The organism is Geodermatophilus sp. CPCC 206100, from assembly GCF_048569675.1.
Classification (GTDB): domain Bacteria; phylum Actinomycetota; class Actinomycetes; order Mycobacteriales; family Geodermatophilaceae; genus Geodermatophilus.
The window spans coordinates 1-57315 of the sequence record NZ_JAQISV010000023.1 but is presented as its reverse complement, the minus strand read 5'-3'; the positions used below and the strand labels follow the sequence as shown (position 1 = coordinate 57315).

The window sequence follows — 57315 nt, the reverse complement described above, 5'->3', positions numbered from 1 at the left end:
GACGGGCCGCAGGGTCTCGGCGGCGGCGGCCGAGCGGCCCATCGCGGTCAGCCGCTGGGCGCGCAGGAGGGCGACCTCCCCCTGCGGACCGAGGCGCTGCTCGCTCCACTCGAGGACGCTGCGGGCGAGGTCCGGACGACCCGACAGCGCCGCAGTCGGGTACTCCAGCGACGCGAGCAGCGCGCCCGTCGCCGCCATCCCAGGGTGGGCCACCGACTCCGTGCGTGCGTGCCGCAGCGCGTCCAGACCGTCGGCGACGCGCCCGAGGTCCACCAGCGCCGCGCCGCGCAGCGCTCCGGCCGGCGCGGACACCGAGGCCAACGGCTCGTCCTGCGGGCGTTCGCCGAAGGCGAGCGCCGGCGCCAGCAGGTCGAGGCAGGCGGCGGGCTCGGCCCGCAGCAACGCCCCGTACGCGCGGAGGATCGCCGCCATCACCGCCCCGGCGGTGGCCTGCCAGTCGGCACCGGGCGCGATCCGGTCGGCCTGCTCTGCGAGCTCGCCCATCCTCCGGTAGTCCCCGCGGGCGCCCTCGACCGCCGCCAGCACCGTCAGCCCCCGCGCCACGAGGTAGGCCTGGTCCAGCTGACGGGCGCGGGCGATGGCCGTCGCGGCCGCCTGCTGCGCCTCGTCGGTCCGGCCGACGGTCAGCAGGGCGAGCGCCCGGTCCAGGTCGCCCATGACGGCCAGTTCGAGGTGCTCGTCGGGTGCCGCGGCCAGGGCCTCGATGACCTGGACCATCGCGTGCGGGTCGCCGTCCAGGCTGACCCGCCGGGCGCGCACGAGGACGCGGAGCGCCACGAGGTCGGTCCCCGGCTCGGCGGGCCAGGCCTCGTCGGCACGGTCCAGGTGGGCGTCCGCCGCCGCCACCGCCCCGGTCTCGATGTCCACCAGGGCCGCGACCAGGGCGTACCAGGGGTCGTCGGCGACGGATCGGCCGCCCAGCCCGTCCAGGGCCTCCCGCAGGGCCCGGTGCGCCCCGTCGGCGATCAGCCCGACGGTGTTGCGGCGCAGCAGCGCGGCCAGCAGGTCGAGGTCGCCGGACTGGCGGGCGTGCGCGAGCGCCGGGACGGGGTGCCCGCGCGCGGCGTACCAGTCCGCGGCCCGGCGGTGCAGGTCCAGCACCAGGTCCGGCCGCCGACGCCGCAGGTCGGCGAGCAGGTGGGAGCGCAGGAGCGGGTGCACCCGGTACCAGACCCGGCCCTGACCCGAGCTGAGGATGAGCGAGGTGTCCTGCTCCAGGGCGTCGAGGACCTCCCCGGCGTCCGGGCGGTCGGACAACGCCGCGGCCAGCGCCGCCGACAGCGGGTCGCACACGCTCACCGCGCGCAGCAGGTCGAGCACCGGCGCCGGCAGCCGCGCGAGGATCTCGCCCATCAGGTAGTCGGCGACCGCGCGGCTGTTCCCGGCGAAGTCGGCGAGGAACTGGTCGGCGTCGTCGGCCTCCCGCAGGGACAGCGCCGCCAGCCGCAGCCCGGCCGCCCACCCCGCGGTCTGCTCGACCAGCTGGCGCAGCTGGTCCGCGGAGAGCTCGACGTCGGTCGCGGCCAGCAGCGCGTCGGCCTCGGGGACCGAGAAGCGCAGGTCCTCGGCGCGGATCTCGCACACCTGCCCGTCCAGCCGCATCCGCCCGAGCGGCAGCGGTGGATCGCTCCGGCCGCCCAGCACCAGCTGCAGTCCCGGTGGCCGGTCGCGGACCAGCGAGGCCAGGCCGTGCAGCGGAGCGGGCGCGGTCAACTCGTGCACGTCGTCGAGCACGAGGCGGACCGGGCCGGGCACCAGGTCGAGCGCGTCGACCACCGCGGCCAGGAACGTCGGGTCCTGGCTGGGCCGGCCGGGGACGACGAGCCGGTGCACGGGGCTGTCCGGGGGGACGGCCGGGCAGGAGGCGAGGGCGCTCAGGACGGCAGACCAGAAGCGGTGGTCGTCGTTGTCGTCCTCGTCCAGGGACATCCAGCCGGTCAGCTCCGGACGGCGGGAGGCCCACTCGGCCAGCAGCAGCGTCTTGCCGTACCCGGCCGGTGCGCTGACCAGGGTGACCTGCCCGGGGGCCGCGGCCTCCAGCGCGGCGACGAGCCGCGGGCGGTGCACGTGACGCGGGGGCAGCCGCGGCACCGCGGTCTTCACCCGGGGCACGCCCGGGCGCCGCGTGCCCGGAGGTGCGGGTCGCGCTGCTGGACCGGTGACCGCCATGGCGTTCCGCACGCTACGACCACCGGAGCGGTGGGGACAGGGCCCTACGGCGGGTCCGCGCCGCGACACCTCGTCCGGCGCGGAGGCGCCGCTCGGGCCCGGCACCGGGCGACACTGCCCGTCCGCACCGATCGACCGCACAGGGGGGCGACGGATGACCGGGACGGTGCCCGAGCGGCCACGGCGGGGCCGCGACGTCGCCCTCGGGGTCCTGCTCGTGCTCGCCGCGCTGGTCCTGCTCGCCAACGTCGCCGTGGCGACCGCGCTCTCGGTCCGGCTGCTCGGCCGGACGGCGCTGGCCGCCGGCGCGGTGCTCCTCGTGCGCGCGCTCGCGGGCGCCGGCTCGGGCACCACCTGGTCGGCCGCCCTCGGCGGTGTCGTCCTCGCGGTGCTGGGCGGGTTCGTCCTGCGCAACCCCGCCGTCGGCGCGGTGACCCTCACGCTGCTGACCGGGTCGCTGCTGCTGACCACCGGACTGACGCGCCTGTTCTCCGCCCCCGCCCGGTCCGACGCGCGCGCCGTGCACCTGCTCAGCGGCCTGGTCTCGACCGTCCTGGGCGCCGTGGTCCTGCTGGACCTGACCAGCGCCGGCCTCACCCTCCTCGGCGTCCTCGTCGGCGTGCAGCTGCTGCTGGAGGGCGCGACGCTGCTCGCGGCCGGGGGGCTGCGGCCCGCGCGGACGCCGTCCGGTGCGCCCGGGGCCGTCGTTCCGGGACGCGGTCGGCGGCCGGCCTGACGAGGCGGTCGACGACGCGCCACCCGCCGCTCATCCCAGGCGGTGGGCGGCGACGGCCGCGACGGTGCCCAGCGTGTTCGTGGCCAGGTGCAGCAGGGCCGGCGCCAGGAGGCTGCCGCTGCGCAGCCGCAGCCAGCTCAGCAGCGCACCGGCGACCGCGGTGAAGACGCACACGCCGAGCACGGCCAGCGTCCGCGTCCAGGCCGCGTCGACCAGGTCGTTGGCCGCGATCCCGCTGAGGGTGGGCCGGATGTGCCAGATCCCGAAGACCGCCGCCGTCACCCCCACCGCGCGACCCGTCGGCAGCACCCGGAGGAGGGCGGCCAGCAGCACGCCGCGGAAGGCCACCTCCTCCCACAGGACGGTGCCCAGCGGGATGCGCACGAGGACCTCGGCGGCGACGTCCCCCGCCGCCAGGTCGGCGGCCCGGGCATCGGTGAGCAGCGGGCGGAGGAGGGGGACGGCGACGGCGACGGCGAGCGCCAGCGCGACGACGGCGAAGGCGACGCCGCCCCACCCCAGCCCGGCCGCCAGCCGGCGCCGGGACAGCCCGAGGTCCGACCAGGACAGCCCCGTCCAGCGCGCCGCCGCCAGCAGGACGCCGGTGGCCGCGCCGTTGACCAGGACGTAGGACGAGTCGGGCACGCGGGGGACGACGACGTTGTTCCAGAGGACGAGGACCCCGACGAGCGCGGCCGCGAAGGCCCGGTGCCGCCGGCTCGCGGGCGCTCGGCCGGGGGTGGCTCGGGTCATCGGCGCACCGTCACGGCCCGTGCTGACGCCCCGGTCGGCGGCGGTCCGCCTAGGCCTGCAGGAGCCGGTCCTTCTGCGCCGCGAACTCCTCCTCGGTGAGCAGCCCGGCCTGCCGGAGCTCACCGAGCTCGGTCGGCTGGGCGGGCAGCTGGTCGACGTCGGAGGGCGCCGCGCGCTGCGGCGGCACCGGAGCCTGCTGCCGCGCGGACACCCGGCCGGCCACCGAGGACGCCGTGCCGGCGACCACCGCCGTGCGGGCCATGGTGCCGAGCAGCCCCGGCCCGCCGCGGCCGCGCCCCAGCCGACTCCTCATGACCGCACCTCGTCCATCCTCGGCACCTCCGCCGCCGGGGTCCCCCCGGCGGCCAGGGCGCGGTCGACGTTCTCCCGGGGCACCCGGTCGGAGGCGACGACGGTGCCGTGCACCTGCCGGACGGCGTCGCCGAACGCGGCGGCCCAGCGGTTCTCCCAGAGCAGCACCAGCGTGGTGGTGCTCGGCTGCAGGGTGGCCGCGATCTGCAGCAGGTCGTCGTCGCTGAGCAGCTCGAGGACGTCGCCGTCGACCGCGGCGAACGCGGCCCCGTCCTCGTCCTCGAGCTCTGCGCCGGTGACCTGCCCGTCGGCGTCCTCGTGGAGCACGGCGGCGTCGAGCACCCGGACGGTGCCGGAGTCGACCAGCGCGGCGAGCGCCGGGGCGACTGCTGTCACGGGGGGCCTCCTCGGGTCCTGACCTGGCTGGAGACGGCGCCGGTCGCCAGGAGCAGGAACTCCGCTCGGGCCGCGCCGGCGGTCGTGCGTGGCTCGTCCATCGCTGCGCTCACCGCCTCCGGCCGGGCGCGGCAACACCGCACCGTGACCCACGGTCCGCTCCCGGACCTCGTCCGCGGTGGATGAGGCCTGCGGTGGGAACGTCCCGGGCCGCGCCGCGGGGGAACCGCCGGGACCGTGCGCCGTCGGGCCGCTGCGGCGGCCGCACCGCTCCCGGCGGGGCACTCCATCCGGGACGGACGAGGCGGGCCCCGGCGCGACCGGCGAGCCTGGCCGGGATCAGACCGGAGGGGGCCACCGTGCCGACGCACTACGAGTTCCGGGTGGCGGGGCACCTGTCCGACCGGATCCGCGGCGCGTTCCCCGACATGGTCCTGGCCGACGCTCCACCGGAGACGATCATCTTCGGGGAGGTCATCGACGAGGCGCACCTGCACGGGGTCCTGGCGCTGATCCAGGACCTCGGGCTGCACGTCGTGGCCCTGCACGAGGTGCCGCCCTAGCGGCTCCGGCGACCAGCGCCCGCGCGCCGCGGTCGACGCGACGGGTCACGCCTCGGACCGGAGCGGGCGGACCACCGCGACCGGGCACGGCGCGAAGGTGAGGCAGCGCAGGCTGACCGACCCCAGGAGTGTGCTGGACCGGCTGGACCGGCCGCGCGACCCGACCACCAGCAGGTCGGCCGCCTCGGCCACCTCCGCCAGGACGTCCCACTCCGCGCCCTCGATGGTCTGCGCGCGGACCCGGACGGCGGGGGACCGGTCCTGCCAGGCCGCCCGCAGGCTCTCCCGCAGAGTCGTGTCGGCCTGCTCCCGCAGCGTCGTGGCGGGCCGCGCCCAGGGGAGCCCGCCGTAGCCGGACAGGGTGTCGATCCAGGCGTGGACGACGTGCAGCTCCCCGCCGCGCAGGCGTGCCTCGGCTGCGGCGAAGCGCACGGCGAGCACCGAACCAGCCGAGCCGTCGACCCCGACCACCACGCGGCTGGCGGCTCCCTGCCACAGCACGGCGCCGTGCGCGGACTCGTCGTCGCGCACGACGACGACCGGCCCGCGGGCGTGCTGGGCGCACTGCCGGCTGACCGAGCCCAGCAGCGCACCGCTCAGACCCCCGCGCCCCCGGGAGCCGACCACGAGCAGCCCGCCGGGACCGGCGGCGTCCACGAGTTCCCGAGACGGCTCCCCGTACCGCACCTCTGTGCGGACCGGGACGGCGTCGCACCCTGCGACGGCGGCGACGTCGGCGGCCTCGGCGGCCATCCGATCCCGCACGTCCTGCTCTCCGCCGGCGACGTCGGGCCGCCCGACGGCCCCGTCACGGAGACCCAGCGGCTCGTCCACCGGCGAGACGGTGACCATCCGGACCGCGCACTCGCGCAGCGTCGCCTCTCGCAGGGCCCAGTCCAGCGCCGCCCGGGCACCGGCCGAACCGTCCACCCCCACCACGATCTCGTGCACGGACGCTGTCTCGTCCACGGCGCTCCTCCGGAGGCCTCTCCCGCTGCCCTCGTACCCGTGAGCCGTTGGATCTCCTGCTCGGCCGGCGGGTTCCGACCCGGTGATCGGGGACCCGGTGCGGGACGGGCCGGCGGGACGTGGTCACGGGCCACCTCCGTGCTCAGGGGGTCCCGGCCTGGAGGCGAACAGGTCCAGTCCGAGTTCGGCGGACAGCCACCCGGTCGCGAGCTGCCCACGGACGCTGTTGCCGGCCGCGTCCAGCGAGGGTGAGAAGGTCGCCAGCGCGCCCTTGCCCGGCGAGACGGTCACGATGCCGCCGGAGATCCCGCTCTTGCCGGGCATGCCGATCTCGAACAGCCAGTCGCCGCTCCGCTCGTACAGCCCCGTGGAGGCGAGCACCGCGACGGTGTCCCGCGCGATGGCCGGGTCGACGACGCGCTCCCCGGTGACCGGCTGGACGCCCCACCTCGGAGACGACGCCGACGGCCTCGTGACCGAGGGTGAGGTCGGTCCGCGGGCCGATGCCACCCCCGACGGTGTGCGAGTCCGACGTGCAGATCAGGGCCGCGGTCGTCTGCACGATCGCGTCGTTGGGACCGGGAGTCGGCACGGGCTTCTCCATCATCCCGACCGCGCCGATCCCCTTCATCACGAACGCCTTCATCTCGACTCCCCTCCGGGATCTCTGGGTGCTCGTCGGGACCGTCGTGGTCGTGATCCGGACGCCGCCCGCCCACGACGTCCCGGCCGGCACGGGTCAGCGGGTCGCCGCGGCGGCGGGTTCGGTGAACCTGTCCGGTCGGACGTCGGTGTAGGTGTGGATCGGGACCTCGAGGGTCACCGAGCCGGCGTCGCGGAACTCGAAGACGACCGGGACGCTGAACCCGCTCCGGAGCGTCTCCCGCAGCCCGGACAGCTCCAGGTGGAGTCCGGTCACCTCGCGGAGGACCGCCACCCCACCGGACGGCACGTCGACCTCGATCCGCGGAGCCGGCTCGTCGTCGCCGTTCCGCAGGACGACCTCCTCGGCGACACCGGCCGTGACCCCGGTGAGCTCGTCGTCGGCCTCGCCGTCGTTCGCGACCGTCAGGAGGAGTGCGGCGCTGTTCCCGGCGATGTGCAGGCTGCCGCGCGTGCCGGGGGAGGCGATGGCCACGCTGAGCAGCCGCAGCGGACCCACCCGCCCGTCGACGCTGTCGAGCCCGATCCTGGCCCGGTCGAGGTCGGGAGTGCCGACCTGCCCCGTGCCGCAGCCGGCGAGTGCCAGCAGGAGGACCAGGAGCGGCCCGACGAGTCGGGTGCGGTTCATGGCTGACTCCGGGGATGGGGAGCGGGTCCGGGCTGGGGGCTCACGGCGGCGTCAGATGGTGATGAGGCCGGTCCACAGGCCGACCACGCCGGTGACGCCGGCAACCACGATCACGGCGCAGAGCACCATCTCGGTGGGACTGAACACCCGGCGGCTCCGCTCGCTGCGCGCCTTGACGTACAGCACGGTGGCCGGGGCGAGGATCACCGTCGCCAGCAGCAGGAACTCCAGGCCCGCCGCCTCGAAGAGGAACAGCGTGTACGCGGTGGCGACCCCCGCGACGACCGCCTCCTTGCGGCGGGTCCTGGCGTCCACGCCCTCGTAGGCCTCGCCCGTGAGGCCGAGCTTGAGCGCGTACGCGGCGGCGAGGAAGTAGGGGATCAGCGCGAGGCAGGTGGAGAGATCGAGCATGAAGTTCAGCGCGTCGGTGAGGACGAGCGTCGCGGCGAGGAGTCCCTGGACCGCCAGCGAGGTGACGACGAGAGCCGTGATCGGCGTCTGCTTCTCGTTCTCCCTGCCGAGGAAGGCGGGGAAGTCCTCGTTGCGGGCCGGGATGTACATCACCTCGGCGGCCATCAGCGTCCAGGCGAGGTACGCGCCGAGGACGGACACGATGACGGCGATGCTGATGAACCAGCGGCCCCAGTCACCGACGACGGACTCGAACACGCCGATCATCGAGGGCTGGCGGGTCGCGGCGAGCTCCGGCTGGGTCTGCACCGCGTAGCTGGACAGGGTCACCAGGGCGAAGATCGACAGCACGCTCAGGAACCCCAGGACCGTGGCCTTCCCCACGTCCTCGCGCCGCTTGGCGTAGCGGGAGTAGACGCTCGCGCCCTCGATGCCGATGAAGACGAACGTCGTGATGATCATGGTGTTGCGGATCTGCTCGTCGAGCGAGCCGAGGTCGCCGTAGCCGGTGGCGATCCAGTTGTCGGCGAAGACGCCGGCGTCGAACGCGATGAACAGCACGACGATGAAGACGAGGATCGGCAGGATCTTGAAGACCGTCACGATCCGGTTGATCACGGCGGCGTCGCGGACCCCCCGGGCGATCAGGTAGTGGAAGAACCAGACGCCGGCCGTGCCGAGCGCCACCGCGAGGACGGTGTCGCCGTCGCCGAAGCCGGAGAAGAACCCGCCGAGGGTCGCGGTGATGAACACCCAGTAGAAGGCGTTGCCGGAGACCGCGCTCGCCCAGAAGCCGATCGCGGAGTTGAACCCGACGTAGTCACCGAAGCCGGCCTTGGCGTAGATGAAGACCCCGGAGTCCAGCTCCGGCTTGCGGATGGCGAGGTTCTGGAAGACGAAGGCGAGCATCAGCATGCCCGTGCCCGCGATCGCCCAGGCGATCAGCGAGCCGAGGATGCCGGTCGCCACCCCGAAGCGCGCCGGCAGCGAGAACACGCCCGCCCCGACCATGCTGCCGACCACCATCGCGGTCAGGGTGGGCAGGGTCATCTTCCCCGGCGTCGCGACCGGGGTGTCGGCAACCGTCTCGGCGACCCGGGTGGGAGGGATCGTGTCGACCATCGTCAGGTCACTCCTGTCCTGCTGACTGGCCGAGCGCGACCGGCTCGACCTCCTCGATCTTGAAACCGGTGATGCCGTACAACACGCTCAGCGCGGGGCTCACGTAGCAGAAGACGGCCCACGGCAGGTAGAGGAGGGTGGAGACGCCGAGGGTGGCGCCCATGAACGCCCCGCACGAGTTCCAGGGCACCAGCGGGGAGGTGACGGTGCCGCTGTCAGCGGTCAACCGGGACAGGTTGGTCGGCGCCAGGCCGCGGCGCGCGAACTCGAGCCGGAAGATGCGCGCGGGCAGGACCAGGGCGATGTACTGGTCGCCGGCGACGATGTTCAGGCCGAAGGCGCAGGCGAACACGGTGAGGAACAGCCGGCCGGTGCTCTTCGCGGCGGCGATCATCGGGTCGATCAGCCGCGAGATGAGCCCGAACTTCTCGAGCAGCACGCCGAACGTCACCGCTCCGAAGATCAGCCACAGCGTGAACAGCATGCTCGACATGCCGCCGCGGGAGACGAGCCGGTCGACGTCGGCGAGGCCGGTGTCGGCGGAGAACCCGGTCGCCATCGCCTGCCAGGTCGCCTTGATGGACTCGACCACCACGTTGCCCTGCCCGGCGAGGAAGTCGGCGACGACCTGGGACTGGGTGAACGCCGCCAGCACGCCCGCGAACACCGCGGACGCGAGCAGGGCCAGCGACGCGGGCGCCTTGCGCACCGACAGCACGACCAGGAGCGCCAGGGGCAGCAGGTTGACCGGGTTGATCCAGTACAGCTGGTCCAGATCCGCCAGCTCCGTGCTGGTCGGGACCCCGTCCTGCACGTCCGGGCTGCTGACCCAGCCCAGGACCAGGAACACGACCAGTGCGACCGCGAACGCCGGGACGGAGGTCCAGACCTGGCGCTTGATGTGCTCGCGCGGCTCGACCCCCACCATCTGGGCGGTCAGGATGGTGGTCTCCGACAGCGGCGAGGTCTTGTCCCCGAGGTAGGCCCCCGAGATCACCGCGCCCGCCGTGATCGCCACCGAGAGGTCGAGCAGGCTCGCGATGCCGACCAGGCCGACGCCGATCGTCCCGGCGGTGGTCCAGGAGCTGCCGATGCTCAGCGCGACGATCCCGCAGATGATCGCGGCGGCCGCGTAGAACCACGACGGGGCGAGGACCTGGATCCCGTAGTAGACGAGCGTCGGGATGGTGCCGGAGAGGTTCCAGGTGCCGATCAGCGCGCCGACGGACAGCAGGATGAACAGCGCGCTCGTCACCGAGGCGATCGCCTCCTGCTCGGCGTGCCCGATCTGCTCCCAGCTGTGGCCGTTCCCGCGCACGATCAGCGCCGCGATCGCCGCGCAGCCCACCAGGGCCACCTGGATCGGCCCGTCCAACGCGTCGAGACCGAACAGCAGCAGGGAGCCCGCGATCAGGACCGCCAGCACGACCAGCGGCAGGACGGCATCGACCAGCGATGGTCGTCGCACCGTGGGTGCCCCGCGATCTGGCATGGCGTGCCTCTCGCCGATGAGGCCCGGCGCCCGTTCCCGAGATCAGTGACGGGACCTCACGTGTGCGGATCGGCTCAGAAGTCGACCGGGTCCCGGCTGATCGGGCAGGTCATGCAGTGCCCGCCGCCCCGGCCGCGGCCCAGCTCCGCGCCGACGATCGTGATCACCTCCACGCCCGCCCTGCGCAGGACCGTGTTCGTGTGGGTGTTGCGGTCGTAGGCGAAGACGACTCCGGGGGCCACGGCGACGACGTTGTTGCCGCTGTCCCACTGCTGGCGCTCGTTGGCGTAGGCGTCGCCGCCCGTCTCCAGGACCCGCAGCTCGGACAGGCCGAGCGCGTCGGCGACGACCTCGGGGAAGGACCCCTTCTCCTCGGTCACCTCGACCGGCTCCCTGTCGCCGGGCCGCAGGCTGAAGGTGTGGATCGAGTCGACGATGTCGCGGTAGGCCGTCGCGATGTCGCGGTCGGCGAACGTGAACACCGTGTCCAGGTGCATCGCCGCCCGCAGCTTGGGCATGCCGGCGACGATCACGCGGGTGGCGGCGCCGTGCGCGAACAGCGCGGCGGCGAACTGGGTGATGGCCTGCCGGGAGGTGCGCTCGCTCATGCCGACGGCGACCGCGCCGTTGCCGATCGGCATGACGTCACCGCCCTCCATCGTGGCCAGGCCCCACTCCTGCTCCGGATCGCCCCACCACACCGTCGAGCCGACGAAGTCCGGGTGGAACGCGTAGATCGCCTTGTAGAGCAGCGTCTCGTCGTGCCGGGCGGGCCAGTACAGCGGGTTGAGGGTGACCCCGCCGTAGACCCAGCAGGTGGTGTCGCGGGTGTAGAGGGTGTTGGGCAGCGGTGGCATGAGGTACTCCCGCACGCCGGTCGACTCCCGGGCCAGCGCGACGTAGCCCGGCCGGAAGTCCTCGGGCAGGTCCGACGTCGCGAGCCCGCCGATGAGGAACTCGGCCAGTCGCCGGTCGTCCAGCGACTCGAGGAAGGCGCGGGTCGGGTCGACGAGCCCGAGGCCGACCTCGTTGGCGGTGACCTTGCGGTCCAGCAGCCACGCCTTGGCGTCGGGGATGGCCATCGTCTCGGTGAGCAGGTCGTGCAGTTCGAGGACCTCGACCCCGCGGTCGCGCATCTCGTTGACGAAGTCGACGTGGTCGCGGCGGGCGTTGTCCACCCACAGCACGTCGTCGAACAGCAGGTCGTCGCAGTTGCGGGGGGTCAGCCGGGAGTGCGCCAGGCCGGGGGCGCAGACCAGCACCTTGCGCAGCACGCCCACCTCGGAGTGGACGCCGTGGGCCGCGACCGGCGCGCCTGCGCCCGCCCCGGAGATCCTGGTGTCGGTCATCGTCCGCTTCTCCCCGCTCGACAGAGGACCGGTGGGCACCGCACCCAGGCAGCACGCGGCGCCCCGCGGAGGAGCGCTCCTCCGCAGTCGCAGGATGCTGCCGTCCCCGGCCGGCCGGCCTCGTCCGGTGGGGATGAGACGTGCCGGGGAGCTCCGTTCTCGGACACCCCACGCGCCGGCGCGCGGGCCCGGTCCAGGGCGGCCGGGACGGTCGCGCGTGGTCCCGGCCGGTGCGCACCGGCCGGCTCGAGCGACCTCCGGTCGTGACGTCCCCCCTCCTGGGACGGCAGGAGGTCCCTGCCCCGGTCTCCCGGGGCGCACAGCTCCCACCCCGCGCAGGGGAGGCAGCGAGGGCGGGCGGCCCCGAGGATGCCGCGGCAGACGCATCCCAGGACAGGAGCCCCGATGTCCACTCCCAGCGTGTGGCGCTCCGACACACCGGTCGGGCCGACCCCACGGCAGACCGCGCTGCACTGCGCGGACTGCCTCGGGTCGCCGGCATGACCGTCTCGCGCGAGGCCGGGTTGGCCCCGGGACCGCCGGAGGCGCCGCGGCCGAGCACCGCACGCTCCGGGACGACCGGCCGCCCGGCGCGGCGGTGGCCGGCGCTGTCACTGCCGGGCAGCTGGGGTGCGGTGCTGCTGGTGTGCGCGTCGCTCACCCCCTCGCTCCTGCCGCGCAGCGGCGTCGCCCAGGGCGTGGTCAGCGGGATCAGCGCCGCCATGGGCTACGGGCTCGGGGTCCTCGCCGCTGCCGTGTGGCGGGCCCTGGCCGACCGCGGACCCCGCCCGCCGCGGCGCTGGGCCTGGCGGGCGTTCCTGGCCGGCGCGGTGCTCCTGACCGCGGTGGCCTTCCTCCTGGGCCGGCGGTGGCAGGGCGCGCTGCGCGAGCTGATGGGGATGCCGGCCGAGCCGCTGGGACCGGTGCTGGCCGCCCCGGTGGTCGCCGTGCTGGTGTTCGCGGCGATCCTCGCGGTGGCGCGCGCGGCCCGCGCCGCCGGGCGCGGCGTCGCCCGGCTGCTGGGCCGGTGGATCGGCCCGTCCGCCGCCCGCGCCCTCGGTGCGCTGACCGTCGCCGCGCTCGCCGTCCTGGTGGTCAGCGGATGGGCCCTGGACGGCGTGCTCGCCGCCGCGGACCGGACGTTCGCCCTGCAGGACCAGGACACCGCCGAGGGCGTCGAACGGCCGTCGAGCACGCTGCGCTCCGGCGGGCCGGGATCGCTGATCGGCTGGGACACCCTGGGCCGGGAGGGCCGGACGTTCGTGGCCGGCGGCCCGGCAGCCGCCGAGATCGGCGCCTTCAGCGGGACGACGGCCGCCGAGCCGATCCGGATCTACTCCGGGGTGGCGACAGCGGAGGACGTCGAGACCCGCGCGCAGGCCGCGGTCGACGACCTGCAGCGGGCCGGCGGCTTCGACCGCGCCCGGCTGCTGGTCGCCACCACCACCGGCCGCGGCTGGCTGGACGCCGGATCGCTGACCGCGTTCGAGTACCTCGCCGGCGGCGACTCGGCCGTCGTCGCGATGCAGTACTCCTACGTCCCGTCGGGGCTCTCCTACCTCGTCGACCAGTCCCGGGCGCGGGCCGCCGGACGGGAGCTGTTCGACGCGGTCTACGAGCGGTGGACCGTGCTGCCGCCGGACGACCGCCCCGAGCTGTACGTGTTCGGCGAGAGCCTCGGCTCCTTCGGCGCGGAGGCGGCGTTCAGCGGGGAGTACGACCTGCGCAACCGGGTCACCGGGGCGCTGTTCGTCGGCCCGCCGAACTTCAACGCCCTGCACACCGAGTTCCGCGACGGCCGCGACCCCGGCAGCCGGGAGGTGGAGCCGGTGTACCGGGGCGGACGCACGGTGCGGTTCAGCACCGAGGTCAGCGCGGGCGCGCCACCGGCCGACCAGCCGTGGACGGGCAGCCGGGTGCTGATCCTGCAGCACCCGTCCGACCCGGTCACCTGGTGGAGCCCCTCGCTGCTGCTCGAGCGGCCCGACTGGCTGGCCGAGGAGCCCGGGCGCGACGTCCTGCCCGAGATGACGTGGATCCCGCTGGTCACCTTCTGGCAGGTCACTCTCGACATGCCCTTCTCCACCGACGTCCCCGAGGGACACGGGCACCGCTACACCCGTGAGTCGGTGGACGCGTGGGCGCTGCTGCTGCGCCCGCCGGACTGGACCGCCGAGAAGGCCGACCAGCTGCGGGCGCTGCTCCGGCGATGACGTCGGTGACCGCGCCGACCCCCGCGACCGGCGCCGGGTCGGTGGGCGCCCGACGACGGGGCGCTGCTGCGGGCGCACGAGCCGGTGCTGCGCTTCACCGAGGGCGAGCTGTTCCTGCCCACGTCGGTGGAGCGCTACGTCGAGCGCTGCAGCCTCTGGGCCGGCGGGCCGCGGCGCAGCCCCGCCCCGCTGGTCGCCGCGGACCGGCTGACGATCGACCGGCTCGGCGAGCTCGGCGAGCGGTTCCGCGACCGCCCGCTGTACCTGCGGTTCGTCCAGCAGCCGCTGCAGCGGGCCGAGGTGCGGGCGTGGCGGCGGGAGACCCGGCCCCGGCTGAGGGGCACGGCGCGGCTGGCCGCCGTCGGCGTGCTGGCCCGGCTCGTGGACCTGGCGCTGCGGCTGTCCCTGCTGGTCCGCGGTCGGGTGCCGCGGGGGCTGGTGGCCGCCGCCGAGCGGCGGGCGGCCGTGGACGGGTCGCCGGCCGGGTGCCCCTACTACGGGCGGGTCGTCCGGGACGGCGGCTACACCGTCTGCCAGTACTGGTTCTTCTACCCGTTCAACGACTGGCGCTCGACCTTCCACGGGGTCAACGACCACGAGGCCGACTGGGAGCTCGTCGCCGTCTACCTGGCCGGGACCGGCGACTCCCCGTCCCCGGCCTGGGTCGCGGCCTCGTCGCACGACCACGACGGGGCCGTGCTGCGGCGGCGGTGGGACGACCCCGGGCTGCACCGCGAGGGCGACCACCCCGTGGTCTTCCCCGGAGCCGGCTCGCACTCGGGCGCGTTCGTCCCCGGGGACTACGTGGTCTCCGTCGAGGTGCCGGCGCTCCGGCGGGCCGGAGCGGCGCTGCGACGCCGGCGGGCGGGCCGGCCGCCCGGGTTCGCGCTCCCGTTCGTGGACTACGCCCGCGGGGACGGGCCCGCCGTCGGCCCCGGGCAGGCCCGCGCCTGGCGACCGGAGCGCATCGACGACGCCACGCCGTGGGTGGTCGGGTTCCGCGGCCTGTGGGGGCTGGACACCCGCGACGCGTTCGGCGGCGAGCGGGCGCCGGCCGACCCGCGGTACGAGCGCAGCGGTGAGGTCCGCCGCTCCTGGGCCGACCCGCTCGGCTGGGCCGGGCTGGCCACGGTGGCGCCGACGGCGGGGGAGGAGCACGCGGCCCTGCGCGCCCGCCTCGGGGAGCTGACCGATCGCCTCCGGGTGCTCGACGCGGCGACCGCCGATGAGCGGGCGGCGCTGCGGGGCTGCGTGCGCAGGCCCGCTCCCTCGGCACGAGCGCCGACACGCACGGGCTGCAGCAGGAGCGCCTCGCCGAGCTCGGCACCCGGCAGGCCGGGTTGACCGCGATGACCGCCGAGCGGACCCGGCTGCGCGAGGAACGCGCCGTCCACGCGGCGGTGCTGTCCCGCCCGCCGGACCCCGGCCCGCCGGACGCGCACCTGCAGTCGGTCTCCCGCCCCGGCACGGTCGAGCCGCACACCGCCTTCCTGCGGCTGTGGGCAGCGCTCAGCACGCCGGTGCTCGTCCTGGGGATCGGCGTGCTGCTGGCCCGCCCGACCCCGCTCACGCTCTCGGGGTTCGCCACGTTCCTCGCGGTGTTCGCCGGCGTGGAGGCGGTGGCGCGGCGCAGGACGGGGCTGCTGGTCACGGTGCTGGCAGCGGCCGCGGGAGGGGCGGTGGTCGCGGCGAGCCTGGTCCTCGCGCTGCTGCGCAACTGGCAGGTCGCGCTGGCCGGGCTGCTGGCCGTCGCCGGACTCGCGTTGATCGTGCTGAACCTGCACGAGCTGTTCGCCCGCCCGCGGCGAGGACGGCGCGACGGGCCGGAGGCCACCGGGGACCCCGGCCGATGACCGCGGTGCTCGCCGAGGTCACGCCCTACGCCCTGGCGATCGCCCTCTCGCCGTTCGGGGTGATCGTGGCGATCCTCCTGCTGTTCACGCCCCGCCCGCGGGCGACGGCCGGCGCGTTCGCGGCCGGCTGGGCCGCCGGCATCGCCGTCGGGACCGGCGTCTTCGTGGCCCTCACCTCGGTCGTCGAGCTCGCGGACGAGCCCCCGGCCTGGGCCTCGTGGGCCCGGGTCGGGCTCGGCGTGGTCCTGCTGGTCGTCGGGGTGCGGATGTGGCTGCGGCGGGGGCAGGCGCCCGAGCCCGCCTGGCTGCGCTCGCTGGGAGGCATCCCCCGCTCCGCGCGCTGCGGCTGGGCCTGCTGCTGTCGGCGAACCCGAAGACGCTGCTGCTGGCGGTGGCCGGCGAGCTGGCCATCGGCGCGGCCGAACTGTCCCTCGGCGGCAGCGTGGTCGCGGTCGTGGTGTTCACCGCGGTGGCCGTCCTCTCGGTCGTCCTGCCCCTCCTGCTGCACGTGCACCTGGGGGCACGGGTCCTCTCGGCCCTGGGCCGGGCCGAGGACTGGCTGGCCGCGCACTCCGCCGCCGTCGTCGTCGCCGGAGCGCTCGTCGTCATCGGGGCCCTCCTGGCCGGGAAGGGCCTCGCCGGACTGTGACCCCGCGCGGCCGTCAGGGACGCGGGACGTTGCGCAGGTTGGCGCGCGCGAGGTCGACCATCTTCCCGACGCCCCCGCCGAGGACCGTCTTCGACGCCGACAGCGCGAAGCCGCGGATCTGCTCGCCGGTGATCGCCGGGGGGATGGACAGCGCGTTCGGGTCGGTCACGAACTCCATGAGCACGGGCCCGGGGTCGGCCAGCCCCTCCGCCAGCGTGCCGCGGACGTCGCGGGGGTCCTCCACCCGCAGCGCCCGGATGCCCACGCCCCGGGCGATCGCGGCGAAGTCCGTCGGCTCGTGGTCGGTCTCGAAGTCGGGCATCCCGTCGACCAGCATCTCCAGCTTGACCATGCCGAGCGAGGCGTTGTTGAACAGCACGATCTTCACCGGCAACCGGTGCAGCCGGACGGTGATCAGCTCGCCGAGCAGCATCGCCAGCCCGCCGTCGCCGCTCATGCTGACCACCTGCCGGCCGCGGTCGGCGAACTGGGCGCCCACGGCGTGCGGCAGGGCGTTGGCCATCGACCCGTGCCGGAACGACCCGATCACCCGGCGCCGGCCGTTGGGCGTCAGGTAGCGGGCCGCCCACACGTTGCACATCCCGGTGTCGACGGTGAAGACGGCGTCGTCGGCGGCCAGCTCGTCCAGCTGCGCGGCCACGTACTCGGGGTGGATCGGCCGCATCCGCTCCACTCGCGACGCGTAGGCGCCGACCACCTGCTCCAGCGCCTCGGCGTGCTCGTGCAGCATCGAGTCCAGGAACCGCCGGTCGGTCTTCTGGTCGACCAGCGGCAGCAGCGCGCGGATGGTCTCGCCGACGTCCCCGTGGACGGCCACCTCCAGCGGCGTGCGCCGTCCCAGGTGTGCGGCGTCCGCGTCGACCTGCGCCGTCCGCCGCTGGGGGAGGAAGTTCGGGTACGGGAAGTCGGTGCCCAGCAGCACCAGGAGGTCGGCCTCGTGGGTGGCCTTGTGCGCGGCTCCGTAGCCGAGCAGGCCGCTCATCCCGACGTCGAAGGGGTTGTCGTACTGGATGACCTCCTTGCCGCCCAGGGCGTGTCCCACGGGGGCGAGCACCCTCCCGGCCAGCTGCACGACCTCGTCGTGCGCCCCGGCGCACCCGGCTCCGCAGAACAGCGTCACCGTGCGGGCGGCGTTGACCGCGTCGGCGAGCGCCTGCACCTGCCCGGCTCCCGGCCGCACCGGCGAGGGCTCGGACACCATCGCGGTGGGCACCGTCGGCCCGCCGGACTCCTCGGCCGCCAGGTCGCCCGGCAGCACGACCACGGACACGCCCCTGGTGCCGACGGCGGTCTGGATCGCCACCCGCAGGGCGTGCGGCATCTGCTTCGGGGTGACGACCTCGCACCAGGACGAGCAGTCCTGGAACGTGCGCTCGGGGTGGGTCTCCTGGAAGAAGGCCATCCCGATCTCCTGGGACTGGATCTGCGAGGCGATCGCCAGCACCGGCGCCCCGCTGCGGTGGGCGTCGTAGAGCCCCTGGAGGAGGTGGGTGTTGCCCGGGCCGCACGAGCCCGCGCAGACCGCCAGGCGCCCGGTCACCTGCGCCTCCGCGGCGGCGGCGAACGCGCCGCCCTCCTCGTTGCTGACGTGCACCCACTCGATGTCGTCGGTGTGCCGGACGGCGTCGACGACGGGGTTGAGGCTGTCGCCGACGACGCCGTAGATGCGACGGACGCCGGCGTCGCGCAGCATCTGCACCAGCTGGCGGGCGACGGTGGGGTGGGCCATGCGCAGCTCCTCGTCTCCGTCCGGCGGGGGGCCGGCCGCCCGGTCCGCTCTACCCCCGGCCCCGGTCCGGAACCTCCGGGGCTCTCCTGAGACCGACCTGCGACGCGGCGTGCCGACATGCCGGGACGGGCCCTTCGCCCCTGCTGACCCCACCGGCGGCCGGGCCACGGTGGCTCCCGTCCCGGGAGCGCTTTCCGGATCGACGCCGCTGGTGCGGGGGGCGCGCGTCTCGCCTGGTCCGCGGCCCCCCTCGCCCGTCCGGATCCGAGGAGCACAGCAGCGATGACCGTCGTCGCAGAGCGAGCCGGCCGGGCCATCCGGCCCTTCCGCGTGGACGTGCCGGAGGAGGCGCTGACCGAGATGCGCCGGCGCATCCGGGCGACCGTCTGGCCCGAACGGGAGACGGTTCCGGACACGTCGCAGGGCGTTCCGCTCGCGACGATGCAGGAACTGGCCCGCCACTGGGGCACGGACTACGACTGGCGCCGGTGCGAGGCGAGGCTCAACGCCCTCCCGCAGTTCACGACCGAGATCGACGGGCTGGACATCCACTTCCTGCACGTGCGGTCCCCGCACGACGATGCGCTGCCCATCGTCATCAACCACGGGTGGCCGGGGTCGGTCCTCGAGCAACTCAAGGTCATCGATCCCCTGGTGAACCCCACGGCGCACGGCGGGAGCGCGGCCGATGCCTTCCACGTGGTGATCCCGTCGATGCCGGGCTACGGGTTCTCCGGCAAGCCGACGGGAACCGGCTGGGGGCCGGAGCGCATGGGCCGGGCCTGGGCGGAGCTGATGACCGGCCTCGGCTATCCCCGGTACGTCGCCCAGGGCGGGGACTGGGGCGCGTTCGTCGTCGACCAGATGGGGCTGCAGGCGCCTCCGGGCCTGCTCGGCATCCACACGAACATGCCGGCCGTGGTCCCCGCCGAGGTCGACCGGGCCCTGCGGGCCGGCGACCCGCCGCCGTCCGGTCTCTCCGCCGAGGAACGCCGCGCGTGCGAGCAGCTGGTCAGGACCTACGGGCAGGTGCAGTACGCCACGTACATGGCCGCGCGCCCCCAGACCCTGTACGGCATCGCGGACTCGCCCGTCGGGCTGGCCGCCTGGCTCTTGGACCACAACGACGCCGACGGCCAGCCGGCCGCGGCGGTCCTCGCCGCGCTGGACCGGACCACGAGCGACACCGGCGAGCTGACCCGGGACGAGGTCCTCGACAACGCCACGCTGTACTGGCTGACGCGCACCGGGGTCTCCGCGTCCCGCCTGTACTGGGAGTACCGGGGTGGCTTCTTCGACGCCAAGGGCGTCACCATCCCGGTCGCCGTGAGCGTCTTCCCCGGCGAGCAGTACCAGGCTCCGCGCAGCTGGACCGAGCAGGCCTATCCCGGGCTGGTCCACTACAACCAGCTCCCACGCGGCGGGCACTTCGCCGCGTGGGAGGAGCCGCGACTCCTCTCCGACGAGATCCGCGCGGGGTTCGCGTTCCTGCGCACGCCGCCGCTCCCGGCACCGCGTGGCTGACCACACACCAGGAGGCCGAGATGGACGACCTGATGCTCGACGGCAACGCGGTGGCCGGTCTGCTCCAGGACGTCTTCGCGGTCGAGACGACCACCGCGATCGCGACCTGCCGGGGCTGCGGCGCGCCCACGCCGATGGGGGCGACCCACGTGTTCCGGGGTGCCGGGTTCGTCCTCCGCTGCCCGCACTGCGAGGCCGCGCTGGTGACCCTCGTCCAGGGCAACGGGCAGGTGTGGATCGGCTTCCCCGGGATCCGGACGCTCCAGCTGGCGGTGACCGGGCCCTGACCCGCTCGCCGGACCGATCCCCCCGGGGGTCGGGCACGGGCACCGACGATCGAGAGGAGCCGCGATGTCGTCCGACGTCGTGCGCCGCGAGGCCGCCCGCCTCACCGTGGGCGACCTGGTGCGGCCGGCGGTCACGAGCGTCGAACGCGACGCTCACCTGGCGGCGGCCACCTACCTGTTCAAGAAGGCCGGCGACAGCGCGCTGGTGGTGATCGACGACCCCGTCGACCGGGTGCCCCTCACGGTGATCACCGACCGCGAGGTCGCCCAGGCGGTGGCCGACGGCCGGGATCCCAACGAGGTCCGGATCAGCGACCTCGTCCGCCGCGAGCCGGTCACCCTCTCCCCGGAGACCGGGGTGGCGGCGGCGGCCGAGCTGATGCTCGCGTCCGGCGTCATGTACGTGCCGGTCGTCGACGGGCAGCGGCTGCTGGGCATCGTCGACATCGGCGACGTCTGCCGGGGACTGCTCACGACACGAGGCGACCGAGAGGGCTGACCGGCCGCCCAGCACGTATCCTCGGCTCGGGCCGCCGAGTGGGCGGACCGCTCCGCCGCGCCGATGGAGCGGCCGGCGGGCCGGGAATGGTGCACCCGCGCGCGCGTTGACATCAGCGAGGTCGCGACCACGGGACCGGAGCGGGATCGTCCGACGGCGACGCTCCGCGCCACGGTCCCGGCCCACCCACCGGTGGCTCCCCGTCGCCGGCCGGAGCCTGCCGGCGCCGGTCCTCGGCGACCAGCGGGGGAGCCGGGGGTCGGGAGCACTCGGCCGGGACCATCGGCCGCCCGTTCCGCGGGACGGTGGGGATGCTGCTGCGGCACGGTGCCCGGCAGCTCGGAGGAGGAGTCTGTGGCTCGACCAGGCCAGCGCCACACGAGCGCTCGCCGTTCCGCTCCGCGGAGCCAGCGACGCGTGCGCCATCGCGGCGACGTCGTCGCGGTGCTCGCCCGAACCGTCCGCGAGGTCGAGGCGGCCGCCCAGCGCGGCCGCGTGACGCCTGCCGTACGCACCACGTTCCAGGCGGTCGCCCTGCTGCTGCGGGAGGAGCGGGCCCGCATCCGGGCGGCGGCCGGCAGCGACAGCCAGCGCGCCGAGCAGCTCAAGCGCCTGGACGGCGTCGCGACCATCCTCGCGACGACCGCCGTCCGGGACGCCGGGCTGCTGGCGCTGCTCGCCGAGGACGCCGTCGTCTCCGACGCGGCCCGGTCGCTCTCGCGGGAGATCCTCCGGGAGGTCGGCATCGAGCCGGCCGCCGAGGAGGTCCCCGCGGTGGAACCCGTCGCCGCCCCCGCGCCTCCCGAGCGCCGCGTGGTGCCCCAGTCGGTGATCTCCCGGCAGCTGGCCAACCCCTTCCTGGCACCGGACTTCTCGGCCGCTCCGCAGCGCGCCCCGCGTCCGCGCCGCCTGGCCGGCTGGGAGCTGCTGGGCCCGCTGCTCAGCTCCTTCGAGCGCGCCGGGAGCGGCGAACCGGCGTGCATGCCCCTCCCGGCCCCGTCGTCGCGGCTCACGCCGAAGGGCCTGGAGCTCATGCCGCACCAGGCGCAGCTGGTCGCCGCGGCCGCGGAGGGCCACCGGACGTTCCTGCTCGCCGACGAGCCGGGTCTGGGCAAGACGGCGCAGGCGCTGCTCGCCGCGGAGGCGGCGAACGCCTATCCGCTGCTGGTGGTCGTGCCGAACGTGGTCAAGACCAACTGGGCGCGCGAGGCGGGCCTCTGGACGCCGCACCGCGCGGCGACCGTGGTGCAGGGCAACGGGGACACGGTGGACGGCTTCGCCAACATCGTCGTCGTCAACTACGAGGTGCTCGACCGGCACGTGGGCTGGCTCGGGGACTTCGGCTTCCGCGGGATGGTCGTCGACGAGGCGCACTTCATCAAGAACAAGACCTCCCAGCGCTCCCAGCACGTCCTCGAGCTCTCCGACCGCATCCGGTCCCGGCCCGCGCGTCCCCTGCTCATGGCCCTCACCGGCACCCCGCTGATCAACGACATCGAGGACTTCCGCGCCATCTGGCAGTTCCTCGGGTGGATCGACGAGGACAAGCCGCGCACCGAGCTGATGGACGCGCTGGAGGAGGCCGGCCTGACGCCCGCCGACCCCGGCTTCTACGCCGCCGCCCGCCGGTGCGTGATCGACCTCGGCATCGTCCGCCGGCGCAAGGTCGACGTGGCCGCGGACATCCCCGCCCGCCGCATCGCCGACCTGCCCGTCGAGCTGGACGGGGCGGCCGGCCGGTCGATCCGCGCGGCCGAGCAGGACCTCGCCCGCCGGCTGGTGGCCCGCTACGAGTCCGCGCTGGCGGCCCGGGAGTCCGCAACCGTCGTCGAGGGCATCGACGCCGAGCTGGTACGCCGGGTGGCCCGCTGGGAGCTCAAGGACGCGAACGAGGCCAAGTCGGGCGACAACGTCTTCACCATGATGCGGCGCATCGGCCAGGCCAAGGCCGGGCTGGCTGCCGACTACGCGGCGCAGCTCGCCCGGAGCGCCGGCAAGGTCGTCTTCTTCGCCAAGCACGTGGACGTGATGGACGCCGCCGAGCAGACCTTCGCCCGGCAGGGGGTTCGCTTCTCGTCGATCCGCGGCGACCAGACGCCGACGGCGCGGCAGAAGAACATCGACGCCTTCGTCGAGGACCCGGCCGTCGCCGTCGCGGTCTGCTCCCTCACCGCCGCCGGCGTGGGCCTGAACCTGCAGGTCGCCTCCAACATCGTGCTGGCCGAGCTCTCGTGGACCGACGCGGAGCAGACCCAGGCGATCGACCGCAGCCACCGCATCGGCCAGACCGAGCCGGTCACCGCGTGGCGGATCATCGCCGCGCAGACCATCGACGCCCGGATCGCCGACCTGATCGACAGCAAGGCGGGGCTCGCCGCCCGGGCGCTCGACGGGTCGGACGCGGAGGTCTCCTCGTCCGCCGACATGCAGCTCGAGGCGCTCGTCGGGTTGCTCACCGACGCGCTGTCGACGTCCCCCGCACTCGGTGCCGGCTCGTCGGCCGGCCACTGACCGCGCGGGCGGCCGGCCGCCGGGAGGCGCGGCGGTCCCGGGTCAGGCCTCGGGTGCGGCGGTGAGGCGCTCGAACTCCGCCTGGACGATGCCGTAGCAGGGGCAGGCGGTCCGCTGGAGCGCGTCGGCGTCGAGGACGGTGATCTGGCCGCGGGTGTAGCGGATCATGCCCGCCTGCTGGAGCACCCCCGCGGTCAGCGAGACGGTGCCCCGGTGGACGCCGAGCATCTGCGCCAGGAACTCCTGGGTGAGCGGGAACTCGTCGGCGCCCACGCGGTCGCGGGTCTGCAGCAGCCAGCGGGCGCAGCGCTCCTCGGTGGCGTGCAGCCGGTTGCAGGCGACGTTCTGGGCCAGCAGCACCATCGTCGCCTGCGTGTAGCGGTGCAGCACGTGGTGCAAGGCGCCGTCGAGCGCGAGGAAGCGCTGCAGGCCGGCGGCGGACAGCCGCAACGCGCGACCCGGGACCTGGCAGAAGGCGTCGTTGGGGCCCGCGACCGTGCCCAGGAAGACCGGCAGCCCCGACATCCCCTCGTGGCCGATGGTGGCGACCTCGACCATGGACTCGCCCTCGACGGCGGCCATGAGGGACAGGACGCAGTCCAGTGGGAAGTGGAGGTGCTCGATCGGCTTGTCGCGGGTCAGCACCTGGTCGTGGACCTCCAGGTCCACCGGTTCCAGCTCCGGCAACAGGCGCTCGAGTTCGGATTCCGGCAGGCCGCTCAGGAGCAGGTTGCGACGGGCCTCCGGAGTGGAGGGTGGTGGAGGTGGGGACATGGGCACCTGCCTCACGGGTCCTGCCTGCTCGGGATCGGGCGCGCCGTACCCGGGGTCAGCAGCTCATGCGGGGACGCCGCGACCCAGCCGGAGCCGGGCCCACGGCGGCACGGGGACGGTGAGCAGGTTCGCGGCGCCGGGCGCCATCGTGTAGGCCACGAGCGCCGGGGCGATGTGCGACAGGGGCAGGGCGTGCTCCACGCACCCGGTGGCCAGCGCGGCGCTCGGCATGCCGGGTGCCTCCGCCTCGTCCGGGTCCTGGACCAGCACCCGACCGCCGGCGAGCCGCACCGCGCGCACCCCGGCGGCCCCGTCGTCGAGGCGTCCGGTGAGGACGACGCAGAGCACGCGCGGCCCGAAGGCGGCGGCCGCAGAGGTCAGCACGCCGTCGGCGGTGCGGGTGGCCGGTGCGGGCCGGATCGTGATGGTGCCGGTCGAGCCCAGCTGGGCGGACGCTCCCGGGGGGAGCACGGTGACGCCCGGGCGGAGGGGGCCGTCGGTGGCCGGACGCACGGGCAGCGCGGCGCGGGCCCGGAGGATCCCGGTCAGCAGATCGAGGCTGTCCGGCCGCCGGTGCTGCACGACGACGATCGGTGTGGGGAAGGCCGTGGGCAGCGGCGAGATCACCGTCTGCAGGGCCCTGACCCCGCCGGCGGAGGAGGCCAGCACGACGACGTCGAACCCCTCGCGCGGGTCCGGTGCGGGGATCTCCACCCGGCGGAGACTACTCCTGTGTCAGGTACCCGACACAGCAGCGCAGCGGCGTGTGCGGGCATTCGCCGATGTCCCGTGCGGATCGCCGTGCCGGCACAGCACGCCGGTCGGGCGGCGTGTCGGCGGCCGTTCCGTCGGCCTACCCTCGGGGCGTCGCACGGATGGCACGTCCCGTGCGGGACCAGGCTCCGACGCTCACCCGTCGGGAGGACGGAGCAGCGATGGCGCAGGACGCGGACGGGGAGCTGCCCCTCCTCGCCGCCTTCCGCCAGGTCGGGCTGACCGCGCGCCAGGTGTGGCTGAGCTACCTGGCGATCGGCGGCAACGCCGACGAGGTGTCGGTCGACGCGCAGGTCCACGGGCTCCTCGACCTCGCCCCCGGCGAGTACAACGTCCTGGCGCACGCGCTCAACGAGGAGCTGGCCGAGCTCCCCGACGGTGGCCGGGCGGGCAGGGTCGCCCACCGGCAGGTGGCCGCCGGGGACCCCCGCGGGAGCGGGCGGTGACCTGCCGGCCCCGGGGCGGGATCCGACCGGGTCCCGCGAACGCCTGACCGCACCGGGTGGTGGGCGCGGCGCTACCGTTTCTGCACGCCTCGCCGGTGCCCCGGCTGGAGCCGACCCGGGCGGGAGGAGGACCGTGGCCATGACGCGACGAGACCTGGTGGTGGTCGGTGCGTCGGCCGGGGGGGTCGAGGCGCTGCGGCAGATGCTGCGCGGGATCCCGCTGGACTTCCCGGCCGCCGTCCTGGTGGTGCTGCACATGCCGAGCAGCGCCCGCAGCGCGCTCCCGGCGATCCTGGACCGGGTCTGCGACCTCCCGGTGCGCCCCGCGGTCGACGGCGAGCGACTGGAGCCCGGCACGGTGCTGGTGGCGGTGCCCGACCGGCACCTGATCGTCAGCGACGGGCACGTCCTGCTCTCGCGGGGGCCGCGGGAGAACGGCCACCGACCGGCCGTCGACGTCCTCTTCCGCTCGGCGGCCCGTGCGGCCGGCCGGCGGGTGATCGCGGTGGTGCTCTCCGGTGCCCTGGACGACGGGACGGCGGGCATGATCGCCGTGCGGGCGCGCGGCGGTGTCGGCATGGCGCAGGAGACCGACGACGCGCTGTACGACAGCATGCCGCGGCACGCCGTCGAGCTGGGCGGTGCCGAGCACGTCGTCCCCGCGGAGAAGCTGGGGGCTGCGCTCGCCGAACTCCTCGCCGAGGACATCGAGGACGTCGCCGAGCCCGCGCCCAGCGACCTGATGGACACGGAGACGGCGATGGCCAACCTGGACCGTGACGCGATGGACGCCGACGACCGCCCGGGCATGCCGTCGGGCTTCGGCTGCCCCACCTGCCATGGGGCGCTGTTCTCGATCAGCGAGGGCGGGATGGAGCGGTTCCGCTGCCGGGTCGGCCACGCGTGGTCCCCCGAGGCGCTCGCGGCCGAGCAGGCGCAGGCGCTGGAGAGCGCGTTGTGGATGGCGCTGCGCGGCCTGGAGGAGCGGGCCACCCTCAGCCTGCGGATGGGGGAGCGGGCGGAGCAGCGCGGGCACCGCATCAGTGCCAGCGCCTTCCGTCAGCGGCACGACGAGGCGCTGGAGGCGGCCGCGCTGCTGCGCAGACTCCTCCAGCAGGGCGAGCTCAACGGGGAGGGGCTCCCCGACGACACGGTGGGTGCCTGACCAGTGCGCGCGCAGGACGCCGACGCCCCCGAGGACGAGCGGGCCACGCCGGACCGCGAGGAGCCCGGTGCCGTGCTCGCGGACGAGGACGTCCTCGAGGACCCGGCCGGTGCGGACGCCGAGGACCCGGGCGATGCCGACGGCGAGGACCCGGCGGTCGCCGACGGTCCGGACCCGGCCTTCGAGTCCCTCCTGGTGTTCCTCCGGGAGCGACGCGCGTTCGACTTCACCGGGTACAAGCGCCCCAGCGTGATGCGGCGGGTTCGCCGCCGGATGGCGGAGGTGGGGATCGAGTCCACGGCGGAGTACCAGGACTTCCTGGAGGTCCACCCCGAGGAGTTCACCCCGCTGTTCAACACCGTGCTCATCAACGTGACGAGCTTCTTCCGGGACCGGTCGTCGTGGGAGCACCTGCGGGACCGGCGGCTGCCCCAGGTCATCGCCGCGGCCGGGCCGACGATCCGGGTGTGGAGTGCCGGCTCGGCCTCGGGTCAGGAGGCCTACAGCCTGGCCATCCTGCTCGCCGAGGCGCTGGGCGCCGAGCAGTTCCGGCAGCGGGTGAAGATCTACGCCACCGACGTCGACGAGGAGGCGCTCGCCCAGGCCCGCCAGGCGGTGTTCACCGAGCGGGAGATGGCCGGTCTGACCTCGTCGCAGGTCGAGGAGTACTTCCAGCCCGAGGGCTCCCGGTTCGCGTTCCGCAAGGACCTCCGGCGGTCGGTGATCTTCGGCCGCAACGACCTGGTGCAGGACGCCCCGATCTCGCACGTCGACCTGCTGCTGTGCCGCAACACCCTCATGTACTTCAACGCCGAGACCCAGAGCCGGATCCTGGGCCGGCTGCACTTCGCGCTCAACCCCGAGGGGCTGCTGTTCCTGGGCAAGGCGGAGATGCTGCTGTCGCACACGCAGCTGTTCGCCCCGGTGGACCTGAGCCGGCGGTTCTTCCGCAAGCGGGACGGACAGCCGGCCGTCGATCGCCGGCCCGTCGCCGCGGCGGTCCGCGAGGGCCTCGGCGTCGGCGAGGGACAGCTCTCGAGGCTCCGGCGCGAGGCGATGCTCGCGGCGCCGACGGCGCAGCTGGCCCTCGACGCCGACGGGCGGCTGGCGATGGTCAACCGCCAGGCCGAGCGGGTCCTGGGCGTCGACGGCCGCGACGTCGGGCGGCCCATCCAGGACCTGGAGATCTCCTACCGGCCGGTGGAGCTCCGCACCGCGCTCACCGAGGCCCGCGCCAACCGGTCGGTGGTGCAGGTCCGGGCTGTCGAGCGCCGGCGCCCCGGCCAGGAGCCCGACGTGTTCGACGTCCAGGTCGTCCCGCTGTATCGCGAGGACGGCGGGTTCCTCGGGAGCACCGTCACCTTCGAGGACGTGACCCAGTACAGCCAGCTGCGCCAGGAACTGGAGTACGCCAACCGGCAGCTGGAGACCGCCTACGAGGAGCTCCAGTCCGCCAACGAGGAACTGGAGACGACCAACGAGGAGCTCCAGTCGACCGTCGAGGAGCTGGAGACGACGAACGAGGAGCTCCAGTCCACGAACGAGGAGCTGGAGACGATGAACGAGGAGCTCCAGTCGATGAACGACGAGCTCCACTCCACGAACGAGGAGCTGCGCACCACCACCGACGAGGTCGGCGCGCTCAACCGCTTCATGGCGGGAGTGCTCAGCAGCTTCCGCGCCGGTGTCGTCGTCGTCGACCCGGAGCTGCGCGTCCTCGCGTGGAACGACGCCGCGGAGGACCTCTGGGGGATCCGGGAGGACGAGGCCCGCGGGCAGCACCTGCTCGCCCTCGACATCGGCCTCCCCGTCGGAGAGCTGCAGCCGCTGCTGCGGCGGCAGGTCCTCGACGCCGGCGAGCCGCACGAGACCGTCGAGCTGCAGGCGGTGAACCGGCGCGGGCGTCGGGTGCACGTCCGGGTCACGGTCAGTGCCTTCCAGCACGCGCCGGGCCAGAGTGGCGGCGCGGTGGTGCTCATGGACCCGACCGACGGCTGACCACCCCTGGCCGGCGTCCTCGTGGACGCAGGTCAGGGACCCGCGCTCAGGACGTCGTCGACGTGCCCCTCCACCACGAGCGTGGCCAGGTCACGGACCTTGACGTTGAGCTGGGAGCTGAGGCTCACCAGCCGGGCGAAGGCATCGTCGGCGTCGACGCCCAGCCGGGCCATGATCATCCCCTTCGCCTGGTCGATGACCGCGCGCGAGGTGAGGGCCCGCTCGAGGTTCTTCGCCAGCTGCTGGATCGCCTCGCGCTCGGCGACGTTCTGCAGCACCCCCGCGACCGCGGCGGCCACCAGCTCGGCGATCCGCCGGCCCGCGCTGCCGAAGGCGGCCGTCTGCCCGGAGTAGACGTTGACGGCACCGGTCGTCGTGCCGTCCTCGTGCAGCGGCACGGCGAGGACGCTGCGCACGGCGCCGGCCGCGGCGAGCGGAGCCAGCGCGGGCCAGCGCGGATCGGCGGTCACGTCGTGGGTGACCACGACGGCTCCCGTCCGGAAGGCCGTCCAGCACGGCCCCTCCGCGGCCCGCGCCTGCCGGCCGTCGAACGCCTGCGCCTCGGTCGAGTCGCTGCCCAGGCGCTGGGGCTCCTGCGGAGTGCCCACCGTGATGCTGACCCAGTCCGCGGCGGGGACCGCCTCCCGGATGAGCGCGGCCATCCGGCTGAGCAGCCGCTGCCGGTTCGCCTCGCCGACGGGCAGTGCCGACAGCTCGGCCAGCGACGCCGCCAGCCCGATGACCTGCGACGCCGGGATCGGCACCTCCGACCCACTCGCGTCGGCGGCCGGCTCCCGGCCCGCGTCGGCGGCATCGGCGGCCCGGTCGGTGCCCTGGTCGCCGGTTCCCGCGACCACGGGCACCAGGACCCACTGGATGCGTGCGACCGAGGCGCGGTGGTCCGCGGTCTCGGTGAAGCCGAAGAGCTCACACCGGCCGGGCGCGAGGCGACGAGGGTGCACGGTGACGGTGAGGCGCTCCTCGATCTCTGCTCCGGAGCCCAGTGCCCGCAGCGCCGACCGGAACTGCCGCACGTCGGCCGGGTCCAGGTAGACGCTCAGCGGCTTGCCGCGCAGCCGCTGCAGCGCGGCCCCGAGGTGGGTGGCCAGCGCCGGGTTCGCCTCGGTCACGGTGCCGTTGCCGTCGGTGACGCAGAGCCCGATGGGCAGGAGGGCGGACATCTGACCCCGCCAGCGGCGCTCGGCGTCGTGCTGCACGAGCAGGTGGGTGATCTGCTCCTGCTGGACCCGGAGCTCCTCCTCGGCGACGCGCAGCTCCTCGTGGGCCACCTGCACGGCGGCGAGCTCGGCCAGGACCTGCTCCGCCGTCGCCTCTCCCGCGGGCAGCGCGCGCAGCAGGCCCGACACCGGTTCCGTGTCCGGCTCGAGGTGCGCGCCGGACGACGCGGAGTCGGCGCTCACGACATCCTGCCGGTCGTCGGCGACCCGTCACCGTCCGTCCACCCGGCGCGGGCGCGGTCCTGGGCGGCCTCGTCGAGGTCGGCCCAGGCGTCGCGCCGGTGCGCCGCCGCCAAGCGCTCGTGCTCGGCGGCGTCGCCGATCCCGCGGCGGGCGGCCTCCTCGTGCACCTGTGCTGCGCGCTCGTGGCTGCGGGCGGCCCGCTCGTGCCCGGCCAGGGCCCGGCGCAGGGACTCCTCCGCCCGTCGCCGAGCCTCCTCCGCGTGTTCCTGGGCCAGCCGGACGTCGGTGCCGTCCGAGCGCCGGTCGGTGGCCAGGCGCGTCAACCGGTCGGCGATCTCCCGCGTGCGGGTGCCCGCGGACTCGGCCCGCTCGGCCGCCTGCGTCCCGGCGTCCTGAGGATCCATGGCCACACCTTCCCGCCGGGGTCTCGTCCCAAGCTCAGCACGTCGGCCCGCCCGACGCCATGCCTGCAGCGCGGTCGTCCGCCCGCCCGGCGGCGGGCTCCGGGGCCGGTGCCGGCGGCCGGCCGGTCCCGCTCGACCGGTCACGGCAGTGCCGCCACCGGTCGCGGCGCGGAGGGGGTCGGGGTCGCGGCCCTGACGGGTGCCATGTCGTCGTAGAGGAGGGCCATCCGGTCGATGAACCAGTTCTTGCCGGCCGACTGCACGGCCAGTCCGAACAGCACCATCCAGCCGTTCTCCACGACGAGGCCCCGTGCGACGAACGGCACGCCCAGGGCACTGATGGCGCTGAGCACGTTCGGCGCGACCCGGTGCCGCGGGGGGATGGGGACCTCCGCCCGCTCCGCCCAGTGGATCTCACCCAGCACGCCCCGCGACGCCCAGTGGTCCAGCGAGCGCGGCGGGGGGAACGCCCGGGGGTTGACCACGGTCCACGCGAGGACCAGGCCCACGGGGGCGAGTGCGCGCCACCCGACCCACCGGCGGCTCCAGATCGCCGCGACCAGCAGCGGCGGGATGGGGATGCGCGTGTAGACGCTCCACGGGTTGGCGTGGCGCTGCCAGGCGTCCCCCTCGAGCCCGAACGCCTTGGCCATCCTGCTGTCCACGGACATGTCCACGTCCCCTCTGCGTGCGCGCCGTCGAGGATGTGGACCCCAGGGTTCTCGCAGGAGGCCTGCCGGCACAATCCCCGGTCGCGGGTCCCCCCGGCCCGGCGCGGAGCGCGCGACCCGACGGCGACCGGTCACCCGGTCGGCACGCCGTCGAGGGCCGCGGTGATCGCCGCCTCGACGTGCAGTGCCGTGGTCGGGAACACCGGGACGGGACTGTCCGCCGCACCGACGAGGAGCTCGATCTCGGTGCAGCCGAGGACCACGCCCTGCGCTCCCGCGGCGACGAGCCGCTCGATGACCTGCCGGTACACCGCGCGCGACTCGTCGCGCACGACGCCGAGGCACAGCTCGTCGTAGACGACCCGGTGGACCTCGGCCCGGTCCGCCGCCTCGGGCACCAGCACCCGGAGGCCGTGCCCGGCCAGCCGGTCCCGGTAGAACGCCTGCTCCATCGTGAACGCGGTGCCCAGCAGCCCGACCGTGGACAGCCCCGCGGCGCGCACCGCGGCGGCGGTCGCGTCGGCCAGGTGCAGCAGCGGGATGTCCACCGCGGCCTGCACCTGGTCGGCGACGCGGTGCATGGTGTTGGTGCAGAGCACCAGGAGCTCGGCGCCGGCCGCCTCCAGCCGGGCCGCCTCCCCGGCCAGGAGCTCGCCGGCGCGCTGCCACTCGCCGGCGACCTGCAGGCGCTCGATCTCGGCGAAGTCCACGGACGTGAGGACCAGCCGCGCGGAGTGCAGGCCGCCGAGCCGGGCGCGGACCAGTTCGTTGGCGAGCCGGTAGTACTGCGCGGTGGACTCCCAGCTCATCCCGCCGAGCATGCCGACCACCCGCTGCCGGGGAGTCGGGCGCGGCGCCACGGGTGGCTGCGACATGACGGGAACTCCCTCCACGGGCGGGCGGGCCCGGTCGGCCCCCGGGGGCCATCGTCGCCGACACCGGGCGGGCCGTGCTCAGCGGTCGCCGCGCCGGAGCCGCCGTACACCGGCGACACCCCGACGCCGGGGTACCGCGGTCCCGCGTGACCGGGTCCGGCCCGATCCCGCGGCCGGAGCGGGTGGTGACGGCAGGCGGCGGGTACTCCGCACGGACGTCGTCGTGGAGGGGGCAGCCGCTCGCATCGTCACGACCGCTGCACACAGCGTCCGGCCCAGGGGCCACGGTGGGGAAAGTCACACGAGGCCCTTGTCCGGTCGGAGGGGGTCTGGTTCCCTCTTGCGCAGCGGGTCTCGCACTGCGCAACAGACTGGGAGAGGGACATGGACCAACCAGGCCGCGAGCACGCCTCGTCCTCGGGCTCGCCGGGGAACGAGACCAGAGATGCGGGAGCCGAGCGGGCGCCTGCTCCGGGCGCCGCCCCGGAGGCGCAGGAGAGGTACCGAGTCCACGACGCGGGTGCGCTCGGAACGGGGACCCACCCCGCCATCGCCGAGCCGCCGCCCTGCGTCGCCGACCGGCACTGGAAGGTGGACCGGGTCCTCTTCGCCGTCGCCGCCGCCATGGCGCTGGGGTTCGTCGTCTGGGGCTTCGCCAGCCCCACCGGCCTGGGCTCGGCGAGCGGGTCGATCCTCGGCTGGATCACCGGGAACCTCGGCTGGCTCTTCGTCCTGCTCGCCTCGGCGTTCGTCGTGTACGTCATCTGGCTGGCCGCCAGCAAGTACGGGCGGATCCCGCTGGGGCGCGACGACGAGCAGCCCGAGTTCCGCACGATCTCGTGGATCGCGATGATGTTCAGCGCCGGCATGGGCATCGGGCTCATGTTCTTCGGCGTCGCCGAGCCGCTGTCGCACTACGTCTCCCCGCCGCCGCTCACCAACGAGGCCGAGACGTCCGAGGCCATCCAGACGGCGATGGCCACCACGCTGTTCCACTGGACCCTGCACCCGTGGGCGATGTACGCCGTCGTCGGTCTGGCGATCGCCTACGGCACCTTCCGCCGGGGCCGTCGCCAGCTGATCAGCTCCGCCTTCGTCCCGTTGCTCGGCGAGCGTCGGGCCGCCGGTCCGGCCGGCCGGGTCATCGACGTCCTGGCCATCTTCGCGACGCTGTTCGGGTCCGCGGCCTCGCTGGGTCTGGGTGCCCTGCAGATCGGCAGCGGGGTGCAGATCCTCGGGTGGGCCGGCGACGTCGGGAACGGCGTCCTGGTCGGCATCATCGCGGTGCTCACCGCGGCGTTCGTGGTCTCCGCCGTCTCGGGCATCGCGCGCGGCATCCAGTGGCTGTCCAACACCAACATGGTCCTGGCCATCATCCTCGCCCTGTTCGTCTTCGTGGCGGGCCCGACGATCTTCATCCTCAACCTCATCCCCGACGCGGTCGGCAGCTACTTCTCCGACCTCGGCGAGATGGCCGCGCGCACGGAGGCCACCGGAGGCGACCCCATGGCTGCCTGGTTGCGCGGCTGGACGGTCTTCTACTGGGCCTGGTGGATCAGCTGGACGCCGTTCGTCGGGCTGTTCATCGCGCGCATCAGCCGCGGCCGCACCATCCGCCAGTTCGTCACGGGCGTGCTCCTGGTGCCCAGCCTGGTGAGCCTGCTGTGGTTCGCCGTGTTCGGCGGGGCGGGGATCGCCGCCCAGCGCGACGGCCTCGACGTCGCCGGCCAGGGCACCACCGAGGGGCAGCTGTTCGCCGTCCTGGGGGAGTACCCCCTCGCCACCGCGGCGACCGTGCTCGTGATGCTCCTCGTGGGGATCTTCTTCGTGTCCGGTGCGGACGCGGCCTCCATCGTCATGGGGTCCCTGTCGCAGCGCGGCACCCTGGAACCGAGCCGCTCGGTCGTCGTCTTCTGGGGCGTCGTCATGGGCTCGGTCGCAGCGATCATGCTGCTCCTGGGCGAGGACGGTGCGGCCCTGACCGGGCTGCAGAACCTGACCATCATCGCGGCGCTGCCGTTCGCCCTCGTGATGGCGGCGATGGCCGTGAGCCTGGTCAAGGACCTCCGCCGCGACCCGATCGTCCTGCGCGGCACCTACGCCACGCTGGCGATCGAGCAGGCCGTCGTCGAGGGCATCAGCCGGCACGGCGACGACTTCGTCCTGGTGGTCGAGAAGACCCCGGTCGCCCCGGCGGCGCAGCCGCCGGCGGCTCCGGAGACGAACGGCCAGCGGGGGGTCAGCCCGGGCGGCAACTTCGTGTCCCCGGACGCGGACGCGCCCTTCGCCCCGCCGAGTCAGTCCCGGGCCGAGGCGATCGGCCGGCCGGCGGACCCGCGCGAGTAGCGCCCCCCGGCGGGGCCGGGCTCAGCCGGGGCGGCGGGCCGGACCGAGGGAGTCCGCCAGCCAGTCCGCCGCCGTCTGCCGGGCGCGGTGCAGCGGGTCGCCGGTGTCCAGGTCCGGGACGACCGCCTGGCGCGCGAGGCGGGCGAGTGCCCCGTCGTAGAGGGCCAGCAGGCCGTCGGCGATCCCGGTGGGGTCGTCGGCGCCCGCGGCCTCGGCCAGCCGGCGGAGGCGCTCGGTCAGCAGCCGGGAGTCGGCGGCCAACCACTGGCTGCCGGGGTGGCCCGGCGGCAGCTCGGTGGCCGCGGCGAGGAACGCGCACCCGCGGCGGTTGCCCGCGGTCTCGCGGTACCGCTCGACCGCGTCGAAGACCGACAGCAGCCGGGCGACCGGGTCGGTCCGCTCGGCGAGGACCTCGTCCCAGGTCTGCTGCCAGCTCCGGAGCCGGTCCTCGAGGTAGGCCGCCACCAGCCCGTCCTTGCCGGCGAAGTGGGCGTACAGGGTCGCCGGGGCCACCCGGGCGCGGGCCAGGACGGCGTCCACCCCGGTCGCCGCGATCCCGGACTCGTAGAACAGCTCGCCGGCGGCCTCGAGCAGCCGCTCCCGGGCCGGTCGACTCGCGCGGTCGGTGGTCACGGTCCTAGCATAACGATCGTTATGCTGAAACGATCGTTACGGTCGGCCCGCCGGGCCGCGGTGCCGTCGCCCCCGCTCGTGGTCAGCGGGCTGCTGGTCATCGCCGTGACCTACGGCCTCACCAGGTACGGGTTCGGGCTGTACCTGCCGCAGTTCCGATCGGACCTGGAGCTGACCTCCGGGGTCGCGGGCGCCATCGCCGCGGGCAGCTACCTCGCGTACTGCGGGGCCGCGGTCGGGGGCCTGCGGCTGGTCGGCCGGGGTCGGGCCCGCCGAGCCCTGTGGTGGGCGGGGGGCAGTGCCGCCGCGGGCTCGCTGGTGGTCGCGTCCGCGGAGGCGGCACCGGTCCTCGCGGTCGGCGTTCTCCTCGCCGGCAGCGGAGCCGGCGCCGCTACTCCGGCCCTGGTGGCCGCCGTGGCCGGCACGGTCGCGCCGCCCGCCGAGCACCGGTCCCAGGCGGTGGTGAACAGCGGCACGGGAGCCGGAGTGGTCGCCGGCGGCCTGGTGGTGCTCGCCTGGCCGGCGGAGTGGCGGTGGGCGTGGCTCGGCTTCGCCGGCGGGGCGCTGCTCGTGACCTGGTGGGCCGACCGATCCGCCTGCTGGCACCCACCGCCGGCCGACCCCGGGGAGCCGCGCTCGGCGCTGCGGCCCCGGGACCTCGTCCGCCCGCTGTCCGCCGCCCTGCTCGCCGGTGCCGGCGGAGCGGCGGTGTGGACGTTCGGGTCGGACCTGATGACCGGGAGCGGGCTGTCTCCGCAGGTCACCGGGCTGCTGTGGTGCCTCCTGGGCGGTGCCGCCCTCCTCGGCGGCCTGAGCGGGAGCCTCGTGCGCCGGGCCGGCCTGCCCGCCGCCTGGCGGCTCTCGGTGGGGACCGCCGCCGCCGGCACGGTGCTGCTGGCCTGGCGGCCGGGAGCGGTCGCGGTCGCCGCGGCGGCCCTGGCGCTGTTCGGCTCCGGCTTCGTGGCCCTCAGCGGCGTGCTCATCGCCTGGGCCGGCCGGCTGGCGCCGGCGGCGGCCGCGCAGACGACGGCCCTCCTGTTCATCGCGCTCACCACCGGCCAGGCCGCCGGCGCCCTCGTCCTCGGTGTCCTGGCCGACGCCGTGGGAGCACCGGTCGCCCTCGTCGCCGCCGCGGGCCTGGTGTCGGCCGCCGGGATCGCCGCGCCGACCGGTCGTCGTCCGCACCACCGGCCTCGCCGGCCGGCGGCCGGCCCGGACCGGCCGGGGCTCAGGCCGCCGGCACGGCCGAGCGGAGCTGGCGGCGCCAGCGGGTGAACAGGCGGGGCTGGTTCATCCCCAGCACGGCCACGGGGTGCCCGTCGCGCTCGTAGACGACCAGGAAGCTGCGGTCGGCGCAACTGCCCTCCACCACGCGCGCCACGTCGCCCTCCTGGCGGGAACCGGCGAACTGGATGCGGGCGCCGTACTGGTCCGACCAGAAGTAGGGGACCGGGGCCGGTGCCGGCTCCCCGGCGCCGAGCAGGGTGGCGACCGCGGCGGCCGGCTGCTCCAGGGCGGAGGTCCAGTGCTCGACACGGACGTGCCGCTCGAGGGAGGCCGACCAGGCGGCCGCGCAGTCGCCGACGGCGACGACGCCCGGGATGCTGGTGGTGCCCCGCGCGTCGGTGAGGACGCCGTTGCCCAGGGCCACGCCCGAGGAGGCCAGCCACTCGGTGTTGGGAACCGCGCCGATCCCCACGAGCACCACGTCGGCGGGCAGGCGCGAACCGTCGGTCAGCTCGACCGCCTCGACCCGGCCGGTGCCGACCAACCCGGCGACGCCGGTGCCCGCCAGCAGGCGGGTGCCGTGATCGGCGTGCAGCCCGGCGCAGACCGCACCCATGTCGAGGCCCAGCGGGCCGGCGAGCGGAACGGGCTGGGTCTCCACGACGGTGACCTCCAGCCCGAGGGACCGCGCGGTGGAGGCGACCTCCGCGCCGATGAAGCCGGCGCCGATCACGACGAGGCGTTCGGCGGCGACGAGGTCCGCGCGGAGGGCGACCGCGTCGTCCAGGGAGCGCAGCACGTGCACACCCGCGAGCGCCGCGCTCCCCGGGAGGCGCCGGGCGCGGGCCCCCGTGGCGAGCACGACGCCGTCGGCCCGCACCTCGCTGCCGTCGTGCAGCGTCACCGAGCGGCGGAGGGGGTCCAGGCCGACCGCCGTCGTGCCGAGCCGCCACTCGAGGCCGAGGTCCGCGTCGTCGGGCGTGCCGAGGGCGATGTCGTCCAGCGACGCCGTGCCGGCCAGGAACTCCTTGGACAGGGGCGGGCGGTCGTAGGGGGCGTGCACCTCGTCGCCGATGACCACGATGCGGCCGTCGTAGGACTGCTCCCGCAGCGCGCGCGCAGCCGAGAGGCCGGCGAGCGAGGCGCCGACCACGGCGATCGTGGCGCTCACGGGGCGCCGTCCCCGGCGGTTCCCCGCTGCACGTAGACCATGCCGTCGGCCACGACGACCCGGTGGGTGCGGACCGGGACCTTGGCCGGCGGGCCGGACACCTTCCCGGTGCGCAGGTCGAAGCAGGAGGCGTGCAGGGGGCACTCGATGGCGCAGCCGTCCAGCCAGCCGTCGGCCAGGGAGGCGTCCTGGTGCGTGCACGTGTCGTCGATCGCGTAGAGGTCGCCGTCGACGTTGAAGACCGCGATGGGCTCATCGGCCTCGACGCGGATCGCCTCGCCGGGCGGCAGCGCGGACGTGGGGCAGACCGGGATCATCGAACGCTCCAGGCTGGTGGTTGTTGCTCACTTCGCAACTCACTGCTGATGGCGCAACAGCATCGTCGCCTAGCACAGCGTCGTCAAGACGCCGGACGGGACCCAGCGCGCCGAGACCTACGCTGAGGCCATGAGTGGGCCGCAGAGTGGGAACGCCGAGCGTGGTCAGGTCGCCGCGGTGCAGTCCGTGGACCGCGCGCTGAGCGTCCTCGAGATCCTCGCGGCGCACGGGGAGGCCGGCGTCACCGAGGTGGCGGCCGAGCTCGGGGTGCACAAGTCCACCGCCTTCCGGCTGGTCGCGGTGCTGGAGAGCCGGGGCTTCGTCGAGCAGCTGGCCGATCGGGGCAAGTACCGGCTGGGCTTCGGGGTCGTCCGCCTGGCCGGCGCGGCGGCCGCCCAGCTGGACATCGCCCACGAGGGACGGCGGATCTGCGAGGGGCTGGCCGCCGACCTCGAGGAGACCGTCAACATCGCCATCCTGGACAGCGACCGGGCGGTCAACGTCAGCCAGGTCCGCGGGCCCGCGGCGCTCAGCACGCACAACTGGGTGGGGCAGGGGACGCCCCTGCACGCCACCTCCAGCGGCAAGGTGCTCCTGGCCCACGCCGCCGAGGCCGTCCGCAAGGGCGTGCTCTCCCGCGAGATGCCGCGCTTCACCCCGTTCACGATCACCGATCCCGAGGCGCTGCGCCGGGACCTCGACCGGATCGTCGAGCAGGGGTGGGGGTCGACGGTCCAGGAGTACGAGGTCGGGCTCAGTGCCGTCGCCGCACCCGTGCGGGGTGCCGATGGCGACGTCATCGCGGCCCTCAGCGTCTCGGGGCCGTCGTTCCGCATGGACGCGCAGGACTTCCCACGGGTCGCCAAGCGGGTGGTGTCGGGTGCCGACGAGCTGAGCAGGAGGCTCGGCTTCTTCGGTCGGTAGCACACCCGCCGTCCCGTCCGGAGCGGGGTCCGGACGGGCGGATTGACTGTTGCGTCCTGCGCGACGCGCTGTGTAATGTGCAACGCACCGGTCGTCGTGAGCTCGCTGTTGGACGGCGACCGTGGCCTGTCGCAGACCTGAGCCGTCCGACGTCCGGCGTCGCTCCGATCGCCGAGGGAACCCCGAGGTGCGTATGACCACCACCGACCAGCCCGCGAGCCTCATCTCCACGTTGCCGGGCCACTACTACACGGACCCCGCTGTGTTCGCGCTGGAGCAGTCCCACGTCTTCGAGGACATGTGGTTCTGCGCCGTCCGGTCCAGCGACCTGCCCACCCCCGGCTCCTTCCGGAAGGTCCAGGTGGGCAGCGAGAGCGTTCTCGTGGTGCGCAGCCGGGACGGGCGGCTGCGCGCCTTCCTCAACGTCTGCCGGCACCGCGGTGCGCAGATCTGCACGGAGGACTCGGGCGCGGTCAAGCGGGCCTTCCAGTGCCCGTACCACGCGTGGACCTACGACCTCGAGGGCAAGCTGATCGCGGCCCCCAACCTGACGAAGATGCCCGACATCGACCGGGTCGAGTACGGCCTGGTCCCGGTCGCGCTGCGGGAGTGGCTGGGGTACGCGTGGGTGTGCCTGGCGACGGAGCCCCCGTCGTTCGAGGACGACGTCGTGGGCGCCGTCGTCGAGCGGCTGGGGAGCGTGCAGGCGATCGAGCACTACGACATCGACTCGCTGGTCGTGGGGCGCCGCGTCACCTACGACGTCCGGGCGAACTGGAAGCTCATCATCGAGAACTTCATGGAGTGCTACCACTGCGCGACGATCCACCCGGAGCTCACCGAGGTGCTCCCGGAGTTCGCCGACGGCTACGCCGCGCAGTTCTTCGTCGGGCACGGCGCCGAGTTCGGGGACGACGTCGCGGGCTTCACCGTCGACGGCGGCGAGGGCTTCGACCGGCTGCCGGGCGTCGACGAGGACCAGGACCGGCGCTACTACGCGGTCACGGTCAAGCCGACGGTCTTCGTCAACCTGGTGCCGGACCACGTGATCTTCCACCGGATGTTCCCGGTCTCGGCCGACCGGACGATCGTGGAGTGCGACTGGCTGTACACGCACGACGTGATCGAGTCGGGCCGGGACGTGACGCGGTCGGTGGAGCTGTTCCACCGGGTGAACGAGCAGGACTTCGCCGCCTGCGAGCGCACCCAGCCGGCCATGTCCTCCCGGGCCTACGCCCGCGGCGGCGTCCTCGTCCCCTCCGAGCACCACATCGGCGCCTTCCACGAGTGGCTGACGCAGCGCCTGTCGCGCTGAGTCCACGGCGCCGGTGGGGGGCGTCCTCCGAGCCGCCCGACCGCCCGGGCCCTCGACCCGAGGGGGCGGTCGCCCCAGGGTGTTACACAACTGATACACCAGTCTTTACCTTTCGACAGGAGGACGCCGGCATGGTCGTCCAGGTTGCAGGAGCTCCGCCGGTCCCGGCCGGTCCGGGGGACGTGCTCGACCGGCCGCTGGCGGACGCCGACCCGGAGGTCTTCGCGGCGATCACCGCCGAGCTGACCCGGCAGCAGACCACGCTGGAGATGATCGCCAGCGAGAACTCGGCGCCGGTCGCGGTCATGGCGGCCCAGGGCTCGGTCCTGACCAACAAGTACGCCGAGGGCTACCCGGGCCGGCGCTACTACGGCGGCTGCGAGCACGTCGACGTCATCGAGCAACTGGCGATCGACCGGCTGAGGGCGTTGTTCGGCGCCGAGTACGCCAACGTCCAGCCGCACTCGGGCGCGCAGGCCAACGCCGCGGCGATGGCCGCCCTGCTGGAGCCCGGCGACACCTTCCTCGGGCTCGACCTGGCCCACGGCGGTCACCTGACGCACGGCATGCGACTCAACTCCTCCGGCAGGCTCTACGACGCCGCCGCCTACCACGTGCGCCGCGAGGACCACCGGGTCGACATGGCCGAGGTGGCGCAGCTGGCGGAGGAGCGGCGGCCCACGCTCATCGTGGCCGGCTGGTCGGCCTACCCCCGCCACCTGGACTTCGCCGAGTTCCGCCGGATCGCCGACGAGGTCGGGGCGTACCTCATGGTGGACATGGCCCACTTCGCCGGGCTGGTCGCCGCCGGCCTGCACCCCTCGCCGGTGCCGTACGCGCACGTGGTCACCTCGACCACGCACAAGACCCTGGGCGGCCCGCGCGGCGGGCTCATCCTGGCCACGGCCGAGCTGGGCAAGAAGCTCAACTCGTCGGTCTTCCCCGGCCAGCAGGGCGGGCCGCTCGAGCACGTGATCGCCGCCAAGGCGGTGGCGTTCAAGCTGGCCGGTGAACCGGCGTTCCGCGAGCGCCAGGAGCGCACCCTGGCCGGCGCCCGGATCCTGGCCGACCGGTTGCTGGCCGCCGACTCCCGCGAGGCGGGCGTCGACGTCGTGAGCGGTGGCACCGACGTGCACCTCGTCCTGGTGGACCTGCGGGCGTCGGCGCTCGACGGCCGGCAGGCGGAGGACCGGCTGCACTCCATCGGCATCACCGTCAACCGCAACGCCGTCCCCTTCGACCCCCGCCCGCCGATGGTCAGCTCCGGCGTGCGCATCGGCACCCCCGCACTGGCCGCCCGCGGCTTCGGCCTCGACGACTTCACCGAGGTCGCCGACGTCATCGCCGCCGCGCTCCGGCCGTCGACTGGCGACGAGCAGCTCGCCGGACTCCGCGCGCGGGTCACCCGGCTCGCCGACCGCCACCCGCTCTACCCCGACCTGACGGGAGCCGGCCGATGAGTCCCCGCACCCCCGGCGCCGACCTGCCGGACCACCCCGACTTCCTGTGGCGCGATCCGGAGCCGAAGCGCTCCTACGACGTCGTGATCGTCGGCGGGGGCGGGCACGGACTCGCCACCGCCCACTACCTCGCCCGGAACCACGGCATCACGAACGTGGCGGTGCTGGAGAAGGGGTGGCTGGCCGGCGGGAACATGGCCCGCAACACCACGATCATCCGGTCCAACTACCTGTGGGACGAGAGCTCGACCATCTACGAGCACGCGCTGAAGCTGTGGGAGGGGCTCGAGGAGGACCTCGGCTACCCGATCCTGTTCAGCCAACGCGGCGTGCTCAACCTCGCGCACACCCTGCAGGACGTCCGCGACAGCGTGCGGCGGGTCGAGGCCAACAAGCTCAACGGCGTCGACGCGGAGTGGGTGGAGCCGGACGAGGTCCGCAAGATCTGCCCGGTCGTCAACACCTCGGCCGACATCCGCTACCCGGTCCTGGGGGCGACGTACCAGCCGCGCGCCGGCATCGCCAAGCACGACTACGTGGCCTGGGGCTTCGCCCGCCGGGCGAACGAGGCCGGCATCGACCTCATCCAGGACTGCGAGGTCACCGGGTTCGCCACCGACGGCGACCGGGTCACCGCGGTGCAGACCACCCGCGGGACCATCGCCGCCGGCACGGTCGCCCTCTGCGCGGCCGGCCACACCTCGGTGCTCACCGATCTGCTCGGGATCCGCGTGCCGGTGCAGAGCCACCCGCTGCAGGCGCTGGTCTCCGAGCTCCTCGAGCCGGTGCACCCCACGGTGGTCATGTCCAACGCCGTGCACGTGTACGTCTCCCAGGCGCACAAGGGCGAGCTGGTCATGGGTGCCGGCGTCGACTCGTACAACGGCTACGGCCAGCGCGGCGCCTTCTCCATCGTCGAGCGGCAGATGGCCGCGGCCGTCGAGCTCTTCCCGGTGTTCGCGCGGGCGCACCTGCTGCGCACCTGGGGCGGCATCGTCGACGTCAGCCCCGACGCCTCGCCGATCGTGGGCCGGACCCCCTACGAGAACCTCTACCTCAACTGTGGCTGGGGCACCGGCGGGTTCAAGGCCACCCCCGGCATCGGGTGGGCGCTGGCGCACACCATCGCCCACGCCGAGCCCCACCCGTACGTGGCGCCGTTCACCCTCGACCGGTTCGTCACGGGCGCACTCGTCGACGAGCACGGCGCGGCCGCCGTCGCCCACTGAGCCAGGGAGATCCCGTGCAACTCATCGCGTGCCCGTGGTGCGGCCCCCGCGAGGAGGTCGAGTTCTCCTACGGAGGACAGGCCCACGTGCCCCACCCGGCCGATCCGGCCGCGCTCTCCGACGAGCAGTGGGCCCACTACGTCTTCTTCCGCGACAACCCCAAGGGCCGCTTCGCCGAGCGCTGGCACCACGCGGCCGGCTGCCGCCGCTGGTTCAACGCCGTCCGGGACACCGCCACCCACCGCTTCGAGAGCGTGTACCGCCTCGACGAGCCGAAGCCGGGAACCCCATGACGAGTCCGTTCCGCACTCCCGAGGGCGGCCGCATCGACCGCGCCACCACCGTCGAGTTCACCTTCGACGGGCAGGTCCTCGCCGGCCACCCCGGCGACACTCTGGCCTCCGCGCTGCTCGCCTCCGGCCGACACCAGGTCGCCACCAGCATCAAGCTCGGCCGGCCGCGGGGCATCGCCGCGGCCTGGGCCGAGGACCCCGGCGGCCTGGTCCAGATCGAGGAGCCCTTCCCGGAGCCGATGCTGCTGGCCAGCACCGTCGAGCTCGCCGACGGGCTGGTCGCCTCCGGCCTGCCGGGTCAGGGCCGCCTCGCCGACGTCCCGGACTCGGCCCGCTACGACGCCGTCCACCACCACGTCGACGTGCTCGTCGTCGGCGCCGGGCCCGCGGGGCTGGCCGCCGCGCTCAGCGCCGCGCGGTCCGGCGCCCGCGTCGCGCTGGTGGACGAGCAGTCCGAGGCCGGCGGCTCGCTGCTGGCGGGCACCGACCGGCTCGACGGCGTCCCCGCGGCGGACTGGGTGGCGCACGCGGTCGGGGAACTGTCCCGCCGGCCGGAGGTGCTGCACCTGCAGCGCACCACCGCCTTCGGCAGCTACGACGACGGCTTCGTCCTCGCCCTGGAGCGGCGCACCGACCACCTGGGCGCGGCGGCTCCCGAGCACGTCTCGCGCCAGCGGGTGTGGCGGATCCGGGCGCGGTCGATCGTCGTCGCGACCGGGGCGCACGAGCGGCCGGTGGTGTTCGCCGACAACGACCGGCCGGGCATCATGCTCGCCGGCGCCGCGCGGACCTTCCTGCACCGCTACGGCGTGCTGCCCGGCCGCGAGGCGGTGGTGTTCACCACCAACGACAGCGCCTACGACGCCGCCCTCGACCTGGCCCGCGCGGGGGTGCGGGTGCAGGCGGTGGTCGACGCCCGGCCGGAGGGCGCACCGCAGCGCCGCGAGGAGTGCGAGCGCGCCGGCATCCGCGTCCTGCCCGGGGCGGTCGTCGTCGGAACGGCCGGTGTCGAGCGGGTCACCGCCGCGCTCGTCGCGCCGTTCGCCGACGGCGAGGTCGGCGCCAGCAGCGCGGTCGCCTGCGACCTGCTCCTGGTCAGCGGCGGCTGGAACCCCGCGGTGCACCTGTTCAGCCAGTCCCGCGGCCGGCTCCGCTACGACGAGACCCGCGGCGCGTTCCTGCCCGGGGAGCAGCTCGACGGCCTCACCGTCGCCGGCTCGGCCGCCGGCATCCCCGACCTGGCCGGCTGCCTGGACGACGGCCGGCGCGTCGCCCGCGCCGCGCTGGCGGCCCTGGGGATCGAGCCGAGCGCGGACGACCGGCTGCCGGCCGCTCCCGAGCCCGCCGTCCCGGCTGCGCCGCTGGTGCTCTGGCGGGTGCCCGACACCACCGGCGCCGAGGGCCGCACGCAGTTCGTCGACCTGCAGCGCGACGCGACGGTCGCCGACATCGCCCGCGCGGTCGGCGCCGGCCTGCGCTCGCTCGAGCACGTCAAGCGCTACACGACCATCGGCACCGCGCACGACCAGGGCAAGACCTCCGGCGTCCTCGCCTCGGGGATCACCGCCGAGCTCCTCGGCGTCCCGGTGCAGGACACCGGCACCACCACGTTCCGCCCGCCGTACACCCCGGTCGCCTTCGCCGCGCTGGCCGGCCGCGACCGCGGCGCCCTGTTCGACCCCGAGCGGGTCACCGCCCTGCACGAGTGGCACGTCGCGGCGGGGGCGGTGTTCGAGGACGTCGGCCAGTGGAAGCGTCCCCGCTTCTACCCGCAGCCCGGCGAGGACATGGCGGCCGCGGTCCTGCGGGAGTGCGCCGCGGCCCGGACGGGGGTCGGGATCCTCGACGGCTCCACCCTCGGCAAGATCGACGTCCAGGGCGCGGACGCCGCCGTCCTCCTGGACCGGCTCTACACGAACCTGATGAGCAGCCTCGGCGTGGGCTCGGTCCGCTACGGCGTCCTGTGCGGCGTCGACGGCATGGTCATCGACGACGGCACGGTGCTGCGGCTGGCCGAGGACCGCTTCCTCGTCCTCACCACCACCGGTGGAGCGGCGAAGGTCCTCGACTGGATGGAGGAGTGGGTCCAGACCGAGTGGCCCGGGCTGCGGGTGCACTGCACGTCGGTCACCGAGCAGTGGGCCACCTTCCCGGTCGTCGGCCCGCGGTCCCGGGACGTCGTCGGCGCCGTCTTCCCCGAGGTGGACGTGTCTCCCGAGGCGTTCCCGTTCATGACCTGGCGGGACACCACCCTCGAGGGGGTGCCGGTCCGGCTGGCCCGGATCAGCTTCTCCGGCGAGCTCGCCTTCGAGGTCTCCGTCAACCCGTGGTACGCCGTCGCGGTGTGGCAGCGGCTGCTCGAGGCCGGGCGCCCGCACGGCATCACGCCCTACGGCACGGAGACCATGCACGTCCTCCGCGCCGAGAAGGGTTACCCGATCATCGGGCAGGACACCGACGGCACCGTCACCCCGCACGACCTGGGCATGGCGTGGGCCGTCTCGAAGAAGAAGCCGGACTTCGTCGGCAAGCGCTCCTTCGCCCGGCCGGCCAACCAGGACCCGCTGCGCAAGCAGCTGGTCGGGCTCCTGCCGGTGGACCGGCAGACCGTGCTGCCGGAGGGCTCGCAGATCGTCGAGTTCCGTCCCGACGGCCAGCTGCCGCCCCCACCGGTGCCCATGCTCGGGCACGTCACCTCCAGCTACCGCAGCGCCGAGCTCGGACGCCCGTTCGCCCTCGCCCTGGTCAAGGGCGGCCGCGCCCGCGTCGGCGACACCGTCCACGTCCCCGTCCACGGCAGCCTCGTCCCGGTCGAGGTCACCGGGCCGGTGCTGGTCGATCCCGAAGGAGCCCGCCGCGATGGCTGAGCTGCTGCGCACGCACCCCCTGGAGGCGTGGAGCGCTCCCTTCGAGCGCCTCCCCGACACCGTGGGCATCGCCGTCGAGCCGTTCGTCGCGATGGTCGACGTCCGGCTCGGCACCGTCGGGGCCGCGGCGTCGGCGGCGCTGGGCGTGGACCTGCCGACGGCGCCCAACACCTGGGTGCGGGCCGGTCCGGGCCGGGCCGTCTGGCTGGGGCCGGACGAGTGGCTGCTCACCAGCACCACGGAGGCCCCGCAGGACCTCGAGGCCCGGATCCGCGCCGCGGTCCGGCCCCTGGGCGGGTCCGCGACCGACGTCTCCGCCCAGCGGATCGGCCTGCGGCTGACCGGGGCGAGGGTGCGCGACGTCCTGGCCCGGGGCTGCTCGATCGACCTGCACCCTCGGGTGTTCGGGCGGGGGAGCTGCGCGCAGACCACGCTCGGGCAGGCCGGCGTCGTCCTGCTGGCGCTGTCCGACGCCGGCGACGACGTCGTCGTCTTCGTCCGGTCCTCCTTCGCCGGCTACCTCGCCGACTGGCTGCTGGACGCGGCCCTCGAGTACACCACCACCCCCATCCGCTGATGAAGGACCGGCAGTCAGGAGCAGGACACATGTCCACCACCCCTCGTGTGGTCGTCATCGGAGCGGGGATCGTCGGGGCCAACCTGGCCGACGAGCTGACCGCCCGCGGCTGGGACCGCGTCACCGTGGTCGACCAGGGCCCCCTCCCGCTGACCGGAGGCTCCACGTCGCACGCGCCGGGCCTGGTCTTCCAGACCAACGCCTCGAAGACGATGACGGCGTTCGCCAGCTACACGGTGGAGAAGCTGAAGGCCATCGACGTGGACGGCGCCTGGTGCTTCAACCAGGTCGGTGGCCTGGAGGTGGCCACCACGCCGGAGCGGCTCGCCGACCTGCACCGCAAGCAGGGCTGGGCCACCTCCTGGGGCGTCGAGGCGCAGGTCGTGGACGTGGACGAGTGCGTCCGGCTGCACCCGCTGGTCGACCGCGACCGCATCCTCGGGGGCCTGCACATCCCCAGCGACGGCCTGGCGAAGGCGTCGCGGGCGGTCGTCGCCCTGGCCCGCCGCGCCGAGGCGCGGGGTGCCCGCTTCCAGGGCTCGACCCGGGTGACCGGCGTCGAGCAGTCCGGTGGCCGGGTGACCGGCGTCCGCACCCCGGACGGCGTTCTCCCCGCCGACGTCGTCGTCTCCTGCGCCGGCTTCTGGGGGCAGGAGCTCGGCGAGATGGTCGGGATGGACGTCCCGCTGCTGCCGCTGGCCCACCAGTTCGTCCGGACCGGCCAGGTGCCCGACCTGGTCGGGCGCAACGACGAGCTCACCGAGGCGAGCCTGCCGATCCTGCGCCACCAGGACCAGGACCTCTACTACCGGGAGTACGGCGACTGCCTGGGCATCGGGTCCTACGCGCACCGGCCGATGCCGGTCGACCTGCGCGAGCTGCCGCAGGGGGACGGCGTCCGGGAGTCCGCCATGCCCTCGATGCTGCCCTTCACCGAGGAGGACTTCGCCCCGGTCTGGGAGGAGAGCCAGCGGCTGCTGCCCTCGCTGCGCTCGTCGAAGATCGACTCGGGCTTCAACGGGATCTTCTCCTTCACCCCGGACGGCGGCCCGCTGGTCGGCGAGTCTCCCGACGTCCGGGGCTTCTGGATCGCCGAGGCGGTCTGGGTGACCCACTCCGCCGGCGTGGCCCGGGCGGTGGCCCAGCTGCTGGTCGAGGGGCGCAGCGAGGTCGACCTGCACGGCTGCGACGTGCACCGCTTCGAGGACGTCCAGCTCGCGCCGGAGTACGTCAGCGAGACCTCGCAGCAGAACTTCGTCGAGGTCTACGACGTGCTGCACCCGCTGCAGCCGCGGCAGTCCCCGCGCGACCTGCGGGTCAGCCCCTTCCACGCCCGGCAGCAGGAGCTCGGGGCGGTGTTCCTCGAGGCCGGCGGCTGGGAGCGGCCGCACTGGTACGAGGCCAACGCCGGCCTGCTGGACGAGCTGCCGGCGGAGTGGGTGCCGCCGGAGCGCGACGCCTGGGCGGGGCAGTTCTGGTCGCCGATCGCTGCGGTCGAGGCGTGGCGGACCCGCACCGCCGTGGCGATGTACGACATGACGCCGCTCAAGCGGCTCGAGGTCAGCGGTCCCGGTGCCCTCGACCTCCTGCAGCGGCTGACCACCGGTCAGCTGGACAAGTCGGTCGGGTCGGTGACCTACACGCTGGTCCTCGACGAGGCCGGTGGCATCCGCAGCGACCTGACGGTGGCCCGGCTGGGCGAGCAGCTGTTCCAGGTCGGGGCCAACGGCCCGCTCGACTCCGACCACCTCCGGCGGGAGGCGCCGGAGGACGGCAGCGTGCAGATCCGGGACGTCACCGGCGGGACGTGCTGCATCGGCCTGTGGGGCCCGCGGGCCCGGGACGTCGTCCAGGGGCTCAGCTCCGACGACTTCTCGAACGAGGGGCTGAAGTACTTCCGGGCCCGGCGGGCCCGGATCGGGGGAGTGCCGGTGACGGCGATGCGGCTGTCCTACGTCGGCGAGCTGGGCTGGGAGATCTACACCAGCGCCGACAACGGCCGGCGGCTGTGGGACGTCCTGGAGGCCGCCGGTCAGGAGCACGGCATCGTCGCCGCGGGCCGCGCGGCGTTCAGCAGCCTGCGCTTGGAGAAGGGCTACCGCGCCTGGGGCTCCGACATGACCACCGAGCACGACCCCTGGGAGGCCGGACTCGGCTTCGCCGTCCGCAGGCAGAAGGGCGGCTTCGTGGGCAGCCAGGCCGTCGCCGGCCTCAGCGACGCCACGGTCTCCCGCCGGCTGTCCTGCCTGACGGTCGACGACGGCCGCAGCGTCGTCCTCGGCTCCGAGCCGGTGTTCGTCGACGGCCGGCCGGCCGGCTACGTGACCAGCGCGGCCTTCGGGCACACCGTCGGCCGGCCGATCGCCTACGCCTGGCTGCCCGCCTCGGCCACCGTCGGCACGCGGGTCGAGATCGGGTACTTCGGCGACCGGGTCCCCGCGACCGTCGTCGCCGAGCCGCTCGTCGACCCGGAGATGACCCGTCTCCGCGGCTGAGGGAGGAACCCCCGTGCCCCTGGGCGGCCCCCTTGCAGGGGCCCACCGCGAGCTCGCGAGCGCCTGGTGACGTGCTGGAACGGCCGCCCTTCAGGGTCCCGCGCCGAGCGCGCGAGGCGTGGGGGGAAGGGTGGTCCTCTCTCAGATGACCGCGCGGATGGTCCGCTCGAAGCCGAGGACGTGCTGGCGGGCGAGGTCGTCGGCCTGGTCCGCGTCGCCGGCGGCGATCGCCCGCAGCAGCTGCACGTGCTCCCCGACGTGCACGTCGACCGTGGGCAGGCGGTCCAGGAACAGGCAGAAGATGCGCGTCGCCAGGTTGTCGTAGCGGATGAGGACGTCCTCGAGGTGCGGGTTCCCGGCCGCGCGGTAGATGGCCCGGTGCACCGCGAGGTCCCAGCGCATCAGCTCGGTCCGGTCGATGCGGGGGACGTCCAGGTCCTCGATGCGGGTGGCGAGCTCTCCGAGCTGGGCGTGCCCCGACCGGGGGGCCCGCTCGGCGGCCCGCCGAGCCGCCAGCGGCTCGAGCTGGGCGCGGATGTCGGAGATGTGGGCCAGGTCGGAGATGTCCATGCCGGTCGCGAACGTCCCCCGCCGCGGATAGGACACGACCAGCCGGTCGACCTCCAGCCGCTTCAACGCCTCGCGGACGGGCGTGCGGCCCACGCCCAGCGCCTGGGCCAGCTCGTCGTCGTCGATCGGGTCGCCCGGGCGGATGTCGAGCATGATCAGCCGGTCCCGGATCGCGACGTAGGCCTTGTCCGCCAGCGACGTGGCGGCCGAGGGGTCCAGGTCCAGCGGAGCGACGGTCACGAGCAGATCGTAGGGGCTGGGAGCCGGCAGGTCTTGCCTCGCCCGAGGGAACGGCATACCGTCCCTACACAACTGATATACCAAGAGCGCCACCGGCCCCCGGGGTCGCGACGGGACAGCAGGAGGCACCGGTGACCATCAGCGCCTTCGACCTGTTCAAGGTCGGCATCGGCCCGTCCAGCTCGCACACCGTCGGCCCCATGCGCGCCGCCTGCGCCTTCGCCACGCGGCTGCGAGAGGAGGGGCTGCTCGAGCGGGTGGCGGGCGTGCGCTGCGAGCTGTTCGGCTCGCTCGGGGCCACCGGGCACGGTCACGGCAGCGTGAAGGCCGTCGTCCTCGGCCTGGAGGGCGAGCAGCCCGACCTCGTCGACCCGCTGGCCGCCGAGCCTCGCGTCGCCGCCATCCGCCGCGAGGGCGTGCTCCGGCTGGCCGGCGAGCACCCCGTCCCGTTCGCGGTGGACGACGACGTCGTGCTGCACCGGCGCAGGCGGCTGGCGTTCCACAGCAACGGCATGCTCTTCCTCGCCGTCGACGCCGAGGGGGCCGAGCTCCGCCGGCGCGAGTACTACTCGGTGGGCGGCGGGTTCGTCCTGGACGAGGACGAGGCCGGCTCCCCGGTGATCGTCGAGGACACCACGCCCGTGCGGTATCCCTTCCGCACCGGCGAGGAGCTGCTGGCGCACACCCGGGAGACCGGGCTGCGGATCAGTGACGTGATGCTGGCCAACGAGCTCTCCTGGCGGAGCGAGGCCGAGGTCCGCGCGGGGCTGCTGCACATCTGGTCGGTGATGCAGGAGTGCGTGGAGCGCGGCACGCGCACCGCAGGCGTCCTCCCCGGAGGGCTCCGCGTGCGGCGGCGGGCCGCCGCGCTGCGTGCCCGGTTGGAGGACTCCCCGGACGAGACCGACCCGCTGCGCGCCATGGAGTGGGTGACCCTCTACGCCCTCGCGGTGAACGAGGAGAACGCGGCCGGCGGGCGGGTCGTCACCGCGCCGACGAACGGCGCCGCCGGCATCGTGCCGGCCGTCCTGCACTACCACCGCGACTTCGTCGACTCCCACTCCGAGGACGGCGTGGTGCGGTTCCTGCTGACCGCGGCGGCGATCGGGCTGCTGTTCAAGGAGAACGCCTCCATCTCCGGTGCGGAGGTGGGCTGCCAGGGCGAGGTCGGCTCGGCCTGCTCCATGGCCGCCGGGGCGCTCGCGGAGGTCCTCGGCGGGACGCCGGAGCAGGTGGAGAACGCCGCCGAGATCGGCATCGAGCACAACCTCGGCCTGACCTGCGACCCCGTCGGCGGCCTCGTGCAGATCCCGTGCATCGAGCGCAACGCCATCGGCTCGGTCAAGGCGATCGCGGCGGCCCGCATGGCCGTGCGCGGGGACGGCCGGCACCACGTCCCGCTGGACAAGGCGATCAAGACCATGCGTGAGACGGGCGCGGACATGAAGGACAAGTACAAGGAGACCGCCCGCGGTGGGCTGGCGCTCAACATCGTCGAGTGCTGAGGAGGCACCCGTGTCCCACCCGTTCACCCTCACGCTGAGCTGCCGCGAGCGCCCCGGCATCGTGCGGGCGGTCAGCTCGTTCCTCTTCGAGCACGGCTGCGACATCGTCGAGCACCAGCAGTTCGACGACGCCGTCCGCGGGCAGCTGTTCCTGCGCACGGCGTTCGCCGCCGCGCCGGGCACGGACGCCGGCCGCCTGTCGGCGGAGTTCCAGCAGGTGGCCGACGAGTTCGGCATGACCTACCAGCTGGCCGGGGACCAGCCGCCGCGGGTGCTGGTCATGGTCTCGAAGCTCGGCCACTGCCTCAACGACCTGGTCTTCCGGTGGCGGGCCGGCAGCCTCGGCGCCGAGCTGGTCGCGGTGGTGTCCAACCACGAGGACCTGCGCCCGATGGCCGAGGCGGCCGGGCTGCCGTTCGTCCACGTGCCGGTGACGCCGGCGACCAAGCGGGCGGCCGAGGCGCGGCTGCTCGAGCTGGTCGAGGAGCACCGGGCCGACCTGGTCGTGCTGGCCCGGTACATGCAGGTGCTCTCCGACGGGGCCTGCGCCGCCCTGCGCGGCCGGGCGATCAACATCCACCACTCGTTCCTGCCGAGCTTCACGGGCGCCAAGCCCTACCACCAGGCGTTCGACCGCGGGGTGAAGCTCGTCGGCGCGACGGCGCACTACGTGACGCCGGACCTGGACGAGGGCCCGATCATCGAGCAGGAGGTCATCCGCATCGACCACACCTCCGACCCGCGCGCGCTGGCCACCGTCGGTCAGGACGCCGAGGCGCTGGCGCTCTCCCGCGCCGTCCGGTGGCACAGCGAGCGCCGGGTGCTGCTCAACGGGCACAGCACCGTCGTCTTCCGCTGAACCGCGCGGCCGCGGCGGCACCGGCCGGGACGGCGGCGGTCCCGGTCCGCGCCCCTGCGAGAATCGGCGGCCGGTGCGGGGTCGGGCGGCGGGGGACCGGTGACGAGGACGACGGCGGAGAACCGGCGGACGGGCGCCCGCGAGATCCTGCGCCGGCCGGCCGTCCAACGCGGCATCCGGGCGGCCATCGCCGCCGGGCTGGCCTGGCAGGTCGCCGTCCTCCTGCCGCCGCTGCTGTCGGACTTCGCCTACTACGCGCCGCTGGGTGCGGTGATCGCTGTCCACCCCACGGTCGCCGACTCGGCCGGGGCGGCCTGGCGGACCGTGCTGGCGATCCTGCTCGGCTTCGGCCTGGCCACCCTCGTCTACGAGGCGACGCCGGGCCTTCCGCGGGCGCTGACCATCGCGCTGCTCGTGGCGCTCGCGTTCGGGCTGGAGCAGTGGCGGGCGCTCGGCGAGCACGCCGGCTGGGTCAGCTTCGCCGCGGTGCTGATGCTCACCGTGGGGGCGGAGGACCCCGCCGCCTACGTGCTGCGCTACGCCGGGCTGACGCTGCTGGGGGCGGCGGTCGGCGTCCTCGTCACCACCGTCCTCTTCCCGCCGCTGCAGCTGACCCAGGCCGTCGAGCAGATCGCCCGCACCCGGGAGCTCCTGGCCCGGCACCTGGAGCAGACGGCCCTGCGGCTGGACCGGGACCGCGTGCCGTCGCCGGTCGAGGAGCGGCGGTGGATGGCCGCGCTCGGCATCGAGCTGGACCGGATGCGCCGCGCGGAGGCCCTCGTGGAGCGGGCGCGGCGGGCCAACCCGCGGGCCCGTCGCTGGCAGGAGGCCGCGGCGCGGGTCCGCCTGGAGTCCCGGGCCCTGGACCGCGTCGCCGTCCTCATCGACGACCTCACGATGCTGGTCGCCGAGCTCCGGCCGCATCGCCGCCAGGGGGACCGCGCTGACGCCGGCACCGCCGCGCTGATGGGCGACGCCCTCGTGGCGCTGGCCGGCGTCGTGCGCAACCCCTACCACTCCGGGAACCCGGGGACGGCGGACCCGAGGAGCCGGCAGATCGACGCGGCCGTGCGCGCGGTGGACCGGCTGGTGGACCGGCTCGGCACGCTGGCCGGTGACCGGTCGCTGCTGCCGGTGAGCGCCGTGGTGGTCGGTGTCCAGCGCGGTCTCCTGGCCCTCGAGGCGTACGAGCCCGACTGACCCGCGCAGCGGGCCCGGCCGTGGCGGACGGGCAGGGTCCGACGGCGCTGGCCGGTCCCGACCGGGACGGCGATCGTTCGGGGGGCGCATCGTCCCGCGCGCGCTGGCCGCCGGACCGACGGTCCCGGCGACTCTCCGGCGACTCTCCGGCGACAGCTTCCGATCGACACGGCAGATCGGCACGACCATGGCTTCCTCCACCCGTGCACGCAGCCGCCTCCCTCCTCGTCGGACTGGCGCCCCCGGCCGCCGCCCACCCCGACGGTCCGCCCGGCTCCGCGGACCCGGGGGTGCTCCTGGCCTGGAACGAGATCGCCTTCCGCACCATCGGGGTCGAGGGCCAGAAGCCCCCACCGGTGGCGCAGCTGTACCTCGGCCTGGTCTCGACAGCCGTCTACAACGCGGTCGTGACGGTGGAGGGTGGGGGCGAGCCCACGCTGGAGCAACCGTGGCCCGGCCGGGGCGCGTCGTCCGACGTCGCCGCCGCCACCGCGGCGCACGACGTGCTCAGCTCCTTCTTCCCGGCGTCGGCGGCAGCGCTGCGGGCGGACTACGACCGGTGGCTGGCGGGCGTTCCCGCGGGGGAAGGGGCGCGACCGGGGCGTGCGCGCCGGTTCCGACGCGGCGGCGGCCCTCCTCGCCTCGCGGACCGACGACGGCCGCGAGGCGCCGGTCACCCTGCCCCGCCCGGCGGAGCCACCGCCCGGCACGTGGGTGCCGACCGGCAACGGGGAGTGGACGACCGCCTGGCTCGGCTTCACCAGGCCGATCCTCGTCCCCTCGACGGAGCGGTTCCTCCCGGACGGCCCCGACCCCCTCGACAGCGCGGCGTACGCCGCCGACTTCGCCGAAGTCGAGCTCATGGGCGCGGCCACGGGATCCGGACGGTCCGCGGAGGACACCGCACTCGCGCTGTTCTTCAACGACAACCCGCCGCGGCAGTACCAGGACGCGATGCGGGACCGGGCCGTCCGCCACGGGATGGACATCGTGGCGTCGGCGCGGATGCTCGCCGCCGCAACGCGTCCGCAGCCGACGCCGCCATCACGTGCTGGCGCGCGAAGTACGACGCCGCCTACTGGCGCCCGGTGACGGCGATCCACCAGGCCGACCGTGACGGGAACCCCGTGACCACGGCGGACCCGGCCTGGAACTCGTTCCGACCGGCGCCGGCCTATCCGGAGTACCCGAGCGGCCACGGCTGCATCAGCTCGGCGGTCGCCCAGGCGCTGGAGCACCTGTTCGGGGAGGGCTCCGTCGACACGACCATCGCCTCGCTCACCCCGGAGGTCGTCGGCGCGACGCGGCACTACGACTCCGAGGACGCGTGGCTGGATGACGTGACCGAACGCCCGGATCTTCCTCGGCTACCACTTCCGCGACGGGATGGACGACGCCCGGACCCTGGGCCGGGCGGTGGCCGATTCCGTCGTCGACCGCTGGTTCGCCACGTCGCACCGGTAGCCGCACCGCGGACGGAGGCGGAGGTCGCGACCCCTCGTCCCGACCTCCGCGCCCCCGCGCGCCGGTGCCGCCACGGCGGCGGTGCGACCTCAGACGGCAGCCGGCACCTCCCGCGTCGCCGCCCCGACGAACGCGGCCACGCGCTCGTGGACGGCGTCGCGGTCGTGCTCGTTGAGGACGTCGTGCAGGTCCCCGGCGAAGGTGATGATGCGGGCCTGCGGGAGCTGCGCGGCGCTGGCCCGGGCGTCAGTGACCTGGACGACCGGGTCGTCCTCGCCGTGCACGAAGAGCACCGGGAGGTCGGGCCGGCCCTCGGCCAGCGCGGCGGCGGCCTCCGGCCACACCCGGACGATGGCCTGCAGCGTCTCCCGCCGGAACCCGCCGTGCCAGGTCAACGGATCGTGCAGGAGCGCGTGCACGTACTCCGGGTGGGTGCTCAGGACCGCGCTGGGGTCGTCGAACGTGAGGTCCTGGGTCCCGGGGCCGGCGAGCTCGGCCGCCACCCACTCCTGACCGCGCAGCGGGGCCCCGGACAGGACCAGGGCGTCGGCGGTGCCGGGGGAGCGCACCGCGAGCAGGTAGGCGGCCAGGGCTCCGGCGGAGTGGCCGACGAGGACCAGGGGCCGGTCGGGGTACCGGTCGTGCACCAGGTCGGCGAGCTGCCGGGCGTCGTCGACGTAGACGTCCCAGTCGAGGACGGCCCGCTCGCCGTCGCTGCGCCCGTGCCCGACGGCGTCCAGCGCGTGCACCGCGGTGCCGTCGGCGACCAGGCGGCGGGCGAGGGCGTCGTAGAGGCCGAGGTGCTCGCCGTAGCCGTGCAGCAGGACGACGGCGCGCGCGACGTCGCGCCCGTCCGGGAGCCAGGACTCGTGGTGGACGCGGCCGCGGGAGCCGGTGAAGAAGGGCATCGTCGTCCCTTTCCGGGCGGGGGATCCAGCCGCGGGAGCGGCCGGTGCACCCAGGGTCGAGGGCCCGGCTGTCGCCCGGCTGTCGTCGCGGTGCCGCGGGGACCGGTCGCGGCGTCAGGTGCGTGACAGACTCCCGGGGTCAACCGTCGAGGTGACCGGCGATGTTCTTTCGCGTCCTCGGTCCGCTCGAGGCCGAGGCAGGGGCCGAGCGGATCCCGATCCCGGGGGAGCGGTCCCGCGCGCTCCTGGTGGCGCTCGCCCTCCAGCCGAACACGGCCGTCCCCGTCGCCCGGCTCGTCGACGCGCTGTGGGGCGAGGGCGCACCGGAGGACCCCGGCAACGCGCTGCACCAGGCGGTCCGCAGGCTGCGGTCGCAGCTGGGACCGCTCGCCGCGGCGGTGCAGACCCGTGCTCCGGGCTACCTGCTGGCGGTGGATCCCTCCTGCGTCGACGCCGAGCGCTTCGAGGCGGGCTGCCGGGCGGCGCGCGCGATCGCCCCGACCGATCCGCACCAGGCGGTCGCGCTGGTGGACGAGGCGCTCGCGCTGTGGCGGGGACCGGCGTACGGCGAGTTCGCCGAGGGGTTCGCGCGCGCTCCGGCGACGCGGCTGGCCGAGCTGCGGACCGCCGCCCGGGAGGACCGCGCGGCGTGGCTGCTGGAGTGCGGCGCGGTGGCCGAGGCGGTCGCCGCGGCGCGGGAGCTGGTGGCCGCGGAGCCGCTGCGCACCCGGCCGGTGGACGTGCTGGTGCGGGCGCTGGACGCCGACCGGCGTCCAGCCGAGGCGCTCGACGCCTACCGCGCCCACCGGGTCGCCCTGGCCGACGAGCTCGGTCTGGACCCGCCGGCCGCGCTCGCGGCCCTGGAGTCCCGGATCCTGCGCGGCGAGCCGGTCGCCCCCGGCGCGCGGGCCCCGCTCACCGGAACGCCCGCTCCGGCGGCGGCCCGGCTGCCGTGGCGCCCGGGGGGCATGGTCGGGCGGGAGGAGGACGCCGTCCTCCTGCGCGACTGCCTAACCGGGCAACGGCTGGTGACCCTCGTCGGGCCCGGAGGGGTCGGCAAGACCCGCCTCGTCCTCGAGGTCGCGCACGAGCTGGCGGCCGCCGGCACGCGGATCTGGTGGGCCGACCTGTCGACGGCGACCCCCGAGCGCCTGGTCGACGCGCTGGCCCAGGCCACCGGCACCGACAGCCCGCGCGGACCCGACCCGGCGGGCGCGCTGGCGGGCGCGCTCGGCGGCCACCGCGGAGTGCTGTGCCTGGACAACGCCGAGACCGTGCTGGCCGAGCTGGCGCCGCTCGTGGAGCGGCTGCTCGACACCGACGCCGACCTCCGGCTGCTGGCCACCAGCCGCGAGCGACTGGACGTCGCCTCCGAGCACGTCCACGTCCTGGCGCCGCTGCCGCTGCCGTCGGGCCCCGACCGGGACAACCCCGCGGTCCGGCTGTTCGTGGACCGGGCACCGGGGCTGGAGGCCCGGGCGCTGCCCGACGACGACGTCGAGGTGATCGCTGCGATCTGCCGTCGGCTCGACGGGCTGCCGCTGGCGATCGAGATCGGCGCCGCCCGTGCCCCCACCTTCGGCCTGCGCGAGTTCGCCGACCGGCTCGGCCAGGGCCTCGACCTGCTCGCCGGTGGACGGCGCACCGCGGCCGCCCGGCACCGATCGGTCCGCGCCGTCGTGGACTGGTCGCACGGACTGCTGACCGACGACGAGGCGCGGCTGTTCGCCCGGCTCGCCGTCTTCCCGAGCTCGTTCCCCCTCGACCGGGCGGAGGCCGTCTGCGCCGACCCCCCGCTGTCCCCGTCGGCGGTCGCGCCGCTGCTCGCGCGGTTGACCGACCAGTCGCTCGTCCAGGCCGGGCGGGGCCGGTTCTGGCTGCTCGAGACGCTGCGGGTCTACGCGGCCGAGCGGCTCCCCTCCGCCGACCGGGCGGCGCTGGCCGCCCGGCACGCACGGGACGTCGCCGAGCGGCTGACCCGGCTCGCCCGCCGGATACCCGGCCCGCGCGAGGCGGACGCGGTGGCTGAGCTGGCGGCGCTGGGCCCGGACCTGCACACGGCCTGGTCCCACGCCGTCGAGCACGACCGAGAGCTGGCGGTCCGGCTGGCCGGTGACGTCCACGACTTCGCCTACCAGCGGCAACGTCTCGACCTGCTCGACTGGGGACTGACGGTCGCCGCCTGGGACCTCGACACGCCCCGGCTGCCCGACGCGCTGGCGTGCGCCGCCGCGGCGTCCTGGGCCCGCGGCGACCTGCCGGGGGCGGCCGCGCTGGCGGCCCGCGGGGTGGCGGCGGCCGGCGGCCCCGAGGCGC

The 57315-nt window shown here is 74.8% G+C and carries 49 protein-coding genes and 2 pseudogenes (1 of these 51 only partly in view); 28 read left to right on the top strand and 23 right to left on the bottom strand.

Translation table 11 applies throughout. From position 1 onward, the window contains the following. Window positions 1-2124: the 5' portion of a LuxR C-terminal-related transcriptional regulator gene (locus PGN05_RS13155; protein ID WP_419753001.1), read on the bottom strand. Its footprint begins 489 nt before the window's first position; 2124 of the gene's 2613 nt are visible here — the first part of the coding sequence; the start codon lies at window positions 2122-2124; the stop codon falls past the left edge of the window. 220 nt (window positions 2125-2344) lie between these two features. Here PGN05_RS13155 and PGN05_RS13150 point away from each other — a divergent pair, with 220 nt between their 5' ends. Beyond that, complete coding sequence (locus PGN05_RS13150) at window positions 2345-2926, top strand: DUF308 domain-containing protein (protein ID WP_419753000.1); 582 nt, start codon at window positions 2345-2347, stop codon at window positions 2924-2926. Between the two features lie 30 nt (window positions 2927-2956). Here the strand turns inward: PGN05_RS13150 and PGN05_RS13145 are convergent, their stop codons facing one another. From PGN05_RS13145 to PGN05_RS13135, 3 genes are read right to left on the bottom strand one after another with little or no spacing between them, the layout of a single operon-like run. Then, on the bottom strand, window positions 2957-3679 hold the full coding sequence (locus PGN05_RS13145) for a CPBP family intramembrane glutamic endopeptidase (protein WP_419752999.1): 723 nt from the start codon (window positions 3677-3679) through the stop codon (window positions 2957-2959). 49 nt (window positions 3680-3728) lie between these two features. After that, window positions 3729-3992 (bottom strand): SHOCT domain-containing protein, encoded by a 264-nt coding sequence (locus PGN05_RS13140; RefSeq protein WP_419752998.1) that lies wholly within the window; start codon window positions 3990-3992, stop codon window positions 3729-3731. Then, complete coding sequence (locus PGN05_RS13135; protein ID WP_419752997.1) at window positions 3989-4387, bottom strand: hypothetical protein; 399 nt, start codon at window positions 4385-4387, stop codon at window positions 3989-3991. The genes PGN05_RS13140 and PGN05_RS13135 overlap by 4 nt, the downstream gene beginning before the upstream one ends. A gap of 359 nt (window positions 4388-4746) precedes the next feature. Here PGN05_RS13135 and PGN05_RS13130 point away from each other — a divergent pair, with 359 nt between their 5' ends. Next, window positions 4747-4950 (top strand): hypothetical protein, encoded by a 204-nt coding sequence (locus PGN05_RS13130; RefSeq protein ID WP_419752996.1) that lies wholly within the window; start codon window positions 4747-4749, stop codon window positions 4948-4950. 45 nt (window positions 4951-4995) lie between these two features. Here PGN05_RS13130 and PGN05_RS13125 read toward each other — a convergent pair whose 3' ends face one another. The 7 genes and pseudogenes from PGN05_RS13125 to PGN05_RS13095 all read right to left on the bottom strand — a co-directional run bounded on the left by PGN05_RS13125 (window position 4996) and on the right by PGN05_RS13095 (window position 11584). Next, the gene (locus tag PGN05_RS13125; protein WP_419752995.1) at window positions 4996-5919 is read right to left on the bottom strand and encodes a universal stress protein; all 924 of its coding nucleotides are present in this window, start codon (window positions 5917-5919) and stop codon (window positions 4996-4998) included. A gap of 123 nt (window positions 5920-6042) precedes the next feature. Continuing rightward, entirely contained in the window at window positions 6043-6429 is a 387-nt protein-coding gene (locus PGN05_RS13120; RefSeq protein WP_419752994.1) for a glutaminase, read from the bottom strand. Next, window positions 6368-6523, bottom strand: a pseudogene (locus tag PGN05_RS13115) (alcohol dehydrogenase catalytic domain-containing protein); the annotation flags it as partial. The pseudogene PGN05_RS13115 and the gene PGN05_RS13120, both read right to left, overlap by 62 nt. A 135-nt stretch (window positions 6524-6658) precedes the next feature. After that, complete coding sequence (locus PGN05_RS13110; protein WP_419752993.1) at window positions 6659-7210, bottom strand: copper chaperone PCu(A)C; 552 nt, start codon at window positions 7208-7210, stop codon at window positions 6659-6661. A 51-nt stretch (window positions 7211-7261) separates the two neighbouring features. Further along, window positions 7262-8743, bottom strand: coding sequence for a basic amino acid/polyamine antiporter (locus tag PGN05_RS13105; protein ID WP_419752992.1), 1482 nt, complete (start codon window positions 8741-8743; stop codon window positions 7262-7264). 7 nt (window positions 8744-8750) lie between these two features. After that, a complete protein-coding gene (gene nhaC / locus PGN05_RS13100; protein ID WP_419752991.1) occupies window positions 8751-10211 on the bottom strand; it encodes a Na+/H+ antiporter NhaC in 1461 nt (486 codons plus the stop codon). A gap of 98 nt (window positions 10212-10309) precedes the next feature. Beyond that, entirely contained in the window at window positions 10310-11584 is a 1275-nt protein-coding gene (locus tag PGN05_RS13095; RefSeq protein ID WP_419752990.1) for an arginine deiminase, read from the bottom strand. A 500-nt stretch (window positions 11585-12084) separates the two neighbouring features. Between PGN05_RS13095 and PGN05_RS13090 the strand changes: the two genes are divergently transcribed. From PGN05_RS13090 to PGN05_RS13075, 4 genes and pseudogenes are all read left to right on the top strand, one after another. Continuing rightward, window positions 12085-13797 carry an alpha/beta hydrolase gene (locus tag PGN05_RS13090; protein ID WP_419752989.1) on the top strand — a complete coding sequence of 571 codons (1713 nt, stop codon included), beginning with the start codon at window positions 12085-12087 and terminating at the stop codon, window positions 13795-13797. A gap of 84 nt (window positions 13798-13881) precedes the next feature. Continuing rightward, window positions 13882-15141, top strand: coding sequence for a hypothetical protein (locus PGN05_RS13085; protein ID WP_419752988.1), 1260 nt, complete (start codon window positions 13882-13884; stop codon window positions 15139-15141). A gap of 5 nt (window positions 15142-15146) precedes the next feature. Continuing rightward, window positions 15147-15650, top strand: a complete 504-nt coding sequence (locus tag PGN05_RS13080; protein WP_419752987.1) for a hypothetical protein — start codon at window positions 15147-15149, stop codon at window positions 15648-15650. Then, a pseudogene (locus PGN05_RS13075) lies at window positions 15647-16299 on the top strand (GAP family protein). The gene PGN05_RS13080 and the pseudogene PGN05_RS13075 overlap by 4 nt, the downstream one beginning before the upstream one ends. A gap of 13 nt (window positions 16300-16312) precedes the next feature. Here the strand turns inward: PGN05_RS13075 and PGN05_RS13070 are convergent. Then, window positions 16313-18049, bottom strand: coding sequence for a pyruvate dehydrogenase (locus PGN05_RS13070; protein WP_419752986.1), 1737 nt, complete (start codon window positions 18047-18049; stop codon window positions 16313-16315). A 282-nt stretch (window positions 18050-18331) separates the two neighbouring features. On the opposite strand from PGN05_RS13070, the gene PGN05_RS13065 reads away from it, so the two are divergent. The 4 genes from PGN05_RS13065 to PGN05_RS13050 all read left to right on the top strand — a co-directional run bounded on the left by PGN05_RS13065 (window position 18332) and on the right by PGN05_RS13050 (window position 22870). Continuing rightward, entirely contained in the window at window positions 18332-19573 is a 1242-nt protein-coding gene (locus PGN05_RS13065; RefSeq protein ID WP_419752985.1) for an epoxide hydrolase family protein, read from the top strand. Between the two features lie 20 nt (window positions 19574-19593). Further along, on the top strand, window positions 19594-19860 hold the full coding sequence (locus tag PGN05_RS13060; RefSeq protein ID WP_419752984.1) for a DUF6510 family protein: 267 nt from the start codon (window positions 19594-19596) through the stop codon (window positions 19858-19860). A gap of 64 nt (window positions 19861-19924) precedes the next feature. Next, the gene (locus PGN05_RS13055) at window positions 19925-20359 is read left to right on the top strand and encodes a cyclic nucleotide-binding/CBS domain-containing protein (protein ID WP_419752983.1); all 435 of its coding nucleotides are present in this window, start codon (window positions 19925-19927) and stop codon (window positions 20357-20359) included. 417 nt (window positions 20360-20776) lie between these two features. Beyond that, complete coding sequence (locus tag PGN05_RS13050; RefSeq protein WP_419752982.1) at window positions 20777-22870, top strand: DEAD/DEAH box helicase; 2094 nt, start codon at window positions 20777-20779, stop codon at window positions 22868-22870. Between the two features lie 42 nt (window positions 22871-22912). Here PGN05_RS13050 and PGN05_RS13045 read toward each other — a convergent pair whose 3' ends face one another. Then, a complete protein-coding gene (locus PGN05_RS13045) occupies window positions 22913-23539 on the bottom strand; it encodes a Crp/Fnr family transcriptional regulator (RefSeq protein ID WP_419752981.1) in 627 nt (208 codons plus the stop codon). Window positions 23540-23707: 168 nt separating this feature from the next. Next, complete coding sequence (locus PGN05_RS13040) at window positions 23708-24358, bottom strand: chemotaxis protein CheB (protein WP_419752980.1); 651 nt, start codon at window positions 24356-24358, stop codon at window positions 23708-23710. Window positions 24359-24579: 221 nt separating this feature from the next. On the opposite strand from PGN05_RS13040, the gene PGN05_RS13035 reads away from it, so the two are divergent. The 3 genes from PGN05_RS13035 (at window position 24580) to PGN05_RS13025 (ending at window position 28027) form a co-directional block, all read left to right on the top strand. Further along, complete coding sequence (locus PGN05_RS13035) at window positions 24580-24864, top strand: hypothetical protein (protein ID WP_419752979.1); 285 nt, start codon at window positions 24580-24582, stop codon at window positions 24862-24864. A gap of 139 nt (window positions 24865-25003) precedes the next feature. Next, on the top strand, window positions 25004-26029 hold the full coding sequence (locus tag PGN05_RS13030) for a chemotaxis protein CheB (protein WP_419752978.1): 1026 nt from the start codon (window positions 25004-25006) through the stop codon (window positions 26027-26029). Between the two features lie 3 nt (window positions 26030-26032). Continuing rightward, window positions 26033-28027 carry a CheR family methyltransferase gene (locus PGN05_RS13025; protein WP_419752977.1) on the top strand — a complete coding sequence of 665 codons (1995 nt, stop codon included), beginning with the start codon at window positions 26033-26035 and terminating at the stop codon, window positions 28025-28027. A 32-nt stretch (window positions 28028-28059) separates the two neighbouring features. Here the strand turns inward: PGN05_RS13025 and PGN05_RS13020 are convergent, their stop codons facing one another. From PGN05_RS13020 to PGN05_RS13005, 4 genes are all read right to left on the bottom strand, one after another. Beyond that, on the bottom strand, window positions 28060-29448 hold the full coding sequence (locus tag PGN05_RS13020; protein ID WP_419752976.1) for an ANTAR domain-containing protein: 1389 nt from the start codon (window positions 29446-29448) through the stop codon (window positions 28060-28062). Then, the gene (locus PGN05_RS13015; RefSeq protein ID WP_419752975.1) at window positions 29445-29852 is read right to left on the bottom strand and encodes a hypothetical protein; all 408 of its coding nucleotides are present in this window, start codon (window positions 29850-29852) and stop codon (window positions 29445-29447) included. The genes PGN05_RS13020 and PGN05_RS13015 overlap by 4 nt, the downstream gene beginning before the upstream one ends. A 140-nt stretch (window positions 29853-29992) precedes the next feature. After that, the gene (locus PGN05_RS13010; protein ID WP_419752974.1) at window positions 29993-30523 is read right to left on the bottom strand and encodes a DUF6653 family protein; all 531 of its coding nucleotides are present in this window, start codon (window positions 30521-30523) and stop codon (window positions 29993-29995) included. A 131-nt stretch (window positions 30524-30654) separates the two neighbouring features. After that, window positions 30655-31398: an aspartate/glutamate racemase family protein gene (locus PGN05_RS13005; RefSeq protein WP_419752973.1), complete on the bottom strand. Its 744-nt coding sequence runs from the start codon at window positions 31396-31398 to the stop codon at window positions 30655-30657. 384 nt (window positions 31399-31782) lie between these two features. On the opposite strand from PGN05_RS13005, the gene PGN05_RS13000 reads away from it, so the two are divergent. Next, the gene (locus PGN05_RS13000; protein WP_419752972.1) at window positions 31783-33744 is read left to right on the top strand and encodes a BCCT family transporter; all 1962 of its coding nucleotides are present in this window, start codon (window positions 31783-31785) and stop codon (window positions 33742-33744) included. Window positions 33745-33765: 21 nt separating this feature from the next. On the opposite strand, the gene PGN05_RS12995 is transcribed toward PGN05_RS13000, so the two are convergent. Beyond that, a complete protein-coding gene (locus tag PGN05_RS12995) occupies window positions 33766-34377 on the bottom strand; it encodes a TetR/AcrR family transcriptional regulator (protein WP_419752971.1) in 612 nt (203 codons plus the stop codon). A gap of 60 nt (window positions 34378-34437) precedes the next feature. Between PGN05_RS12995 and PGN05_RS12990 the strand changes: the two genes are divergently transcribed. Next, window positions 34438-35652, top strand: coding sequence for an MFS transporter (locus PGN05_RS12990; RefSeq protein WP_419752970.1), 1215 nt, complete (start codon window positions 34438-34440; stop codon window positions 35650-35652). On the opposite strand, the gene PGN05_RS12985 is transcribed toward PGN05_RS12990, so the two are convergent. Beyond that, window positions 35606-36775 carry an NAD(P)/FAD-dependent oxidoreductase gene (locus PGN05_RS12985; RefSeq protein ID WP_419752969.1) on the bottom strand — a complete coding sequence of 390 codons (1170 nt, stop codon included), beginning with the start codon at window positions 36773-36775 and terminating at the stop codon, window positions 35606-35608. The two genes, PGN05_RS12990 and PGN05_RS12985, sit on opposite strands and share 47 nt — an antisense overlap. After that, entirely contained in the window at window positions 36772-37092 is a 321-nt protein-coding gene (locus PGN05_RS12980) for a bifunctional 3-phenylpropionate/cinnamic acid dioxygenase ferredoxin subunit (RefSeq protein ID WP_419752968.1), read from the bottom strand. The genes PGN05_RS12985 and PGN05_RS12980 overlap by 4 nt, the downstream gene beginning before the upstream one ends. A gap of 130 nt (window positions 37093-37222) precedes the next feature. On the opposite strand from PGN05_RS12980, the gene PGN05_RS12975 reads away from it, so the two are divergent. From PGN05_RS12975 to PGN05_RS12940, 8 genes are all read left to right on the top strand, one after another. After that, a complete protein-coding gene (locus PGN05_RS12975) occupies window positions 37223-38017 on the top strand; it encodes an IclR family transcriptional regulator (protein ID WP_419752967.1) in 795 nt (264 codons plus the stop codon). 193 nt (window positions 38018-38210) lie between these two features. Continuing rightward, window positions 38211-39332, top strand: a complete 1122-nt coding sequence (locus PGN05_RS12970; protein WP_419752966.1) for an aromatic ring-hydroxylating oxygenase subunit alpha — start codon at window positions 38211-38213, stop codon at window positions 39330-39332. Window positions 39333-39463: 131 nt separating this feature from the next. Beyond that, window positions 39464-40792 (top strand): serine hydroxymethyltransferase, encoded by a 1329-nt coding sequence (gene glyA, locus PGN05_RS12965; protein WP_419752965.1) that lies wholly within the window; start codon window positions 39464-39466, stop codon window positions 40790-40792. After that, the gene (locus PGN05_RS12960; RefSeq protein WP_419752964.1) at window positions 40789-42021 is read left to right on the top strand and encodes a sarcosine oxidase subunit beta family protein; all 1233 of its coding nucleotides are present in this window, start codon (window positions 40789-40791) and stop codon (window positions 42019-42021) included. Before glyA ends, PGN05_RS12960 begins: the two co-directional genes overlap by 4 nt. A 14-nt stretch (window positions 42022-42035) precedes the next feature. Next, a complete protein-coding gene (locus tag PGN05_RS12955) occupies window positions 42036-42314 on the top strand; it encodes a sarcosine oxidase subunit delta (protein ID WP_419752963.1) in 279 nt (92 codons plus the stop codon). Beyond that, the gene (locus PGN05_RS12950) at window positions 42311-45181 is read left to right on the top strand and encodes a 2Fe-2S iron-sulfur cluster-binding protein (protein ID WP_419752962.1); all 2871 of its coding nucleotides are present in this window, start codon (window positions 42311-42313) and stop codon (window positions 45179-45181) included. Before PGN05_RS12955 ends, PGN05_RS12950 begins: the two co-directional genes overlap by 4 nt. Continuing rightward, entirely contained in the window at window positions 45174-45758 is a 585-nt protein-coding gene (locus PGN05_RS12945; RefSeq protein ID WP_419752961.1) for a sarcosine oxidase subunit gamma, read from the top strand. The genes PGN05_RS12950 and PGN05_RS12945 overlap by 8 nt, the downstream gene beginning before the upstream one ends. A 29-nt stretch (window positions 45759-45787) precedes the next feature. Further along, window positions 45788-48253 (top strand): GcvT family protein, encoded by a 2466-nt coding sequence (locus PGN05_RS12940; RefSeq protein ID WP_419752960.1) that lies wholly within the window; start codon window positions 45788-45790, stop codon window positions 48251-48253. Window positions 48254-48394: 141 nt separating this feature from the next. Here PGN05_RS12940 and PGN05_RS12935 read toward each other — a convergent pair whose 3' ends face one another. Next, window positions 48395-49063, bottom strand: coding sequence for a GntR family transcriptional regulator (locus PGN05_RS12935; RefSeq protein WP_419752959.1), 669 nt, complete (start codon window positions 49061-49063; stop codon window positions 48395-48397). Window positions 49064-49194: 131 nt separating this feature from the next. On the opposite strand from PGN05_RS12935, the gene PGN05_RS12930 reads away from it, so the two are divergent. The 4 genes from PGN05_RS12930 (at window position 49195) to PGN05_RS12915 (ending at window position 53719) form a co-directional block, all read left to right on the top strand. Further along, window positions 49195-50568 carry an L-serine ammonia-lyase gene (locus PGN05_RS12930; RefSeq protein ID WP_419752958.1) on the top strand — a complete coding sequence of 458 codons (1374 nt, stop codon included), beginning with the start codon at window positions 49195-49197 and terminating at the stop codon, window positions 50566-50568. Window positions 50569-50578: 10 nt separating this feature from the next. Continuing rightward, window positions 50579-51427 (top strand): formyltetrahydrofolate deformylase, encoded by an 849-nt coding sequence (gene purU, locus PGN05_RS12925; RefSeq protein WP_419752957.1) that lies wholly within the window; start codon window positions 50579-50581, stop codon window positions 51425-51427. 99 nt (window positions 51428-51526) lie between these two features. Next, window positions 51527-52627: an FUSC family protein gene (locus tag PGN05_RS12920; RefSeq protein WP_419752956.1), complete on the top strand. Its 1101-nt coding sequence runs from the start codon at window positions 51527-51529 to the stop codon at window positions 52625-52627. A 603-nt stretch (window positions 52628-53230) separates the two neighbouring features. Continuing rightward, window positions 53231-53719: a hypothetical protein gene (locus PGN05_RS12915; protein WP_419752955.1), complete on the top strand. Its 489-nt coding sequence runs from the start codon at window positions 53231-53233 to the stop codon at window positions 53717-53719. A gap of 461 nt (window positions 53720-54180) precedes the next feature. On the opposite strand, the gene PGN05_RS12910 is transcribed toward PGN05_RS12915, so the two are convergent. Next, window positions 54181-54999 (bottom strand): alpha/beta fold hydrolase, encoded by an 819-nt coding sequence (locus PGN05_RS12910; RefSeq protein ID WP_419752954.1) that lies wholly within the window; start codon window positions 54997-54999, stop codon window positions 54181-54183. Window positions 55000-55160: 161 nt separating this feature from the next. On the opposite strand from PGN05_RS12910, the gene PGN05_RS12905 reads away from it, so the two are divergent. Then, window positions 55161-57315: BTAD domain-containing putative transcriptional regulator (locus PGN05_RS12905; RefSeq protein WP_419752953.1), on the top strand; the 2155-nt coding region annotated here is incomplete at its 3' end.

What these genes read in the sequence shown, in the direction of transcription:
- PGN05_RS12970 (WP_419752966.1), top strand. Translation starts at nt 38,211, where the DNA reads ATGACCACCACCGACCAGCCCGCGAGCCTCATCTCCACGTTGCCGGGC.
- PGN05_RS12945 (WP_419752961.1), top strand. Translation starts at nt 45,174, where the DNA reads ATGGCTGAGCTGCTGCGCACGCACCCCCTGGAGGCGTGGAGCGCTCCC.
- PGN05_RS13015 (WP_419752975.1), bottom strand. Translation starts at nt 29,852, where the DNA reads ATGGATCCTCAGGACGCCGGGACGCAGGCGGCCGAGCGGGCCGAGTCC.
- PGN05_RS13060 (WP_419752984.1), top strand. Translation starts at nt 19,594, where the DNA reads ATGGACGACCTGATGCTCGACGGCAACGCGGTGGCCGGTCTGCTCCAG.
- PGN05_RS13090 (WP_419752989.1), top strand. Translation starts at nt 12,085, where the DNA reads ATGACCGTCTCGCGCGAGGCCGGGTTGGCCCCGGGACCGCCGGAGGCG.
- PGN05_RS13150 (WP_419753000.1), top strand. Translation starts at nt 2,345, where the DNA reads ATGACCGGGACGGTGCCCGAGCGGCCACGGCGGGGCCGCGACGTCGCC.
- PGN05_RS12960 (WP_419752964.1), top strand. Translation starts at nt 40,789, where the DNA reads ATGAGTCCCCGCACCCCCGGCGCCGACCTGCCGGACCACCCCGACTTC.
- PGN05_RS13030 (WP_419752978.1), top strand. Translation starts at nt 25,004, where the DNA reads ATGACGCGACGAGACCTGGTGGTGGTCGGTGCGTCGGCCGGGGGGGTC.
- PGN05_RS13140 (WP_419752998.1), bottom strand. Translation starts at nt 3,992, where the DNA reads ATGAGGAGTCGGCTGGGGCGCGGCCGCGGCGGGCCGGGGCTGCTCGGC.
- PGN05_RS13080 (WP_419752987.1), top strand. Translation starts at nt 15,147, where the DNA reads ATGACCGCCGAGCGGACCCGGCTGCGCGAGGAACGCGCCGTCCACGCG.
- PGN05_RS12940 (WP_419752960.1), top strand. Translation starts at nt 45,788, where the DNA reads ATGTCCACCACCCCTCGTGTGGTCGTCATCGGAGCGGGGATCGTCGGG.
- PGN05_RS13105 (WP_419752992.1), bottom strand. Translation starts at nt 8,743, where the DNA reads ATGGTCGACACGATCCCTCCCACCCGGGTCGCCGAGACGGTTGCCGAC.
- PGN05_RS12980 (WP_419752968.1), bottom strand. Translation starts at nt 37,092, where the DNA reads ATGATCCCGGTCTGCCCCACGTCCGCGCTGCCGCCCGGCGAGGCGATC.
- PGN05_RS13095 (WP_419752990.1), bottom strand. Translation starts at nt 11,584, where the DNA reads ATGACCGACACCAGGATCTCCGGGGCGGGCGCAGGCGCGCCGGTCGCG.
- PGN05_RS12950 (WP_419752962.1), top strand. Translation starts at nt 42,311, where the DNA reads ATGACGAGTCCGTTCCGCACTCCCGAGGGCGGCCGCATCGACCGCGCC.
- PGN05_RS12975 (WP_419752967.1), top strand. Translation starts at nt 37,223, where the DNA reads ATGAGTGGGCCGCAGAGTGGGAACGCCGAGCGTGGTCAGGTCGCCGCG.
- PGN05_RS13065 (WP_419752985.1), top strand. Translation starts at nt 18,332, where the DNA reads ATGACCGTCGTCGCAGAGCGAGCCGGCCGGGCCATCCGGCCCTTCCGC.
- glyA (WP_419752965.1), top strand. Translation starts at nt 39,464, where the DNA reads ATGGTCGTCCAGGTTGCAGGAGCTCCGCCGGTCCCGGCCGGTCCGGGG.
- PGN05_RS13070 (WP_419752986.1), bottom strand. Translation starts at nt 18,049, where the DNA reads ATGGCCCACCCCACCGTCGCCCGCCAGCTGGTGCAGATGCTGCGCGAC.
- PGN05_RS13035 (WP_419752979.1), top strand. Translation starts at nt 24,580, where the DNA reads ATGGCGCAGGACGCGGACGGGGAGCTGCCCCTCCTCGCCGCCTTCCGC.
- PGN05_RS12910 (WP_419752954.1), bottom strand. Translation starts at nt 54,999, where the DNA reads ATGCCCTTCTTCACCGGCTCCCGCGGCCGCGTCCACCACGAGTCCTGG.
- PGN05_RS13010 (WP_419752974.1), bottom strand. Translation starts at nt 30,523, where the DNA reads ATGTCCGTGGACAGCAGGATGGCCAAGGCGTTCGGGCTCGAGGGGGAC.
- PGN05_RS13055 (WP_419752983.1), top strand. Translation starts at nt 19,925, where the DNA reads ATGTCGTCCGACGTCGTGCGCCGCGAGGCCGCCCGCCTCACCGTGGGC.
- PGN05_RS13145 (WP_419752999.1), bottom strand. Translation starts at nt 3,679, where the DNA reads ATGACCCGAGCCACCCCCGGCCGAGCGCCCGCGAGCCGGCGGCACCGG.
- PGN05_RS13005 (WP_419752973.1), bottom strand. Translation starts at nt 31,398, where the DNA reads ATGTCGCAGCCACCCGTGGCGCCGCGCCCGACTCCCCGGCAGCGGGTG.
- PGN05_RS13000 (WP_419752972.1), top strand. Translation starts at nt 31,783, where the DNA reads ATGGACCAACCAGGCCGCGAGCACGCCTCGTCCTCGGGCTCGCCGGGG.
- PGN05_RS13110 (WP_419752993.1), bottom strand. Translation starts at nt 7,210, where the DNA reads ATGAACCGCACCCGACTCGTCGGGCCGCTCCTGGTCCTCCTGCTGGCA.